This window comes from Pseudomonas sp. NBRC 111130, from assembly GCF_001320485.1.
GTDB classification, from domain to species: Bacteria; Pseudomonadota; Gammaproteobacteria; order Pseudomonadales; family Pseudomonadaceae; genus Aquipseudomonas; species Aquipseudomonas vlassakiae.
On the sequence record NZ_BCBG01000023.1, the window covers coordinates 1 to 55760 of the forward strand.

At 63.0% G+C, this 55760-nt stretch carries 55 protein-coding genes (1 of these 55 running past the window's edge); 44 read left to right on the top strand and 11 right to left on the bottom strand.

Features of this window, described 5'->3' with window-relative positions; translation table 11 throughout:
- The 5 genes from APH33_RS12600 to APH33_RS12620 all read left to right on the top strand — a co-directional run.
- The coding region (locus APH33_RS12600) for a polyamine ABC transporter substrate-binding protein (RefSeq protein WP_054885463.1) at window positions 1–997 on the top strand (997 nt) is incomplete at its 5' end.
- A gap of 174 nt (window positions 998–1171) precedes the next feature.
- On the top strand, window positions 1172–2266 hold the full coding sequence (locus APH33_RS12605; protein WP_054885464.1) for a polyamine ABC transporter substrate-binding protein: 1095 nt from the start codon (window positions 1172–1174) through the stop codon (window positions 2264–2266).
- A gap of 71 nt (window positions 2267–2337) precedes the next feature.
- Window positions 2338–3480: an ABC transporter ATP-binding protein gene (locus tag APH33_RS12610; RefSeq protein ID WP_054885465.1), complete on the top strand. Its 1143-nt coding sequence runs from the start codon at window positions 2338–2340 to the stop codon at window positions 3478–3480.
- A 35-nt stretch (window positions 3481–3515) separates the two neighbouring features.
- Entirely contained in the window at window positions 3516–4397 is an 882-nt protein-coding gene (locus APH33_RS12615) for an ABC transporter permease subunit (RefSeq protein ID WP_176507617.1), read from the top strand.
- Complete coding sequence (locus APH33_RS12620; protein WP_054885467.1) at window positions 4394–5287, top strand: ABC transporter permease subunit; 894 nt, start codon at window positions 4394–4396, stop codon at window positions 5285–5287. The genes APH33_RS12615 and APH33_RS12620 overlap by 4 nt, the downstream gene beginning before the upstream one ends.
- Before the next feature lie 106 nt (window positions 5288–5393).
- On the opposite strand, the gene APH33_RS12625 is transcribed toward APH33_RS12620, so the two are convergent.
- Window positions 5394–5849, bottom strand: a complete 456-nt coding sequence (locus APH33_RS12625) for a transposase (protein ID WP_054885468.1) — start codon at window positions 5847–5849, stop codon at window positions 5394–5396.
- Window positions 5850–6166: 317 nt separating this feature from the next.
- Here APH33_RS12625 and APH33_RS12630 point away from each other — a divergent pair, with 317 nt between their 5' ends.
- The 18 genes from APH33_RS12630 to APH33_RS12715 all read left to right on the top strand — a co-directional run bounded on the left by APH33_RS12630 (window position 6167) and on the right by APH33_RS12715 (window position 24015).
- Window positions 6167–7255, top strand: a complete 1089-nt coding sequence (locus tag APH33_RS12630; RefSeq protein WP_054885469.1) for an efflux RND transporter periplasmic adaptor subunit — start codon at window positions 6167–6169, stop codon at window positions 7253–7255.
- Window positions 7252–8319 carry an efflux RND transporter periplasmic adaptor subunit gene (locus tag APH33_RS12635; RefSeq protein ID WP_054885470.1) on the top strand — a complete coding sequence of 356 codons (1068 nt, stop codon included), beginning with the start codon at window positions 7252–7254 and terminating at the stop codon, window positions 8317–8319. Before APH33_RS12630 ends, APH33_RS12635 begins: the two co-directional genes overlap by 4 nt.
- Window positions 8316–11369, top strand: a complete 3054-nt coding sequence (locus APH33_RS12640) for an efflux RND transporter permease subunit (RefSeq protein WP_054885471.1) — start codon at window positions 8316–8318, stop codon at window positions 11367–11369. The genes APH33_RS12635 and APH33_RS12640 overlap by 4 nt, the downstream gene beginning before the upstream one ends.
- A 250-nt stretch (window positions 11370–11619) precedes the next feature.
- Window positions 11620–11802 carry a sulfur starvation response protein OscA gene (gene oscA, locus APH33_RS12645; protein ID WP_016712582.1) on the top strand — a complete coding sequence of 61 codons (183 nt, stop codon included), beginning with the start codon at window positions 11620–11622 and terminating at the stop codon, window positions 11800–11802.
- Window positions 11803–11852: 50 nt separating this feature from the next.
- The gene (locus APH33_RS12650) at window positions 11853–12860 is read left to right on the top strand and encodes a sulfate ABC transporter substrate-binding protein (RefSeq protein WP_054885472.1); all 1008 of its coding nucleotides are present in this window, start codon (window positions 11853–11855) and stop codon (window positions 12858–12860) included.
- 188 nt (window positions 12861–13048) lie between these two features.
- Complete coding sequence (gene cysT, locus APH33_RS12655; RefSeq protein WP_054885473.1) at window positions 13049–13867, top strand: sulfate ABC transporter permease subunit CysT; 819 nt, start codon at window positions 13049–13051, stop codon at window positions 13865–13867.
- Window positions 13868–13877: 10 nt separating this feature from the next.
- Complete coding sequence (gene cysW / locus APH33_RS12660; RefSeq protein ID WP_054885474.1) at window positions 13878–14750, top strand: sulfate ABC transporter permease subunit CysW; 873 nt, start codon at window positions 13878–13880, stop codon at window positions 14748–14750.
- Window positions 14751–14753: 3 nt separating this feature from the next.
- On the top strand, window positions 14754–15743 hold the full coding sequence (locus APH33_RS12665) for a sulfate/molybdate ABC transporter ATP-binding protein (protein WP_054885475.1): 990 nt from the start codon (window positions 14754–14756) through the stop codon (window positions 15741–15743).
- Between the two features lie 406 nt (window positions 15744–16149).
- Complete coding sequence (locus tag APH33_RS12670; RefSeq protein ID WP_054885476.1) at window positions 16150–16938, top strand: energy transducer TonB; 789 nt, start codon at window positions 16150–16152, stop codon at window positions 16936–16938.
- Window positions 16939–16968: 30 nt separating this feature from the next.
- On the top strand, window positions 16969–17688 hold the full coding sequence (locus APH33_RS12675; RefSeq protein ID WP_054885477.1) for a MotA/TolQ/ExbB proton channel family protein: 720 nt from the start codon (window positions 16969–16971) through the stop codon (window positions 17686–17688).
- Between the two features lies 1 nt (window position 17689).
- A complete protein-coding gene (locus APH33_RS12680) occupies window positions 17690–18091 on the top strand; it encodes a biopolymer transporter ExbD (RefSeq protein WP_054885478.1) in 402 nt (133 codons plus the stop codon).
- A gap of 179 nt (window positions 18092–18270) precedes the next feature.
- Window positions 18271–18852: an alpha/beta hydrolase gene (locus tag APH33_RS12685; protein WP_054885479.1), complete on the top strand. Its 582-nt coding sequence runs from the start codon at window positions 18271–18273 to the stop codon at window positions 18850–18852.
- 64 nt (window positions 18853–18916) lie between these two features.
- Window positions 18917–19747 (top strand): sigma 54-interacting transcriptional regulator, encoded by an 831-nt coding sequence (locus APH33_RS12690; RefSeq protein ID WP_054885480.1) that lies wholly within the window; start codon window positions 18917–18919, stop codon window positions 19745–19747.
- A 174-nt stretch (window positions 19748–19921) separates the two neighbouring features.
- Entirely contained in the window at window positions 19922–20707 is a 786-nt protein-coding gene (locus APH33_RS12695) for a MetQ/NlpA family ABC transporter substrate-binding protein (RefSeq protein WP_054885481.1), read from the top strand.
- Between the two features lie 363 nt (window positions 20708–21070).
- Complete coding sequence (locus APH33_RS12700) at window positions 21071–21736, top strand: amino acid ABC transporter permease (RefSeq protein ID WP_054885482.1); 666 nt, start codon at window positions 21071–21073, stop codon at window positions 21734–21736.
- Window positions 21717–22376 carry an amino acid ABC transporter permease gene (locus APH33_RS12705; protein WP_054885483.1) on the top strand — a complete coding sequence of 220 codons (660 nt, stop codon included), beginning with the start codon at window positions 21717–21719 and terminating at the stop codon, window positions 22374–22376. The genes APH33_RS12700 and APH33_RS12705 overlap by 20 nt, the downstream gene beginning before the upstream one ends.
- The gene (locus APH33_RS12710; protein WP_054885484.1) at window positions 22373–23146 is read left to right on the top strand and encodes an amino acid ABC transporter ATP-binding protein; all 774 of its coding nucleotides are present in this window, start codon (window positions 22373–22375) and stop codon (window positions 23144–23146) included. Before APH33_RS12705 ends, APH33_RS12710 begins: the two co-directional genes overlap by 4 nt.
- Complete coding sequence (locus APH33_RS12715; RefSeq protein ID WP_054885485.1) at window positions 23143–24015, top strand: transporter substrate-binding domain-containing protein; 873 nt, start codon at window positions 23143–23145, stop codon at window positions 24013–24015. The genes APH33_RS12710 and APH33_RS12715 overlap by 4 nt, the downstream gene beginning before the upstream one ends.
- Before the next feature lie 115 nt (window positions 24016–24130).
- Here APH33_RS12715 and APH33_RS12720 read toward each other — a convergent pair whose 3' ends face one another.
- Entirely contained in the window at window positions 24131–24949 is an 819-nt protein-coding gene (locus tag APH33_RS12720; protein WP_054885486.1) for an alpha/beta fold hydrolase, read from the bottom strand.
- Window positions 24950–24987: 38 nt separating this feature from the next.
- On the bottom strand, window positions 24988–27357 hold the full coding sequence (locus tag APH33_RS12725) for a penicillin acylase family protein (RefSeq protein WP_054885487.1): 2370 nt from the start codon (window positions 27355–27357) through the stop codon (window positions 24988–24990).
- An 87-nt stretch (window positions 27358–27444) separates the two neighbouring features.
- Here APH33_RS12725 and APH33_RS12730 point away from each other — a divergent pair, with 87 nt between their 5' ends.
- Complete coding sequence (locus tag APH33_RS12730) at window positions 27445–28011, top strand: sugar O-acetyltransferase (protein WP_054885488.1); 567 nt, start codon at window positions 27445–27447, stop codon at window positions 28009–28011.
- On the opposite strand, the gene APH33_RS12735 is transcribed toward APH33_RS12730, so the two are convergent.
- On the bottom strand, window positions 27990–28559 hold the full coding sequence (locus APH33_RS12735) for a DUF6436 domain-containing protein (protein ID WP_054885489.1): 570 nt from the start codon (window positions 28557–28559) through the stop codon (window positions 27990–27992). The two genes, APH33_RS12730 and APH33_RS12735, sit on opposite strands and share 22 nt — an antisense overlap.
- A gap of 115 nt (window positions 28560–28674) precedes the next feature.
- On the opposite strand from APH33_RS12735, the gene APH33_RS12740 reads away from it, so the two are divergent.
- Window positions 28675–29601 carry an alpha/beta hydrolase gene (locus APH33_RS12740; RefSeq protein ID WP_054885490.1) on the top strand — a complete coding sequence of 309 codons (927 nt, stop codon included), beginning with the start codon at window positions 28675–28677 and terminating at the stop codon, window positions 29599–29601.
- Here the strand turns inward: APH33_RS12740 and APH33_RS12745 are convergent, their stop codons facing one another.
- Window positions 29602–30354: a DUF2059 domain-containing protein gene (locus APH33_RS12745; RefSeq protein WP_054885491.1), complete on the bottom strand. Its 753-nt coding sequence runs from the start codon at window positions 30352–30354 to the stop codon at window positions 29602–29604.
- 113 nt (window positions 30355–30467) lie between these two features.
- Between APH33_RS12745 and APH33_RS12750 the strand changes: the two genes are divergently transcribed.
- Both APH33_RS12750 and APH33_RS12755 read left to right on the top strand, forming a co-directional pair.
- Complete coding sequence (locus APH33_RS12750; RefSeq protein WP_054885531.1) at window positions 30468–31100, top strand: 2OG-Fe(II) oxygenase; 633 nt, start codon at window positions 30468–30470, stop codon at window positions 31098–31100.
- Entirely contained in the window at window positions 31087–31596 is a 510-nt protein-coding gene (locus APH33_RS12755; RefSeq protein ID WP_054885492.1) for a DUF523 domain-containing protein, read from the top strand. The genes APH33_RS12750 and APH33_RS12755 overlap by 14 nt, the downstream gene beginning before the upstream one ends.
- On the opposite strand, the gene APH33_RS12760 is transcribed toward APH33_RS12755, so the two are convergent.
- The gene (locus APH33_RS12760; RefSeq protein WP_054885493.1) at window positions 31535–32056 is read right to left on the bottom strand and encodes an ABC transporter substrate-binding protein; all 522 of its coding nucleotides are present in this window, start codon (window positions 32054–32056) and stop codon (window positions 31535–31537) included. The genes APH33_RS12755 and APH33_RS12760 overlap by 62 nt on opposite strands.
- A gap of 198 nt (window positions 32057–32254) precedes the next feature.
- On the opposite strand from APH33_RS12760, the gene APH33_RS12765 reads away from it, so the two are divergent.
- Window positions 32255–32731: a DUF4399 domain-containing protein gene (locus tag APH33_RS12765; RefSeq protein WP_054885494.1), complete on the top strand. Its 477-nt coding sequence runs from the start codon at window positions 32255–32257 to the stop codon at window positions 32729–32731.
- A gap of 45 nt (window positions 32732–32776) precedes the next feature.
- Here APH33_RS12765 and serA read toward each other — a convergent pair whose 3' ends face one another.
- A complete protein-coding gene (gene serA / locus APH33_RS12770; protein WP_054885495.1) occupies window positions 32777–34006 on the bottom strand; it encodes a phosphoglycerate dehydrogenase in 1230 nt (409 codons plus the stop codon).
- Between the two features lie 171 nt (window positions 34007–34177).
- Here serA and APH33_RS12775 point away from each other — a divergent pair, with 171 nt between their 5' ends.
- The 3 genes from APH33_RS12775 to APH33_RS12785 all read left to right on the top strand — a co-directional run bounded on the left by APH33_RS12775 (window position 34178) and on the right by APH33_RS12785 (window position 37371).
- Window positions 34178–35584, top strand: a complete 1407-nt coding sequence (locus APH33_RS12775; protein WP_054885496.1) for an FAD-binding oxidoreductase — start codon at window positions 34178–34180, stop codon at window positions 35582–35584.
- Window positions 35585–35599: 15 nt separating this feature from the next.
- A complete protein-coding gene (locus tag APH33_RS12780; protein ID WP_054885497.1) occupies window positions 35600–36265 on the top strand; it encodes a fumarylacetoacetate hydrolase family protein in 666 nt (221 codons plus the stop codon).
- Window positions 36266–36447: 182 nt separating this feature from the next.
- Window positions 36448–37371 carry an SdiA-regulated domain-containing protein gene (locus APH33_RS12785; RefSeq protein WP_054885498.1) on the top strand — a complete coding sequence of 308 codons (924 nt, stop codon included), beginning with the start codon at window positions 36448–36450 and terminating at the stop codon, window positions 37369–37371.
- Between the two features lie 30 nt (window positions 37372–37401).
- Here APH33_RS12785 and rpiA read toward each other — a convergent pair whose 3' ends face one another.
- The gene (gene rpiA, locus APH33_RS12790) at window positions 37402–38076 is read right to left on the bottom strand and encodes a ribose-5-phosphate isomerase RpiA (RefSeq protein ID WP_054885499.1); all 675 of its coding nucleotides are present in this window, start codon (window positions 38074–38076) and stop codon (window positions 37402–37404) included.
- Between the two features lie 134 nt (window positions 38077–38210).
- On the opposite strand from rpiA, the gene ilvA reads away from it, so the two are divergent.
- The 4 genes from ilvA (at window position 38211) to ptsP (ending at window position 43106) form a co-directional block, all read left to right on the top strand.
- Window positions 38211–39725, top strand: a complete 1515-nt coding sequence (gene ilvA / locus APH33_RS12795; protein WP_054885500.1) for a threonine ammonia-lyase, biosynthetic — start codon at window positions 38211–38213, stop codon at window positions 39723–39725.
- 38 nt (window positions 39726–39763) lie between these two features.
- Window positions 39764–40189 (top strand): DUF2269 domain-containing protein, encoded by a 426-nt coding sequence (locus APH33_RS12800; RefSeq protein WP_054885501.1) that lies wholly within the window; start codon window positions 39764–39766, stop codon window positions 40187–40189.
- A gap of 135 nt (window positions 40190–40324) precedes the next feature.
- Window positions 40325–40804 carry an RNA pyrophosphohydrolase gene (locus APH33_RS12805; RefSeq protein ID WP_003249017.1) on the top strand — a complete coding sequence of 160 codons (480 nt, stop codon included), beginning with the start codon at window positions 40325–40327 and terminating at the stop codon, window positions 40802–40804.
- A gap of 22 nt (window positions 40805–40826) precedes the next feature.
- Window positions 40827–43106, top strand: coding sequence for a phosphoenolpyruvate--protein phosphotransferase (ptsP, locus tag APH33_RS12810; RefSeq protein WP_054885502.1), 2280 nt, complete (start codon window positions 40827–40829; stop codon window positions 43104–43106).
- A 108-nt stretch (window positions 43107–43214) separates the two neighbouring features.
- On the opposite strand, the gene APH33_RS12815 is transcribed toward ptsP, so the two are convergent.
- The gene (locus tag APH33_RS12815) at window positions 43215–43961 is read right to left on the bottom strand and encodes an NRDE family protein (RefSeq protein ID WP_054885503.1); all 747 of its coding nucleotides are present in this window, start codon (window positions 43959–43961) and stop codon (window positions 43215–43217) included.
- A 129-nt stretch (window positions 43962–44090) separates the two neighbouring features.
- On the opposite strand from APH33_RS12815, the gene APH33_RS12820 reads away from it, so the two are divergent.
- From APH33_RS12820 to APH33_RS12830, 3 genes are read left to right on the top strand one after another with little or no spacing between them, the layout of a single operon-like run.
- Window positions 44091–44873, top strand: a complete 783-nt coding sequence (locus APH33_RS12820; RefSeq protein WP_054885504.1) for a sulfite exporter TauE/SafE family protein — start codon at window positions 44091–44093, stop codon at window positions 44871–44873.
- 16 nt (window positions 44874–44889) lie between these two features.
- A complete protein-coding gene (lgt, locus tag APH33_RS12825) occupies window positions 44890–45696 on the top strand; it encodes a prolipoprotein diacylglyceryl transferase (RefSeq protein WP_054885505.1) in 807 nt (268 codons plus the stop codon).
- Window positions 45697–45747: 51 nt separating this feature from the next.
- Complete coding sequence (locus APH33_RS12830) at window positions 45748–46719, top strand: thymidylate synthase (RefSeq protein WP_054885506.1); 972 nt, start codon at window positions 45748–45750, stop codon at window positions 46717–46719.
- A gap of 132 nt (window positions 46720–46851) precedes the next feature.
- On the opposite strand, the gene cadR is transcribed toward APH33_RS12830, so the two are convergent.
- Window positions 46852–47295 (bottom strand): cadmium resistance transcriptional regulator CadR, encoded by a 444-nt coding sequence (cadR, locus tag APH33_RS12835; protein ID WP_027920939.1) that lies wholly within the window; start codon window positions 47293–47295, stop codon window positions 46852–46854.
- A gap of 83 nt (window positions 47296–47378) precedes the next feature.
- Here cadR and APH33_RS12840 point away from each other — a divergent pair, with 83 nt between their 5' ends.
- The 6 genes from APH33_RS12840 to APH33_RS12865 all read left to right on the top strand — a co-directional run bounded on the left by APH33_RS12840 (window position 47379) and on the right by APH33_RS12865 (window position 55139).
- Window positions 47379–49631 carry a heavy metal translocating P-type ATPase gene (locus APH33_RS12840; RefSeq protein ID WP_054885507.1) on the top strand — a complete coding sequence of 751 codons (2253 nt, stop codon included), beginning with the start codon at window positions 47379–47381 and terminating at the stop codon, window positions 49629–49631.
- A 9-nt stretch (window positions 49632–49640) separates the two neighbouring features.
- Window positions 49641–50510, top strand: a complete 870-nt coding sequence (locus APH33_RS12845; protein WP_054885508.1) for a LysR family transcriptional regulator — start codon at window positions 49641–49643, stop codon at window positions 50508–50510.
- 216 nt (window positions 50511–50726) lie between these two features.
- Complete coding sequence (locus APH33_RS12850) at window positions 50727–51785, top strand: putative 2-aminoethylphosphonate ABC transporter ATP-binding protein (RefSeq protein WP_054885509.1); 1059 nt, start codon at window positions 50727–50729, stop codon at window positions 51783–51785.
- A gap of 1 nt (window position 51786) precedes the next feature.
- Window positions 51787–53511: a putative 2-aminoethylphosphonate ABC transporter permease subunit gene (locus tag APH33_RS12855; protein WP_054885510.1), complete on the top strand. Its 1725-nt coding sequence runs from the start codon at window positions 51787–51789 to the stop codon at window positions 53509–53511.
- Window positions 53512–53541: 30 nt separating this feature from the next.
- The gene (locus tag APH33_RS12860) at window positions 53542–54567 is read left to right on the top strand and encodes a putative 2-aminoethylphosphonate ABC transporter substrate-binding protein (RefSeq protein WP_054885511.1); all 1026 of its coding nucleotides are present in this window, start codon (window positions 53542–53544) and stop codon (window positions 54565–54567) included.
- A 23-nt stretch (window positions 54568–54590) separates the two neighbouring features.
- Entirely contained in the window at window positions 54591–55139 is a 549-nt protein-coding gene (locus APH33_RS12865; protein ID WP_054885512.1) for a phosphonate degradation HD-domain oxygenase, read from the top strand.
- Window positions 55140–55241: 102 nt separating this feature from the next.
- On the opposite strand, the gene APH33_RS12870 is transcribed toward APH33_RS12865, so the two are convergent.
- A protein-coding gene (locus tag APH33_RS12870; RefSeq protein WP_054885513.1) for a GTPase/DUF3482 domain-containing protein crosses the window boundary here: on the bottom strand, window positions 55242–55760 show its 3' end. The gene runs 846 nt beyond the window's last position; the window shows 519 of its 1365 coding nt (coding positions 847–1365); its start codon lies off the right edge, out of view; the stop codon is at window positions 55242–55244.

Sequence of the window (55760 nt, forward strand, 5' to 3'; positions counted from 1 at the left end):
GGACTACATCGCTCCGGACACCATCGCCAAGTTCGAGAAGCAGACCGGAATCAAGGTCAAGTACGACGTCTTCGACAGCAACGAGACCCTTGAAGCCAAGCTGCTGGCCGGCAAGTCGGGCTACGACATCGTCGTGCCGTCCAACAACTTCCTGGCCAAGCAGATCAAGGCTGGCGTCTACGAGGAACTGGACCGCTCCAAGCTGACCAACTGGAAGAACCTCGACCAGGACCTGCTCAAAGCCGTTGGCGATGCCAGCGACCAGGGCAACAAGCACGCCTTCCCGTACATGTGGGGCTCGATCGGTATCGGCTACAACCCGGAGAAGGTCAAGGCCGCGCTGGGCGTGGACAAGATCGACTCGTGGGACGTGGTGTTCAAGCCTGAGAACATCGCCAAGCTCAAGAGCTGCGGCGTGAGCTTCCTGGATGCCCCGACCGAGATGATCCCGGCGGCGCTGCACTACCTGGGCAAGCCGACCAACAGCACCAGCAAGGATGACCTGAAGGCCGCCGAAGAGCTATTCCTGAAGATTCGTCCTTCGATCACCTACTTCCACTCGTCCAAGTACATCGGCGACATGGCCAACGGCAACATCTGCGTGGCCGTTGGCTATTCGGGTGACCTGGAGCAGTCCAAGGCCCGTGCCCACGAGGCCGGCGACAAGGTCAAGGTGGACTACGTGATTCCGAAAGAAGGTGCCGGCACCTTCTATGACATGGTCGCCATCCCGAAAGATGCCGAACATAAAGATGCCGCCTACCAGTTCATGAACTTCCTGCTGCAGCCGGAAGTCATGGCCGAAATCACCAACGCTGTGCGCTTCCCGAATGGCAACGCCGCTGCCACCCAGTTCGTGGACAAGGAAATCACCAGCGACCCGAGCATCTATCCGCCAGCTGACGTGAAGAAAAAGCTGTACGCCATCGCTGCACCGGATGCCAAGGTCCAGCGTGACATCACCCGTAGCTGGACCAAGATCAAATCGGGCAAATAACCCCCGATGCGTGACCTCTGGGCCGGGGTTTCCCGGCCCGGAGCCTGTGAATGGCAATTGATGATTGCGGCAACGAAGCTGCGCAGGTAAGTTGCGCGCCGGTTTTGTGTGCGCGGCAGCGCTTGTACCGATAAGCACGCCGTCACCGAGGCACTGATTGTGAGGACCACCCACTTGTCTATTTCTGTACTACGCAAGGCCTTGATGGCTGGAGCGGGCCTGACGCTGGCATGCAGCGTCCAAGCGGCGCCTACGGTGCACTTCTACAACTGGTCGGACTATATCGGCCCGAACACCCTCGCGGACTTCGAAAAGGCAACGGGTATCAAGCCCGTGCAGGACGTTTTCGATTCCAACGAAACCCTGGAAGGCAAACTGCTGGCCGGCAACACCGGCTATGACGTGGTTGTGCCGTCCAACCATTTCCTCGGCAAGCAGATCAAGGCGGGCGCTTTCCAGAAGCTCGACAAGCACCTGCTGCCCAACTATTCCAACCTCGACCCGGCGCTGATGAAGCGCCTGGAAAAGAACGACCCGGGCAACCAGTACGCCGTGCCTTACCTGTGGGGCACCAACGGCATCGGTTACAACGTCGACAAGGTCAAGGCCACGCTGGGCGTGGACACCATCGACTCCTGGGCCGTCCTGTTCGAACCCGAGAACATGAAGAAGCTATCCAAGTGCGGCGTGGCCTTCCTCGACTCGGCGGATGAAATGCTCCCGGCGGTGCTCAACTACATGGGGCTCAACCCCAACAGCACCGACCCCAAGGATTACGCCAAGGCCGAGCAGAAACTCCTGGCCGTACGCCCGTACGTGACCTACTTCCACTCGTCCAAGTACATCACCGACCTGGCCAACGGCGACATCTGCGTCGCGGCAGGCTTTTCGGGTGATGTGTTCCAGGCCAAGGCCCGCGCTGAAGAAGCGAAAAAGGGCGTGAACCTGGCCTACGCCATTCCCAAGGAAGGCGGCAACCTCTGGTTCGACGTGCTGGCGATCCCCAAGGACGCCAAGAACGTCAAGGAGGCCCACGCCTTCATCAACTATTTGCTGAAACCTGAGGTTATCGCCCAGGTCAGTGATTACGTCGGTTACGCCAACCCGAACCCCAAGGCTGGCGACCTGATGGACCAGGCCGTGAGGACTGACGCTGCGGTTTACCCACCGCAGGAAGTGCTGGACAAGATGTTCGTGAACTCAGAGTTGCCGCCCAAGGTGCAGCGCCTCATGACCCGTAGCTGGACCAAGGTCAAGTCGGGCAAGTAATCATCCAGACCCGCTGCGGTACCTGGAACACAGGCCGCGCGGGCACAAAAATCTTGTTGGGAGTTTCACTCATGGCAGTTGCCTCCGGTGCCTATAAAAAAGCCCTCGAGGGTGGCCAGCAACCCAAGCAGGTGCTGGTCAAGATCGACCGGGTTACAAAAAAATTCGACGAAACGGTCGCCGTGGACGATGTGTCCCTGGAAATCCGCAAAGGCGAGATCTTCGCCCTGCTGGGTGGCTCCGGTTCCGGCAAATCGACCTTGCTGCGCATGCTGGCCGGCTTCGAGCGCCCGACTGAAGGGCGGATCTTCCTCGACGGCGTCGACATCACCGATATGCCGCCGTACGAGCGGCCGATCAACATGATGTTCCAGTCCTACGCGCTGTTCCCGCACATGACCGTGGCGCAGAACATCGCCTTCGGCCTGCAGCAGGACAAGATGCCCAAGGCCGAGATCGACGCCCGCGTGGCCGAGATGCTCAAGCTGGTACACATGACCCAGTACGCCAAGCGTAAGCCACACCAGCTCTCCGGTGGCCAGCGCCAGCGGGTGGCCCTGGCCCGCTCCCTGGCCAAGCGCCCCAAGCTGCTGCTGCTCGACGAGCCGATGGGCGCACTGGACAAGAAACTGCGTTCGCAGATGCAGCTGGAACTGGTGGAAATCATCGAGCGCGTAGGGGTGACCTGCGTGATGGTGACCCACGACCAGGAAGAGGCCATGACCATGGCCCAGCGCATCGCCATCATGCATTTGGGCTGGATCGCCCAGATCGGCTCGCCGGTGGATATCTACGAGACCCCGACCAGCCGCCTGGTGTGCGAATTCATCGGTAACGTCAACCTGTTCGAAGGTGAAGTAGTCGACGACGCCGAAGGCCACGCGATCATCGCCAGCCCGGAGCTGGAGCGCAAGATCTACGTCGGCCACGGCATCACCACTTCGGTGGAAGACAAGCACATCACCTACGCCCTGCGCCCGGAAAAGCTGCTGGTGACCACGACTCAGCCAGACTTCGAACACAACTGGTCACGTGGCAAGGTCCACGACATCGCCTACCTGGGCGGCCACTCGGTGTTCTACGTCGAGCTGCCAAGCGGCAAGATCGTTCAGTCGTTCGTCGCCAACACCGAACGCCAGGGCGCTCGCCCGACCTGGGGCGATGAAGTGTACGTGTGGTGGGAAGACGACAGCGGCGTGGTACTGCGGTCATGAAACCTCGCAAGCTCAAGCGAGCCTTCCAGCGCCTTATCCCGGAGGGGCGGCACCTGGTGATCGGCGTGCCGTTCATCTGGCTGTTCCTGTTCTTCATGCTGCCGTTCTTCATCGTGTTGAAGATCAGCTTCGCCGAAGCCGACGTGGCGATCCCGCCGTATACCGAGATCTACACCTACGTCGAAGACAAGATCCAGTTGGTGCTCAACCTGGCCAACTACGGCCTGTTGACCGAGGATGAGCTGTACATCTCGGCCTATCTGGGCTCGTTGAAGATGGCCTTCTTCAGCACTCTGCTGTGCCTGCTGATCGGCTACCCGATGGCCTACGCCATCGCCAACGCCAAGAAGGAGACCCAGACAGTCCTGCTGCTGCTGATCATGATGCCGACCTGGACTGCGATCCTGATCCGCGTCTATGCCTGGATGGGCATCCTCAGCAACAACGGGCTGCTCAACGGCTTCCTGCTGTGGACCGGTTTGATCGATCAGCCGTTGCAGATCCTCAACACCAACCTGGCGGTTTACATCGGCGTGGTCTATTCGTACCTGCCGTTCATGATCCTGCCGCTGTTCGCCAACCTGGTGAAGCACGACCCGAGCCTGCTCGAAGCGGCTTCGGACCTGGGGTCTAGTACCTTCAACAGCTTCTGGAAAATCACCGTGCCGCTGTCGAAGAACGGCATCATCGCCGGCTGCATGCTGGTGTTCATCCCGGTGGTGGGCGAGTTCGTCATTCCTGAGCTGCTTGGCGGTCCGGAAACCTTGATGATCGGTAAAGTGCTGTGGCAGGAATTCTTCAACAACCGTGACTGGCCGGTGGCATCCGCCCTGGCGGTGGTGATGCTGGCGATCCTGATCGTGCCGATCCTGCTGTTCAACCGCAGCCAGGCCAAAGAAATGGAGGGCAGGGCATGAAGCGTTTCAGTTTTTCCAAGCTGATGCTGGTGCTCGGCTTGCTGTTCATCTACCTGCCAATGCTGATCCTGGTGATCTACTCGTTCAACGCCTCCAAACTGGTGACGGTGTGGGGTGGCTGGTCGGTGAAGTGGTACGTCGGCCTGCTCGACAACACCCAGCTGATGGGTTCGGTGATGCGCTCGCTGGAAATCGCCTGCTACACGGCAGTGGCTGCGGTGGCGCTGGGTACCCTGGCCGCTTTCGTGCTGACCCGGGTCACCCGCTTCAAGGGCCGCACGCTGTTCGGCGGCCTGGTCACCGCACCGCTGGTAATGCCCGAAGTGATCACCGGTCTGTCGCTGTTGCTGCTGTTCGTGGCCATGGCACAGATGATCGGCTGGCCACAGGAGCGTGGCATCGTCACCATCTGGATCGCTCATACTACGTTCTGTGCGGCGTATGTGGCGGTAGTGGTGTCGGCACGCCTGCGCGAGCTGGACCTGTCGATCGAGGAAGCGGCGATGGACCTGGGTGCCAAGCCGTGGAAGGTGTTCTTCCTGATCACCATCCCGATGATCGCGCCATCGCTGGCGGCGGGCGGCATGATGTCGTTCGCCCTGTCGCTGGACGACCTGGTACTGGCGAGCTTCGTGTCCGGCCCAGGTTCGACCACCTTGCCCATGGAAGTGTTCTCGGCAGTGCGGCTGGGCGTGAAGCCTGAGATCAACGCCGTGGCCAGCCTGATCTTGCTGTCGGTGTCGCTGGTGACCTTCTTTGTCTGGTTCTTCAGCCGCCAGGCCGAAGAGCGTCGGCGCAAGGCGATCCAGCAGGCGATCGAAGAGGGTGCGGCGGCCAACGCCTCGCAGCCACAGGTCAAGCGCCCGACGCAGGTGGCTGCGTCGGCCTGACCCGGCCCTTTCGCGGGCACGCCCGCTCCCACAGGTACAGCACAGGTTTCAAGGCCTGCGCCCTACCTGTGGGAGCGGGCAAGCCCGCGAAGGCCCCAGCACCGGTTTAAAGCCATACAGCATCCCAATGTGGATAGTCCCTGATACTCCTGACCAATCCAGCCCTTAAAGGATTGGCCACAATGTACCGGGCTACATGCACCACATTTTCCTCCCGCCGCAACGCATGATCATGGTAGCCCGGTTGCCATATCGGCTTGTGCCTGACACCTGCCTTGTGCAACGCAATGGCTGTGCGTGATTTGAACTTGCGCATCAGCGTGCCCAATGTCACTTCTTTCAGCTCGACAAGCCAGTGCAGGTGGTCTGGCATCACTACCCAGGCCAACGACCGGCAGTCCTGAATGTCATCTGACACCCGCAGATGTTTGACCACCAGGCGAGCATGGTCGAAGTCATGGAACAGTGGCAGCCGCAGGTGTGTTTTGGTGGTCAGCATGTAGAGCCTGCCAGGCTCGGAAAAGCGCCCACGGCGTAACAGGTGGGATTCGGCTAGCGGCATTGTGATCTTCCTTGAAATTGAACCTCCCGTTGAAAGGTAGCGGCTGAAGCGGGGTAGCCGAGTGGCTGATGGTTTCTGGATATGGCTGAAGCGCGTGATTCGGCTGTGGCGGCCCTTTCGCGGGCTTGCCCGCTCCCACAAGTACCGCGCGAGTTTTGGAGCCTGCGCTCTCCCTGTGGGAGCGGGCGTGCCCGCGAAGAGGCCCGCACAGGCGCTGAAAATGCCGAACTGATCCCGATCAGTGCCGTTTATCGAACCCTGAACTACGCTGACAGTCGCATCCCAAGAATCATTTGCGCGCAAAGCAAGGAGCCTGCATGACGTTGATGCGCCCACTGTCGGTCGTTTGCCTGGGGCTGCTGTATTTGCTCACCGGCTGCAGCAAGGAAGAGGTCCCCGAGACCCTGCCTCGGGTGGGTGTGCAACAGGTTCAGCCCACCGATTTCGCAGCCAGGGTCACCCTGACCGGCGACGTGCAGGCGCGGGTGCAGACCGACCTGTCGTTCCGCGTCGGCGGCAAGATCATTTCCCGTAGCGTCGATGTCGGTGACCACGTCAAGGCCAACCAAGTGCTGGCGCGGCTCGACCCGAAAGACCTGCAGAACAATGTCGACTCGGCCAAGGCCGAGGTGTTCGCGGCGCAAGCGCGGGTCACCCAGGCCAGCGCGGCCTTTGTCCGCCAGCAAAAATTGCTGCCCAAGGGCTACACCAGCCAGAGCGAATACGATTCCGCCGAAGCTGCGCTGCGCAGCAACCAGAGCGCGCTCAAGGCTGCCCAGGCAGAGCTGGCCGATGCCAATGAGCAGCTGAGCTACACCGCGTTGGTGTCCGATGCCGATGGCGTGATCACCGAGCGCCAGGCCGAGGTGGGCCAGGTGGTGCAGGCGACCATGCCGATCTTCAGCCTGGCCCGTGACGGCGACCGCGATGCGGTGTTCAACGTCTACGAATCGCTGCTGGTGGCGCCGCCCAGCGACGCTGGGGTCATCGTCAGCCTGCTGGATGACCCCAAGGTCCAGGCTCACGGCTTTGTCCGTGAAATCACCCCCACCGTGTCGGCGCAAAGCGGCACCGTGCAGGTCAAGGTGGCACTGAAGGATGTGCCGCCAGACATGCAGTTGGGCGCGCCGGTCACTGCCAGCACCAATGCGGTGGGGCGGCCCAGCGTCGAGCTGCCATGGTCGGCATTGACCAAGGCGCTGCATGAGCCAGCAGTCTGGGTGGTGGGCGAGGGCGACAAGGTCGAACTGCGCAAGGTCGAGGTCAGCCGTTATCTGACCGGCAAGATCGTGGTTGCCAGCGGCCTGAAGGCCGGTGAAACCGTGGTGGTGGTCGGTGGCCAGCTGCTGCACCCCGGCATGCAGGTGCAGAAGGTCGATGCCAAGGCCCAGGGAGGTGAGCTATGAAGCGCCTGCTGCTGATAATGTCGGCCGGCATGCTGCTGGCCGCCTGCGGTAGCGAGGAGGAAGCGCCCGAGCCGATCCGGCCGGTGCTGTCGGTCAAGGTGGAACCACAGATGCAATCGCAGCTGGGCCGCTTCGCTGGCCTTATCGAGGCGCGCTTCGAAAGCACCTTGGGCTTCCGGGTTGGCGGGCGCATCGCCCGGCGTTGGCTGGATGTGGGCGCCCAGGTCAAACCGGGCGATACCCTGGCCACGCTCGACCCCACCGACCAGCAGAACCAGCTGCGTGCCGCCGAAGGCGACCTGGCCAAAGTGCAGGCGCAGTGGATCAACGCCCAGGCCGATGCCCGCCGCCAGCAGCAGCTGTTTGACCGCGGCGTCGGGGCCCAGGCCCAGCTGGATATTGCACAGACCAACCTGAAAACCACCAGCGCCGCGCTTGAGCAGGCGCGCTCGGCGCTCAGCCAGGCCCGCGACCAGCTCGACTACAGCACCCTGCGCAGCGACCACGCGGCAGTCATCACCGCCTGGCAGGCCGAAGCCGGGCAGACCGTCACTGCCGGCCAGGCCGTGGTGACCCTGGCGCGGCCGGATGTGAAGGAAGCGGTGATCGACCTGCCAATCGGCCTGGCCGAGCAACTGAACAAGGGCCTGACCTTCGCCGTTGCGTCGCAGCTCGACCCAACCATCAACACCACCGCCACCCTGCGCGAGCTGGAGCCGCAGGCGGACGCGACGACACGGACCCGCCGCGCGCGCCTGACCTTGGCCAGCACCCCGCCGGCCTTCCACCTGGGTACCGCGATCAGCGTGACCCTGAGCTCTGAAGTGAGCCCGCGCAGCGAGCTGCCGCTCAGTGCCTTGCTCGAGCGTGATGGCAAGACTCAGGTCTGGGTGATCGACACCGAGCAGAAAACCGTGGGTACCCGGGACGTCACCCTGATCGACCGTACCGCCGACAGCATCGTCCTGGCTTCGGGCGTGCAGCCGGGCGAGCGTGTGGTAACGGCGGGTGTGAACAGCCTCAAGCCTGGCCAGAAGGTCACCTTCGACGAGGATGCGCAATGAAAGGAAGCTTCAACCTGTCCGAATGGGCGCTCAAGCATCAATCGTTCGTCTGGTACCTGATGTTCGTTGCCCTGCTGATGGGCATTTTCTCGTACTTCAATCTTGGCCGGGAGGAAGACCCTTCGTTCACCATCAAGACCATGGTGATTCAGACCCGCTGGCCGGGTGCGACGCAGCACGAAACCCTGTACCAGATCACCGACCGCATCGAAAAGAAGCTCGAGGAACTCGATTCCCTCGACTACACCAAGAGCTACACCCGCCCGGGCGAGTCGACGGTGTACGTGTACCTGCGCGACACCACCAAGGCCAAGGACATCCCGGAAATCTGGTATCAGGTGCGCAAGAAAATCTCCGACATCCGTGGCGAATTCCCAGCCGGGATTCAGGGGCCTGGCTTCAACGACGAGTTCGGCGACGTGTTTGGTTCGATTTACGCCTTCACCGCCGACGGCCTCACCCTGCGTCAGTTGCGTGACTACGTGGAGCAGGCACGCGCCGAAGTGCGCGATGTCCCCAACATTGGCAAGATCGAGCTGGTCGGCACGCAGGACGAAGTGCTGTACCTGAATTTCTCGACCCGCAAGCTGGCGGCCCTGGGCATCGACCAGCGCCAAGTCATGCAAGCCCTGCAGTCGCAGAACGCGGTGACCCCAGCCGGGGTCATCGAGGCTGGCCCCGAGCGCATTTCGGTACGCACCACCGGGCAGTTCGCTTCGGAAAAAGACCTGCAGACGGTCAACCTGAAAATCAACGACCGGTTCTTCCGCCTGGCCGACATCGCCGACATCCAGCGCGGCTACGTCGACCCACCCTCACCGATGTTCCGTTACAACGGCCAGACCGCCATCGGCCTGGCCATCGGCATGAAGGCCGGCGGCAACATGCAGGTATTTGGCGCGGCGCTGAAAAAGCGCATGGACCGGGTGATAGAGGACCTGCCGGTTGGCGTTGGCGTCCACACCGTGTCGGACCAGGCCGTGGTGGTCAAGCAGGCCGTAGGTGGCTTCACCAGCGCGCTGTTCGAAGCGGTGGTGATCGTGCTGGCGGTGAGTTTCGTCAGCCTTGGCATGCGCGCTGGCCTGGTGGTGGCCTGTTCGATTCCGCTGGTGCTGGCGATGGTGTTCGTGTTCATGGAATACAGCGGCATTACCATGCAGCGGATTTCGTTGGGTGCGCTGATCATCGCCCTCGGCTTGCTGGTGGATGACGCCATGATCACAGTCGAGGTGATGGTCACGCGGCTGGAAATGGGCGAGAGCAAGGAGCAGGCGGCGACGTTCGCCTATACCTCGACGGCGTTCCCCATGCTCACCGGTACCCTGGTGACGGTTGCCGGCTTCGTGCCCATCGGCCTCAACGCCAGTTCCGCGGGTGAATACACTTACACGCTGTTTGCGGTGATCGCCGTGGCGCTGATGGTCTCGTGGGTGGTGGCGGTGTTCTTCGCCCCGGTGCTGGGCGTGCACATTCTCAGCAGCGCCAAGCTCAAGGCCCATGAAGCCGAGCCTGGCCGCGTCGGCCGGGCCTTCGAGCATGGCCTGCTGTGGTGCATGCGCAACCGCTGGTTGACCATCATCGGCACTGTCGTGCTGTTTGCCCTGGCGATCTTCTGCGAGCGTTTCGTGCAGAACCAGTTCTTCCCGTCGTCGGACCGTCCGGAAATCCTCGTCGACCTCAACCTGCCGCAGAACGCTTCGATCGAGGAAACCCGCAAGGTGGTCGACCGCTTCGAGGCTCGCATCAAGGATGACCCGGACCTGGTGAGCTGGAGCACCTACATCGGCCAGGGCGCCATTCGTTTCTACCTGCCCCTCGACCAGCAGTTGCAGAACCCGTACTACGCGCAGTTGGTGATCGTCAGCAAGGGCTTCGAAGAGCGGCAGGGCATGATGCAGCGGCTGCAGAAGATCCTGCATGAGGACTTCGTCGGCATCGGCGTCAACGTGCAATCGCTGGAAATGGGCCCGCCGGTGGGCAGGCCGATCCAGTACCGGGTCAGTGGCGCCAATATCGATGAGGTGCGCAAGCATGCCATCGACCTGGCGACCTTGCTTGACCAGAACGAGCACATCGGCGAGATGATCTACGACTGGAACGAGCCCGGTAAGGTGCTGCGTGTGGAAATCGCCCAGGACAAGGCGCGTCAGCTGGGGTTGTCGTCGGAAGACGTGGCCAATGTGATGAACAGCATCGTCAGCGGCGTGAATATCACCCAGGTCAACGACAACATCTACCTGGTCGATGTGGTCGCCCGCGCCGAGGACAGCGAGCGCGGTTCACCTGATACCCTGCAAAACCTGCAGATTCTCACGCCCAGCGGTACCTCGATCCCGCTGCTGTCGTTCGCCACCGTGCGATACGAACTGGAGCAGCCGCTGGTGTGGCGCCGTGACCGCAAGCCGACCATTACCATCAAGGCCTCGGTCAACGGCGATATCCAGCCGACCGACCTGGTGGCCCAGCTCAAGCCAAAGATCGACGAGTTCGCCAGCAAGCTGCCGGTGGGCTTCGAAGTGGCCACCGGCGGTACCGTGGAGGAGAGCGCCAAGGCCCAGGGGCCGATCCGCAAGGTCATCCCGTTGATGCTGTTCCTCATGGCGACCTTCCTGATGATCCAGCTGCACAGCGTGCAGAAGCTGTTACTGGTGGTCAGCGTGGCGCCACTGGGGCTGATCGGCGTGGTGCTGGCACTGGTGCCGACGGGCACGCCGATGGGCTTTGTGGCGATCCTCGGCATCCTCGCCCTGGCGGGCATCATCATTCGTAACTCGGTGATCCTGGTGACGCAGATCGACGAGTTCGAGGCCCAGGGCCTCTCGCCGTGGGATGCGGTGGTGGAGGCTACCAACCACCGGCGTCGCCCCATCCTGCTGACGGCGGCGGCAGCGAGCCTGGGCATGATCCCGATTGCCCGCGAGGTGTTCTGGGGACCGATGGCCTACGCGATGATTGGCGGGATCATTGTCGCGACCCTGCTGACGCTGCTGTTCCTGCCGGCGTTGTACGTAGCCTGGTACAAGATCCGCGAGCCACAGAAACACACCTGAAACGCTGTAACAAACCCTGTGGGAGCGGGGTTACCCGCGAATGCAATGGTGGAGCTACCGCCGCATTCGCGGGTGAACCCGCTCCTACAGGGTGATTTTTTGTGTTCAGAATGGGTGATTGATTTTGGTTATATAAACATTCTTAAACAGTATTTTTAAGAATAATCCCGCCTCACTACTATTGCCCTCAAGCCAGGCAATGAACCCCTTCACATCCATGCCCGGCACCCTCATTCCAAGGAGAACGAGCATGAGTGCATCGCTGCGTAGCATCGACGGTCAGGACGAAGCCACCATTCTGCGTGAGATCCAGAGCGCCTTGCGCGACCTGCGTTTCGGTGCTGTGGAAATCACCGTGCACAACGCTCAGGTCGTGCAGATCGAACGCAAGGAGAAGTTCCGCCTGCAACAGCCAGGCAACAAGGCCGGCTGATCCGCACCACAACATCCAGAACTAGAAAAATGCCAATCGGGAGCTTCACCATGTCCATCCGCCGTTATGCGCTTGCCGCCCTGGCCAGTGCTGTTTTTGCCGGTTCCGCCATCGCCAAGGACTACGAACTGCTGAACGTGTCCTATGACCCGACCCGTGAGTTGTACCAGCAGTACAACGCCGAATTCATCAAGCACTGGCAACAGGCCCATCCGGGCGACAAGGTGAAGATCCAGCAATCCCATGGCGGCTCGGGCAAACAGGCTCGTGCGGTGATCGATGGCCTGCGCGCCGACGTGGTGACCTTGGCCCTGGCCGGTGACATCGACGAAGTCGCCAAACTCGGCAAGACCCTGCCCGAGGACTGGCAGAAGCGCCTGCCGGACGCCAGCACCCCGTACACTTCGACCATTGTGTTCCTCGTGCGCAAGGGCAACCCGAAAGGTATCAAGGACTGGGGCGACCTGATCAAGAAGGACGTGTCGGTCATCACGCCCAACCCGAAAACCTCCGGTGGCGCCCGCTGGAACTTCCTCGCCGCCTGGGCCTATGGCCTGAAGACCGGCGGCAGTGAAGACAAGGCCAAAGCCTACGTGCAGGAGCTGTTCAAGCACGTGCCAGTGCTGGACACCGGTGCCCGCGGCTCGACCATCACCTTCGTCAACAACGGTCAGGGTGACGTGCTGCTGGCCTGGGAAAACGAAGCCTTCCTGGCGCTCAAGGAAGACGGTGGCGCCGACAAGTTCGACATCGTCGTGCCGTCGCTGTCGATCCTTGCCGAACCGCCCGTGGCGGTGGTCGACAAGAATGCCGAGAAGAAAGGTAATACCGAGATCGCTACCGAATACCTCAAGCACCTGTACAGCCCGGCCGGGCAGAAGATCGCCGCCGAGAACTTCTATCGCCCGCGTGACGAGAAAGTGGCTGCCGAATTTGGCAAGCAGTTCCCGAAACTGGACCTGGTGACCATCGACAAGGACTTCGGTGGCTGGAAGACTGCACAACCGAAGTTCTTCAATGATGGCGGTGTATTCGACCAGATCTATCAGGCACAGTAAGGGCCAAGGAAAAGCGGGGGCCGCTTTGCGGCCCTTTCGCGACACAAGGCCGCTCCTACAGGGGATACGCGTTCGTCTGTAGGAGCGGCCTTGTGTCGCGAAAGGGCTGCAGAGCAGCCCCAGGATTTTAGAAGCCTGCACCGGCCCCGGATCGATACGGGGCCAAGTGCGTTCAACCAAGGATATTTATGTCACGTCGCATTTCCCCCGTCATACCCGGCTTCGGGCTGACGCTGGGCTACACCTTGGTGTACCTCAGTCTGATCGTGCTGATACCGTTGGCTGCCATGTTCGTCCATGCCGCGCAGCTGACTTTCGAGCAGTTCTGGAATGTCGTCAGTGCGCCGCGGGTGATCGCCGCGCTCAAGCTGAGTTTCGGCACCGCCCTGTTCGCCGCCATCATCAACGGAGTGATCGGTACCCTGCTGGCCTGGGTGCTGGTGCGCTATACGTTCCCGGGGCGCAAGATCATCGACGCGATGATCGACCTACCGTTCGCCCTGCCCACCGCCGTTGCCGGTATTGCCCTGACCGCCCTGTACGCGCCTGCGGGCTGGGTTGGCCAGTTCGCCACCGACCTCGGTTTCAAGATCGCCTACACGCCGTTGGGCATCACCCTGGCGCTGACCTTCGTCACCCTGCCGTTCGTGGTGCGCACGGTGCAGCCAGTGCTTGCAGACATTCCGCGTGAAGTCGAAGAGGCCGCGGCATGCCTGGGCGCGAAACCGTTGCAGGTGTTCCGCCATATTCTCGCGCCAGCTCTGCTGCCTGCCTGGCTCACCGGTTTCGCCCTGGCCTTCGCCCGTGGCGTTGGCGAGTACGGTTCGGTGATCTTCATCGCCGGCAACATGCCGATGAAGACCGAGATCCTGCCGCTGCTGATCATGGTCAAGCTCGACCAGTACGACTACACCGGTGCCACGTCCATCGGCGTGTTGATGCTGGTGGTTTCCTTCATCCTGCTGCTGCTGATCAACCTGCTGCAGCGCCGCATCGAAACCCCTTGAAGGAGGCCGCATGTCCAGTTCAACCCTGAGCGCAAGCGCCGCCGCCAACGCCGCCCGGCGTGGCAGCGCCACCTCGCGGCGCGTCCTGATCGGCCTTGGCTGGCTGGTGTTCGCGCTGTTTCTGCTGTTGCCGCTGGTGATAGTGGTGTCGCAGGCGCTGAAGAATGGCTTCGGCACCTTCGTCGAGGCGATATTCGAGCCTGATGCCTTGTCGGCGCTCAAGCTCACCTTGCTCGCCGTGGTCGTTTCGGTGCCGCTGAACCTGGTGTTCGGTGTCAGCGCCGCGTGGTGCGTGAGCAAGTACAGCTTCCGCGGCAAGAGCATCCTGGTGACGTTGATCGACCTGCCGTTCTCGGTGTCACCGGTGATCGCAGGCCTGGTCTACGTGCTGATGTTCGGCGCGCAAGGCCTGTTCGGCCCCTGGTTGCAGGACCACGACATCCAGATCGTGTTCGCCCTGCCGGGCATCGTGCTGGCGACCATTTTCGTCACCGTGCCGTTCGTGGCCCGCGAGCTCATCCCGCTGATGCAGGAACAGGGCACGCAGGAGGAGGAGGCCGCGCGCCTGCTCGGCGCCAACGGCTGGCAGATGTTCTGGCATGTGACCTTGCCGAACATCAAATGGGGCCTGATCTACGGCGTGGTGCTGTGCACCGCGCGGGCCATGGGTGAGTTTGGTGCAGTGTCGGTGGTTTCGGGCCATATCCGTGGCGTAACCAACACCTTGCCGCTGCACGTGGAGATCCTCTACAACGAGTACAACCACGTCGCGGCCTTCAGCGTGGCCAGCCTGTTGCTGATCCTGGCGCTCTTCATCCTGCTGCTCAAGCAGTGGAGCGAGAACCGTATTAACCGCCTGCGCCACAGCGCCGCGGAGGAATGATTCATGTCGATCGAAGTTCGTAACGTCAGCAAGCGCTTCAACAGCTTCCAGGCACTGAACGCTATCAACCTGGACATCAACAGCGGCGAGCTGGTGGCCCTGCTTGGCCCCTCCGGCTGCGGCAAGACCACCCTGCTGCGCATCATCGCCGGCCTGGAAACCCCGGACCAGGGCAACATCGTGTTCCATGGCGAGGACGTGTCTGGCCACGACGTGCGTGATCGCAACGTCGGCTTCGTGTTCCAGCACTACGCGCTGTTCCGCCACATGAGTGTGTTCGACAACGTCGCCTTCGGCCTGCGCATGAAGCCCAAGGGCGAGCGCCCGAGCGAAAGCAAGATTGCCGAGAAAGTCCACGAACTGCTGAACATGGTACAGCTCGACTGGCTGTCCGACCGCTACCCCGAGCAGCTGTCCGGTGGCCAGCGCCAGCGTATCGCCCTGGCCCGCGCCTTGGCGGTGGAGCCCAAGGTGCTGCTGCTGGACGAGCCGTTCGGTGCGCTCGACGCCAAGGTGCGCAAGGAGCTGCGCCGCTGGCTGGCGCGGCTGCACGAGGACATCAACCTGACCTCGGTGTTCGTCACCCACGACCAGGAAGAGGCCATGGAAGTGGCTGACCGCATCGTGGTGATGAACAAGGGCGTGATCGAGCAGATCGGCTCGCCTGGCGAGGTGTACGAGAAGCCGGCCAACGACTTCGTCTACCACTTCCTTGGTGATTCCAACCGCCTGGCCTTGAGCGAAGGGCACCATGTGCTGTTCCGCCCGCACGAGGTGTCGCTATCGCGGCATGAGACCGAGGGGCACCATGCGGCCGAGGTGCGTGATATCCGGCCGCTGGGCGCCACGACGCGGGTGACCTTGAAGGTGGAAGGGCAGAGCGAGCTGATCGAGGCCGAGGTGGTCAAGGACCACGACAGCCTGACCGGGCTGGCGCGCGGAGAGACACTGTTCTTCCGGCCGAAGGTCTGGCAGAAGGTGGCGGATATCTGATTCGCCTTTGATATTGAGAAGCCCAGGCTTGGTTCTGGGCTTTTTTATGCCTGACTGATTGCCGGGGCTGCTTTGCAGCCCTTTCGCGACACAAGGCCGCTCCCACATTGGACCGCATGAATTCGGGCCTTGCGCGGTCTCTTGTGGGAGCGGCCTTGTGTCGCGAAACGAGGGCGCAGCCCTCGCGGCAATCTGATGCCTTACGAGAATATTTCATATGCCCACAAAGCATCAGCAACACAACCTATCGCCACACCCCCCGAATCCCGCGGCCTAGAGCCATCCCCATAAAATTGATATTCCCAAAGAATCTAACTTTAATTTCAAACATTACTTTAAGAGATAAGCCCCTGCACGCGATGATTCAGCCACACACCTGAATCAAGAACCCCCAGGAGTTTGATCAATGGGTAATGTCCAGTCGGCCGTCAGGGCCTACGACCAGCCATGGCGCCCGAGCCCGGGTGACCTGGTCGACCTTGGACGGACGCTTCGCCTGCCACTGGGTCAGCTGCGCCTGCAACGCACCCCGGTCAGCGGCCTCAAACGCCGCGACAAGCTGGCGCTGGGCCTGCTGGTGCTGGCCTTGCACGGTGCCGCCGCCTACTGGGTCAGCCAGGCTCCCACGCCCACGCTGCCCGTGGTGCCGCCCCAGATTCCGCCCATGACCATCGAGTTCGCCGCGCCCGCACCGCCGGTGGTGGAGCCGCCGCCACCTGCGCCTGCACCGCCAGTGGTCGAGCCACCCCCACCGGTGATCGACGAGCTGGCCGCCAAGCCCAAGCCCAAGCCTAAACCGGTGCCCAAGCCAGTGGCCAAGCAACCGCCCAAGCCACAACCCAAGCCGGTCGAGGCGCCACCGCCTGCTCCGGTTGCTGCTCCGGCACCCCCTGCGCCCCCCGCGCCGGCCCCGGTCACGCCGCCGTCTGCCAACGCCGCGTACCTGAAGAACCCTGCGCCGGAGTACCCGCAAATGGCCCTGCGCCGTGGCTGGGAAGGCACCGTGCTGCTGCGCGTCGAGGTGCTGCCCAGCGGCAAGCCGGGGCAAATCCAGATCCAGCAGAGCAGCGGCCGCGATGCCCTCGACGCCGCCGCGCTGGCTGCGGTCAAGCGCTGGAGCTTCGTCCCCGCCAAGCAGGGCGATGTGGCCCAGGCCGGCTGGGTCAGCGTGCCGATCGATTTCAAGCTTCGCTAACTTTTTCGCAGAACACAGGAAGACATCATCATGAGCCTGCTGGCATCTCCCCTCGAATCCGTTGAAAGTGCAGTCATCTGGCTGCTGGTCGGTTTTTCCGTCGTCACCTGGGGCCTGGCCCTGGTCAAGATCGTTCAGTTCGTACGGCTGAAGAATCAGGACAAGCGCTTCCACCAGCAATTCTGGGCCGCATCGAGCCTCGACTCGGCGGCGGAAATAAGCCACGAACTGCCAGGCCCGGCCGCCCGTGTCGCCCAGTCCGGTTATGCGGCGATTGCGGTCGGTGAAGCGCACGCCAATGACCTGAGCCACGCCATCAACCACCAGGACCGCCTCGAACGCGCCTTGCGCCAGCAGATCGTGCGTGAGCGTCGCTCGCTGGAAACCGGCCTGGCGGTGGTTGCCAGTATCGGCAGCACCTCGCCCTTCATCGGCCTGTTTGGCACCGTGTGGGGCATCATGGAAGCGCTCAAAGGTATCAGCGCGGCCGGCTCCGCCAGCCTCGAAACCGTGGCCGGGCCGATCGGCGCGGCGCTGGTCGCCACCGGTGTGGGTATCGCCGTCGCGGTGCCGGCGGTGCTGGTCTACAACTACTTCCTGCGCCGCCTCAAGCTGACGGCGGCCGACCTCGATGACTTCGCTCACGACTTCTACAGCCTGGCGCAGAAGAGTGCCTTCCGCGTGCTGGTGCACCCGGCTGTGCACAAGGCCCAGGGTGGTTTCACCCAGCCGGTGAAGGAGGCGTCCTGACATGGCCTTTTCGACCCAGGATAGCGACGAAGTCCTCAGTGAAATCAACGTCACGCCGCTGGTGGACGTCATGCTGGTACTGCTGGTGGTGTTCATCGTCACCGCGCCGCTGCTGACCAACGCCATTCCGATCAACCTGCCCAAGACCGAGGCCGTGGCGCCAGTGGAGCAGAAGGACCCGTTGGTGGTGAGCATCGATGGGGGTGGCAAGCTGTTCATCAACAAGGACGAGATCCAGCCAGACCTGCTGGAAAGCAACCTCAAGGCGGCCAAAGACAAGGACGCCGACGTGCGTGTGCAGCTGCAGGCCGATGATGGCGTGAACTATGGCGAAGTGGCGCGGGCCATGGCTGCGATCGAGCGCGCCGGGATCAGCAAGCTGGCGGTAATAACTGCACGGTAATCTTCACCTTCTTCAGGCAAGTGCTTAGGGGCCACATCTCTTGGCAGGGGTTGGCCCTTTTTTTTGCCTGTTATCTAAGTGCAATTTTAGTTATTAATAAATAGCTTCTTATTCCTTTACGAATATAAATGCCTCCCTATACTGATTCCCAAGCACGCAAACTTACTGGAGGCGTCCCCATGCGCAATGAGTCAATCCGTTATCTGATTGTGCCGGGCTGGCAAGGATCGCCAGACAACCATTGGCAGAGTCACTGGCAGCGCACGTTGCCCAACAGCGCCCGGGTCGAGCAGCAGGACTGGCTCACCCCACAGCGCCGCGATTGGGTGCAGGCGCTGGAGCAGGCGATTGCCGCCGAACGCTCGCCGGTGATTCTCATCGCTCATAGCCTCGGCTGCATCACCGTCGCCCACTGGGCCGCACACGCAAGCCCAACCCTGCTGCGCCGGGTGCGCGGCGCGTTGCTGGTGGCGCCGGCGGATGTCGAGCGACCCGCCTGTGCGCCGGCCTTGCGCAACTTCGCGCCGATCCCCCTGCAGGCGCTACCGTTCCCAAGCCAGGTGGTCAGCTCGGACAATGATCCGGCGGTCAGCGTGCCACGTGCGTTGTACCTGGCCCAGGCGTGGGGCGCCGAGGCGGGCCTGCTGAGCAATGCCGGGCATATCAACGTGAAGTCCGGCCATGAGCGCTGGGAACAAGGCTTCGCCTACCTGTATCGCCTGCAGAGCCGGGTCGAGCAGCGCGCATTGCGTCGCGCCTGATCGGCCCCGACCGTTCAACGTTTGCCTGACGCCCGGCCACGAAGGTCTGGGGCGGGAGTTCGTCATGACTTTTCAAAACCCGTTCGGCCAGCCATTGCTGACCTTCCCTGAACTGGACAAGAGCCCACTGAGCATCCGTGCCAAGGCGCTGGTGTTCATCGACCCGCGCTCGCAGCAGTTACGCCAGGCCCTGGAACAGCTGGCGCCGCAGCCAGTACCGGTGCTGATACGCGGCGAGACGGGTACCGGCAAGGAATTGCTGGCAAGGCAGATCCACCGGGCCAGTGACCGCCCCGGACTTTTCGTCTCGGTCAACTGCGCGGCCATCAGCCCGACCTATGCCGACGCCGAACTGTTCGGCTACAGCGCCGGCAGCCAGGGCGGTACGGCCAGCAGCCGCGCCGGTTGGTTCGGTTCGGCCAATGGTGGCACCTTGTACCTGGACGAGATTGCCGACTTGCCGCTGGCGATCCAGGGCAAGCTGCTGGCGGCGTTGGAGAACCGCGAGGTCACCCGTGTCGGCGCGCAGCAACCACAGCCGGTGGACGTCCGCCTGGTAGCCGCGACCAGCATAGACTTGGCGCGGGTGGTGAAGGCCGGGCGCTTCAATGAGCGCCTGTACCAGTACCTGCGCGAGGGCGCGCTGGAGCTGCCGCCACTGCGTGAGCGCCCGGGCGATATCCTGCCATTGGCCGAGTATTTCGTGGGTATCTACAGCGTGCGCCTGCAGCGCCCACTGGCGCTGATCAGCGAGGCCGCGCAACAGCTGCTTGAAGCCCATGCCTGGCCAGGCAACACCCGCGAGCTGGAGAATGTGATCCACTTCGCGCTGTTGGTGAGCGAGGACGACGAGCTGCTGCCGCAGGATCTCGATTTGCCCAACCCCGCGAGCTAGACGAGCTATAAGCAAACTGGATGGTGGCATTTTGTTTTTGGAATAAGCAGCTAATTAAAAGATATTGTTAGGGAATAAAAAATCTCGGTATCGTCCGCCTCACGCCCTCCAGTGAAACGGTTGGGCATCCGACTTCGCCATCCGCGATGGCCCAGATCCAGAACAAGGAACACCATGAAAAAAACCCTGCTGACCACTGCCCTGGCCGCCGCTCTGTCGTTCGCTGGCCTGGCATCTGCCGCCGAGAAACTGGTCGTGGCCGCGACCCCGGTACCGCACGCCGAGATCCTCGAGCTGATCAAGCCGACCCTGGCCAAGGAAGGTGTGGACCTGCAGATCAAGGTCTTCACCGACTACGTGCAGCCGAACGTGCAGGTTGACCAGAAGCGCCTGGACGCCAACTACTTCCAGACCCTGCCGTACCTGCAGAACTTCAACGAAGGCAAGGGCACCCACCTGGAAACCGTGATCGGCGTGCACGTCGAGCCGTTCGGTGGCTACTCGAAAAAGGTCAAGAGCCTGAGCGAGCTGAAAGAAGGCGCCAGCGTTGCCATCCCGAACGAGGGCAGCAACAGCGGCCGCGCCCTGCTGCTGCTGCAGAAGGCCGGGCTGATCACCCTGAAAGACCCGAAGAATGCCCTGGCAACTCCGAAAGACATCGCCGAGAACCCGAAGAAGCTGAAGTTCCGCGAGCTTGAATCGGCCATGCTGCCGCGCGTGCTGGACCAGGTCGACCTGGACATGATCAACACCAACTACGCCCTGGAAGCCGGCCTGAACCCGGCCAAGGACGCGCTGGTGATCGAAGGCAGCGACTCGCCGTACGTGAACTTCCTGGTAGCCCGCCCGGACAACAAGAACAGTGAGGCTATCCAGAAGCTGGCCAAGGCGCTGACCAGCCCTGAGGTTAAGGAATTCATCGCCAAGAAATACCAGGGTGCGGTACTGCCTGCGTTCTGATTCGCGCTGGATGATGTGAAAACGCCGACGCATTTGCGTCGGCGTTTTCGTTTGTGGCTGGCGGCTGATCAGCGCGGGTTACCCAGCGCCCGTCGCAATGCCAGCAGCCACAGCAATTGTTCGTTCGTGTCGGGTGAGCAGGGGCTATTCATCGTTGTCGTCCTTGTGGGATGGCCTTGCTGTCTGAAGCTGTTTGAAAGGCGTGATACAGAAAAGTTTCGATAGCCCGCGGAGTGATATCGATATGCAATAAAGGTATTTATAAAAAGATTTTTATACCTTTAGAGTCTACTGATCGCGCCTGGCGCATCGGTCACACTTCCCTATGTCGTACTTCGCACACCGGATGTCGAGGCAGAATCCATGACCTTCGACACCGCGTTCATTCTTAGCACGTTGCCAGCCTTCTTCAAGGCGGTCGGCGTGACCTTGCAGGTCGGCCTGATCGCCATCGCCACCTCGCTGCTGGTGGCGCTGCTCAATGCCACGGTCCTGGTGCTACGCACGCCTTATCTGCGGCACCTGGTGAAAGGCTATGTGGAACTGGCGCGTAACACCCCCCTGCTGATCCAGCTGTTCTTCGTCTACTTCGCGTTACCAAGCCTTGGCCTGAAGATCTCCGGTTTTGCCGCAGCGATCATCACCATGACCTTCATGGGCGGCGCCTACCTCACCGAGGTGCTGCGTGCCGGTGTCGAGGCCGTGCCGCGTGCGCAGCTGGAATCGGGACGCTCCATCGGGCTGTCGGAAGGCCAGCTGCTGCGCCACGTGATCCTGCCCCAGGCCGGCATCCTCAGCCTGCCGGCACTGTTCGCCAACTTCGTCTTCCTGCTCAAGGAAACCACCGTGGTCTCGGCCGTGGCGGTGCCTGAAATTCTCTATACCACCAAGAGCTACATCGCCTTGTACTACAAGACCTACGAGATGCTCGCGGTGCTGACGTTGCTCTGCGTACTGCTGTTCCTGCCGCTGTCGCTACTGCTGCGCTACCTGGAAAGGAGGCTGCAACATGGCCAGTTCGGCAATTGAGCTGCTGCTGACGTCTCTGCCATTGCTGGCCAAGGGGGCGGTGCAAACGTTGGCCATTTCGGCACTGGGGATTGTCTTCGCAACGCTCGGTGGCGTGCTGTATGGCACGCTGGCCACCTTGGGCAATCGCCTGCTGAACATCGCCTTGCAGGTGTACCTGGAGCTGTTTCGGGCGATCCCGGTACTGGTCTGGCTGTACCTGGTGTTCTTCGGTTTGCCGATCTTCTTCGCCCTGAGCATTCCCAGCTTCTGGTGCGCGGTACTGGTGCTGGGCTTGTGGGGTGCCAGCGAGGTCGGTGAAGTGGTGCGGGGGGCGTTGCAATCGCTGCCGCGTGGACAACGTGAGGCCGGGCTGTCGATCGGCCTGTCCGCCGGCCAGCTGTACGGCTACGTGTTGCTGCCCCAGGCCCTCAAGCGCATGACGCCACCGACCCTCAACATCTACACGCGGATCATCAAGACCAGCTCGCTGGCCGTACTGATCGGCGTGGTCGAGGTGATCAAGGCCGGCCAGCAGATCATCGAGCGCACCTACGAATCGCTGTTGATCTACGCCGTGCTGTTCCTGTTCTTTTTCTTCGTCTGCTATCCGCTGTCCGCCGCCTCGCGCGTGCTGGAGCGTCGCTGGGCCCACACATGACCGCACTGATCGAATTCCAGGGTTTCAACAAGTATTTCGGCTCGCACCAGGTGCTGAATAACGTCGACCTCAAGGTGCGCACCGGCGAGGTGGTGGTGATTCTTGGCCCCAGCGGCTGCGGTAAGAGCACCTTGCTGCGTTGCCTCAATGGCCTGGAAGAGGCCCACAGTGGGCACCTGCGCCTGGAGGGCGAAGAGTTGCTGACCCGTTCAACCGACTGGCGCCAGGTACGCCAGCGGGTGGGTATGGTATTCCAGAGCTATCACCTGTTCGGCCACATGAGTGTGATGGACAACCTGCTGCTTGGCCCGCTCAAGGTTCAGAAGCGTGAACGCGCCGAAGCCCAGGCCCAGGCGGAAGCACTGCTGGCGCGGGTCGGCCTGCTGGACAAGCGTGACGCATACCCGCGGCAGTTGTCCGGTGGCCAGCAGCAGCGCATCGCCATCGTCCGTTCGCTGTGCATGAACCCGCAGGTGATGCTGTTCGATGAAGTCACCGCAGCGCTCGACCCGGAAATGGTCAAGGAAGTGCTGCAGGTGATCCAGGGCCTGGCCCGCGACGGCATGACCCTGCTCATCGTTACCCACGAAATGGCCTTCGCTCGCGCGGTGGCCGACCGCATCGTGTTCATGGAGGCCGGCAGGATCCTTGAACAGAGCGACCCCGAGAGCTTCTTCAGCCAACCGCGAACCGCACGCGCGCAGCAGTTCCTGGACAAATTCTCCTTTGTCGAAAGCCTGCCGAAGACAATGAAAAAGGAATTGTCATGAAAACTGCCCCGCTTACCAAACTGCTGGCGCCCTTGTTCGGCCTGGCCCTGCTGGCCGGTTGCAACAAGGCCGAGGAACCGCCCAAGCCAGCTGCCGCATCGCCGGCCACCAGCTACCTGGAAACCATCAAGGCCCGCGACAAGCTCATCGTTGGCGTATTCACCGACAAGCCGCCGTTCGGTTTCGTCGACGCAAGCGGCCGCTACGTCGGCTTCGACACCGACATCGGCCGGCGCCTGGCCAAGGACCTGTTGGGCGACGAGAACAAGGTGGAGTTCGTCGCCGTGGAGCCGGCCAGCCGCATTCCGTTCCTGCAGAGCGACAAGGTCGACCTGATTCTCGCCAACATGACCGTGACCCCGGAACGCAAGGAGGCGGTGGACTTCACCAACCCCAACCTGCGCGTGGCCGTGCAGGCCATCGTGGCCGACGGCAGCCCGGTGCAGAAGCTCGATGACCTGGCGGACAAGACCATCATCGTCACCACCGGTACCACGGCCGATATCTGGCTGACCCAGAATCACCCGGACTGGAAACTGCTCAAGTTCGAGAAGAACAGCGAGTCGCTGCAAGCGCTGGCCAACGGCCGGGGCGATGCCTATGCCCAGGACAACCTGATCCTGTTCAGCTGGGCCAAGCAGAACCCAGGGTACCGTGTGCTGCCGCAGCTGCTGGGTGAGGAAGCGCCCATTGCTCCAGCGGTGAAGAAGGGCAATACCGAGCTGCGCGACTGGGTGAATGCCGAGCTGGCCAAACTGGGGGAGGAGAAGTTTCTGCTGAAGCTGTATGACCAATATGTGCGCAAGGAACTGAGCGATGACACCAAGCCGGAAAGCGTGATCGTCGAAGGCGGGAAGTGGCAGGGTTGACCCGGCCATTGGGGCCGCTTTGCGGCCCTTTCGCGACACAAGGCCGCTCCTACACGCGAATCCCTGTAGGAGCGGCCTTGCGTCGCGAAAGGGCTGCAAAGCAGCCCCGACAATCTCAAGCCTTGCCAGGCAGCCAGTTCAACAAGAACTCGTTGACCACCTGCGGGTTCTCCAGGCTGGAGATATGCCCCGCAAACGGTATCTGCGCCGCCAGGCAGCCAATGATCCGCGCCATCTCGTTGGACTCTTCAGGCGGCCGCGGAATGTCCTGGTCTCCACAGATCACGATGGTCCTGTCACCCTTCAGCTCACCCAGCCGCCCCAGCAGGTCCGGCCGCCCGAAGATCACCCGCCCCATTGGGTCCAGGCTGTTGCGAATCACCTCGGCACTGCTCGCCTTCAACGCCGCCCGGAAGCCATCGCGCACCTCGGGCACCGTCTGCCCACCGGCATGGAAGAAGATCGGCACGACGATGTCCAGCAGTGGTTCAGGGAACAACCCCGCCGCACTCGCCGCATCCAGCAAACCGAAGTACTTCAGTCGGGTCGCCTCCGGCTCGGCGCCGAGGTAGGTGTCCATCAGCACCAGGCGGTCGACCCGCTCGGGGTGTTCGATGGCCAGTTGCGCACCCCACATGCCGCCAACCGACAAGCCGACCAGGTGGCACTGGGGTATGTCCAGCGCGTCCAGCAATGCCAGATGCTGACGGGCCAGTGCGCTCATGTCGGTGGTGGTGGCGGGCGGAGCATCGGAGTCACCGTGGCCCCAGAGTTCGGGGACGATGACCCGGAAGTGCTGTGACAGGGCCTCGACCTGTGGCTGCCACATTTCGGCCGACCACAGGTAACTGTGGCCGAGCAGCACCGGGAAGCCCTGGCCTTGGTCGACATAGCTCATGCGAGCGCCATCGATTTCGATGAAGTGTTTTTGCATGGAACAGTCTCTTCAGCAGTTTTCAAGGGTTTTCAAGATTACTCACGGGTGCCGGGGACAAGCCTGAGGGTGCTCTGCGCTGGAATCACGCCCATCTGCGCCCGCTGGTATTTCCCTTCGACATACCCTTCGGCCTGGTCCGCGAAATGCCGGTCGAATGGCACGCCACTCTGCCCGACCGGGTTGCTGGTCAGCGCCCGCCCGGCATCGGCGAAGTCGATCAGGCGCCGCGTCGACGGGCCATAGGTCACTGGCCACGGCGCCGGGCCGATCTTCGCCGACAGGTTGTTTGGTACCTCATGGGTGCCGGGGGCGGCAAATGGGCCGACATTGAACAGCAGGTTCAGCGGCTTTTTCGCGCCCAGTGGATGGTTGTGGGTCAGGGTATGGGCCTTGCCCCATTGCCAGCTGGCCGGGTCCTTGCCAAGCGTGTCGCGCAAGTGGCCAAGGCTGTTCTGCCAGGCCACGCGCACGATGGCAGTGCGGTCAGTGCGCTGGCTGGCGCCGCGGGTGTTCCACCAGGGCGAATCGGCGTCTGCAGCCAAGCGCGGCAGTGCGGCATCGATGGCGCGGGTGCTGATCAGCACCGGGAACCAGGTGTCACCCAGTTCGTCATGCAGCGCGGCCTGGGCCAGCTCGTAGAGGAACTGGTTGAACAACGTGGCGCTGGTGGAGTCCAGCGGATAGTCGCCGCGCCAGGCGGCCAGCTGTTCGACCAGTTCCTTTTCCTCGTCACCCTGGGCGATCTGGCGCAGGGTCGCCAACAAGGGCGCCAAGGTGCGTGGGCCGTAATCGCTGGCCGTATCGAGCTGCAGCGCCTGGCTGTTCTGCATGTCCCATTTCACCTGCGGGTTGGCCAGCTGGCGGTCGAGCTGGCGGCCGCGGTCGGGGAGGTTGTAGTAGCCGGGTATCGGTACCACGGCCGGTGGCTGGTAGTTGGCCGAGACGATATAACCGCTGGCCGGGTTTTCCTGTTGCGGGTTGACGCTGAACGGGTAGAAACCGGGTTTGTCTGCCTGCCTGCTGGCGCCGTCGAGGATGAACGCCGGGTTCACCCCGTCGGGGCGGATCGGCAACTTCGCCGCCGCCCACCAGCCGATATCGCCACGGGCATTGGCCCAGACGAAGTTCAGCCCCGGCGCCTGCACCTTGGCCGCCGCTTCGCGCATCTTGCCCAGGGTGTCAGCGCGATTGAGCTGGTAGAAGCCCTCGAGGATCGGGTTCTCGGTTTCGAGGAACGCCCACCACATGGCAATCGGCGTGGTCCCGGCCGTCGCGCCGAGAACCTCGTTGACGATCGGCCCGTGGGGTGAGCGGCGCAGGTTGATGGTGACGGGTTGCTCGCCTTTGACTGCAATCTGCTGCGCGGTCTTTTCCAGCGTTTGCCACTGGCCGTCGATCATGACCTGGTCAGCGTTGGCAGGGTTGGTCTTTTCCGCGATCAGGTCGACGTCATCGTTCTGGAACATGGTCAGGCTCCAGCCGAAATCACGGTTGTGCCCCAGCATCGCGAACGGGTTCAGCGCCTGGAAGTAGCCGTACAGGTTGAAGCCGGGCGCCGAAAGCTCTGCCTCCCACCAGACGGCGGGCACGGCAAAACTGATGTGCGGATCGCCCGCCAGCAAGGGTTTGCCGCTGCGGGTGCGGCTGCCGGAAACGGCCCAGGCATTGCTGCCCTCGAACTGCGGGATGCCGGCTTCTACCAGCGCCTCGCGGCTGGCGCGGGCCACGGCTTCGAGGCTTTGCCAGTCCGCCGCCGCCAGTGGCGTGCCCAGGGCGCCCTGCGGTTGCCAATCGAGGTCAAAAATCTTCAAGTATTGCGGGCCGAGCTGGTCGCGGATGTAGGTCAGTGCGGGTTCGGTGCGAAACGCTGCGGCGAAACTGTAGGCCAGGTAACCGGCGATGCTTAGCGTGTCTTCGGCAGTGAACGGCCGTGGCGTGATGCCGATCAGGTCGAACTCCATCGGTTTGGGGTGGCTGGCCTGCCAGGCGTTGACGCCCTCGAGGTAGGCCTGCAAGGCTTGCCAGGCGGGCGATTGGTGGTCCTGGCGCTGCGCCATCAGCGCAGCCTGCTCGCGGATGCGCAGGCTGCGAAACAGGGTGTCGGTGGGCAGCAGCTTGTCGCCCAACACTTCGGCCAGCTCGCCACGGGCCAGGCGGCGCATGATCTCCATCTGGAACAAACGGTCCTGGGCATGCACGTAGCCCAGGGCGCGGTACAGGTCCGCTTCGCTCTGTGCTTGCAGATGAGGCACGCCGCGGGCGTCGTAGCGCACGCTGACCGGGCCTTGCAGCCCGGCCATGGCCACTTCGCCCTCACGCTGCGGCAGCTTGCCGTGCACGTACCAGTAACCGGCACCAGCGGCTAAGGCAACGACCACGGCCAACAGGGTCAGGCTGCGCTTCATCGAAACTCCTTGTGCATTCGAAGGGAAACTGTGGTCCGATCATCAACGGATTCGCGAACAGAGCATAGCCCTCTCAAAGGAGTTTCCATGTCCCTCAGCGAAAAACAGAAAATGCTCAGTGGCCAGCTCTACCACGCCGGCTGCCCCGAGCTGCAGGCCGAGCAGATTGCCAACAAGCACTGGATGCACCGCTACAACAACAGCGTCGAGCTGCTCAATGACGCGCGCAACGGTCTGCTGGCCGAGCACTTCGGCCATGTCGGCGAAGGTACGGTGATCCGCCCGCCGTTCTACTGCGACTACGGCTACAACATCAGCGTCGGGCGCAACACGTTCATGAACTTCAACTGCGTGATCCTCGATGTGGTGCCGGTGCGCATCGGCGACGACTGCCAGATCGGCCCCAACGTGCAGATCTACACGGCTGACCACCCGCTCGACCCCGAGGTCCGCCGGAGCGGGCTGGAAAGCGGGAGACCGGTGACCATTGGCAACAACGTGTGGATCGGCGGGGCGGCGATCATCCTGCCGGGGGTGACCATTGGTGACAATGCCGTGATTGGAGCTGGCAGCGTGGTGACCCGTGATGTACCCGCCGGGGCGACGGCGGTGGGCAACCCGGCGCGAGTGCGTCAGCCGGCCCATGGGCAGTAGCAGCCCAGGCCCACGGTGTTGGAGGCGCTGACTTTGCGGCCGGCCAGCAGCGTCTTTATGATCGGTTCGATGAAGCTGTTGCTGGCGTTGCACACGGCGCCTTCGCTGTAGGGGCCGAAGTAGGCCAGGTTACCTTGGCGGTCCCAGATGGCCACGGCGGGAGAGGCGGGCAAATGTTCGCTGCCGGGCAAGTGGGCGATGGGTTGCAGGCTGCTCAGGTTGGCGGGTAGCTGGCCGTGGCTGCCAGCCTTCTGCAGGACGTGGAAGGTCACACCCTGGCCTGCGAACTGGGTGATCAGCTCGCCAAGGTGCTGCTGGTTGCCAACGTTGCACGGACAGGCCGGGTCCCAGAAGTGCACCACGCGGACCGGGCCGGGGCCGGCGAGGTCGGCGGGCAGTTGCAGCTGGCTGCCGTCGAAAAAGGTGGTCTGGTTGTCGAACGGGCGCAGGTAGCGGGACTGGAAAGTGGCGTAGGCCTGCCAGAGCACAAGGGCGCAGAGCACCAGTGCGAGGCCCGCCGATATCTGTCTGATGGTTCGAATCTTCATGAAATGTCCGCGGCCTTCTTGTGGGAGCGGCCTGTTCGAGGTGAGCAAGCTTGCCACGACGCCGGCCAGAGCTGAATATCCCAGATCAATACTCGTTCCGCCTTGGATGTACTTGATGCCCGCTGCCTTTCATCCCGATCTCCTGCGTGCCAGCCTCGCGCCGTTGGCCAGACGCCAGCCGTTGGCCGCGCAGGCGCAGGACTACCAGCGCTTCTATGGCCTGAACCTGCCGGCGCAGAGCTGGCTGGGCGGTTTCCAGGCCGCGGGGTTCGAACTGGTCGGGCAGGTCTGGTTGCCTGAACAGCCGGTCGCGACGTTATTCTTGCTGCACGGCTACTACGACCACATGGGCCTCTATCGCCATGTGATCAACTGGGCGCTGAAGCGCGGTTACGCGGTGATCAGCTGTGACCTGCCAGGTCACGGCCTGTCCAGTGGCGAGCGCGCCAGCATCAGCGATTTCGCGTTGTACCAGCAGGTGCTGGAGGCCTTGTTCGAACAGGCGCGTGGCCTGGAGCTGCCACGGCCCTGGCACCTGTGCGGGCAGAGCACCGGTGGCGCCATCGCTGTCGATCACTTGCTGAACGAAGGCGAGCGCAGCCCCATCGATGGCGAGGTGATCCTGCTGGCGCCGCTGGTGCGGCCCCGGTCCTGGCGCTGGTCGAAATTCAGTTATCGGGTATTGCGCCACTTCGTCAACGGCATCGAGCGGCGCTTCAGCGAGAACACCAACGACCCGACCTTCCTGCCCTTCCTCGAAGCCGACCCGCTGCAACCGCGGCGGCTGCCCACGGCCTGGGTCGGCGCTTTGATTGCCTGGGTCAAGCGTATCGAGGCGGCGCCGCACTGCGCGCGACGGCCATTGATCGTGCAGGGCGAAGCGGACGGTACGGTGGATTGGCCCTACAACCTCGAAGTGCTCAAGGCCAAGTTCAGCGAGCCACAGATCCTGATGTTGCCCGAAGCTCGCCATCACCTGGCCAATGAGCTGCCGGACATTCGCCGGCGTTACTTCGATTTCATCGAGCAGCGCCTGGGCTGATCATTTGAGGTCGGCGCTGTTCTGGCCCACCGCCAGGCCGGCACGCACCGCAGCCACGGCGGCCTGGTAATAAGCCTTGCCGTCTGGCGACTCGGCGAAGGTGGCGAATTCTTCCAGCTCGTCGTCGGACAGGTCGCGGTAGACGTACAGCAAGGTGTTGTTCAGGTCTTCGCCGATCTGCCCCATCAGACGCTGGCGCTGGCCGTCGAGCAGGCTTTGGGCCTGGTTGGCGCCGAACAGGCCGGGGATCATCGAGCTCAGGCTGTCGGCGGCTACGCCGGCGATCGCCAGGCTGACTTCGGCGCCGGCCTCGCGGGCTGGAAGGGCCCGGGCCAGGTGGCCTATGACCAGCAAGCGATTGTCGCTGGCCTGCATCTTCGGCAGGCCCTTGGCGTTCTTGGCCAGCTGGTCCTTGCGCGTGGCCAGCAGCTCGGCGGCGACAATCTTGCGCCCCAGCGGCGACTGGAAGAAGGCCAGCGCCGGCGCCGGGTTGGGCAACGTGCTGCGCAGCATGGCCAAGGCACGATTGTCCATTGCCTGGGCCTGGAAGCGCTGGTTGCTGTTGTTGACCAGCGCCTGGTAAACCGCAGGTGGCAGGCTGTTGCGGTAGCGCTGCTGGGCCGCGCTCACGGCATCGGAAAAGTGGGCGCGCTGGTCGGGCCAGCCGGCGGCCTTGTACAGTTGATCAAGGGTGTCTGCCCAGACAGGCATGGTGCAGATCATCAGCAGAAGCAGGGAAAACAGACGGCGCATTCAGGACTCCTGTCGGCAGGTGGCTATTGTCCTAGGCCCGGCGCCGTTTTGTCGAGCAATCCGAGCGCTTCTCAGCCAAGTGGCGCTGTGCGCCGACAGGGCGAATGGATATGATGCGCGCCATGCACATCTCCCCTGAAAACCCGATGCTTGCGGCCGTCGTCGACGATCTGGCCACCCGTGGCTGGTCGCAGCAGGCGCTCTTCCTGCCTGCCGACCTGGTGCGCGCGCTGGCGGCTGAATGCCGGCGCCGTGATGCCGAAGGCGAACTCAACCCGGCCGGCGTCGGGCGCGGTGATGCCCAGGAGGTGCGCGAGAGCATTCGCGGTGACCAGATCCAGTGGATCGACCCCGGCCAGGCCGAGGCCTGCGACCAGTACCTGGCGGCGATGGACCAGTTGCGTCAGGCCATCAACCAGGGCCTGTTCCTGGGCCTGGAAGATTTCGAATGCCACTTCGCCCTGTATCCACCGGGGGCGTTCTATCGCCGGCATCTGGACCGCTTCCGCGACGATGACCGGCGCATGGTGTCGGCGGTGCTCTATCTGAACGAAGACTGGCTGCCGGAGGACGGCGGGCAGCTGCGCATGTTCCTGGCGGACGATGTCGAGCACGATGTGCAGCCGGTGGCAGGTTGCCTGGCGATATTCCTTTCCGGTGAGGTGCCGCACGAAGTGCTGCCGGCCAGGCGCGAGCGCCTGTCGTTGACCGGCTGGTTCCGGCGCCGTGGCAATGACCCGTTCTGATCTGCCCAAGGTGCTGGTGAGCGCCTGCCTGCTGGGCCAGCCGGTGCGCTATGACGGTCGGGCCAGTGGGCATCCCGATGTGTTGCGGCAGTGGCAGGCTGAAGGGCGTGTGGTGCCCTTGTGCCCGGAGGTGGCGGGCGGTTTGCCGACACCGCGGCCACCGGCGGAGATCCCCGGAGGTCAGGGCTCGCAGGTGCTCGCGGGTGAAGTGCAGGTGCTGACGGTGACCGGCGAGGATGTCACTGGCGAATTTCTCGCCGGGGCACAGCAGGCGCTGGCGCTGGTGCGGCGGCATGGCATTGGGGTGGCGGTGCTGAAGGCGGGCAGCCCTTCGTGTGGCAACCGCTTGACCCACGATGGCACCTTCAGCGGGGTGAAGGTGCCGGGCGAGGGGGTGACCACGGCATTGCTGCGGCGTGAGGGCGTGCAGGTCTTCAGTGAGCTGGAGCTGGAACAAGCGCAGCAGGCGTTGGCTCGCCTGCCTGCATGGCCTTGAACCACTTATTCTCCAGCTCCTCCGTGCGGCCTTTTTCCTTAAGGCGGTCGAGCGCTTTGTTCAACGCGGTCTCGAACGCCGGGTTGTCCTTCTGGAAAGGGATCACCAGCTTCTTGTCGCCAAATGCCTGGCTCACATCGAACGAGCCATCCGACTTCAGCGATTCGCTCGCCGGGGTCAGGGCGATGTCGTACGTGCCCTTTTCCACACCTGGCAGGACTTCCGCTGCCGTCGCCTCGACAAAATCGGCACGCAGGCCCAGTTCACTGGCCAGATCCTGGCCAAACTCGATTTCAAAGCCGGTCAGGCGTTCGCTCTGCTGATCCTTGAATGAATAGGGTGCGTTGTCGGGCTGCACGGCAATGCGCAGTTCGCCCCGGTCGTTGATGTCGTCTATCAGCTCGGCCTGAGCCAATGGAGTGATCAGTACTGCCAGCAGTACGCCTATGGTCGAACGCATGTAATGCCCCTTTTTCTTCAGCAGATGAGTAACTTTCGCCGCGACTTTCTTCCCCGTCGCAGTCGAGCGCAGCCTATGACCTTGAAGCCTTGGCGAGGTTTAACCCTAACTGAAATATTTGTCTTTGTGGGCTATCGTGAACTACCGCCGCCATTCGTTTAACTGGCAGCGGTCAATAAGTGAATCAAGGAGAAGTGAATGAACAGCCTATTTTCGCGTGCTGCCGTAGCGGGTTTGCTGGTGGGCGTCTCGGTGTTCGCCAGCGCCGCTGATGCCCTGAAGAGCCAGGAGCCGCCCGCGGGTGCCAAGGTTTCCATCCTTTCCCCCAAAGATGGCGAGCAGGTCGCCGCGACATTCACCGTCAAGTTCGGCATCGAGGGCATGCAACTCAAGCCTGCGGGAGACCAGACCCCGCATACCGGCCACCATCACCTGCTGGTGGATGTGGACAAGGAACCTGTAGCCGACATGCCGCTGCCGACCAGCCTGATGCCGGCAGCTGGTACCGCGTTGCCGGCCGGCCCGCAAGTGCTGCACTTCGGCAAGGCGCAAACCGAAACGACCATCACCTTGACGCCGGGCAAGCACACCCTGCAACTGGTGCTGGGTGACCAATATCACGTGCCATTCAAGCCAAGTGTCGAATCGAAGAAGATCACTGTTGAAGTGAAATAAAAAAGGGAGGCCGCCAGGGCCTCCCTTTTTCTTGCCGCTGCGACCTTAGAACAGGACGCGCGAACGGATGGTGCCCTTGACCTGTTGCAGTTTTTCTTGCGCCAGGTCGGAGTACTCGGCGTCAACGTCGATCACCACGTAACCCACTTTCTCGTTGGTCTGCAGGAACTGACCGGAGATGTTGATGCCGTTCTCGGCGAAGACCTTGTTGATCTCGCTGAGCACGCCCGGGATGTTTTCGTGGATGTGCAGCAGGCGGTGCTTGCCTGGGTGTGCTGGCAAGGCAACTTCCGGGAAGTTGACCGAGGAAACGGAAGTACCGTTGTCGCTGTACTTGACCAGCTTCTCGGCGACTTCCAGGCCGATGTTGGCCTGGGCTTCGGCGGTGGAACCACCGATGTGCGGGGTCAGGATCACGTTGTCCAGGCCACGCAGCGGGCTTTCGAACTCTTCGTCGTTGGAGCGCGGCTCGACCGGGAACACGTCGATGGCAGCGCCGATCAGGTGCTTGTCCTTGATTGCGGCAGCCAGGTGGTCCAGTTCGACCACGGTGCCACGGGCGGCGTTGATCAGGATCGAGCCCTTCTTCATCGCACGGATTTCTTTCTCGCCGATCATCCACTGGGTGGACGGCAGTTCAGGCACGTGCAGCGAAACGATGTCGGCCAGGCCCAGCAGCTCGTTGAGGCTGGTGACCTGTACAGCGTTGCCCAGCGGCAGCTTGGTCAGCGGGTCGTAGAAGTACACTTGCATGCCCAGGTTTTCTGCCAGGACCGACAGTTGGGTACCGATCGAGCCGTAGCCGACGATGCCCAGCTTCTTGCCGCGGATCTCGAACGAGTTGGCTGCGCTCTTGATCCAGCCGCCACGGTGGCAGGAAGCGTTCTTCTCAGGGATGCCGCGCAGCAGCAGGATGGCCTCGGCCAGCACCAGTTCGGCCACCGAACGGGTGTTGGAGTAAGGTGCGTTGAAGACGGCGATGCCACGCTCGCGGGCTGCTGCCAGGTCGACCTGGTTGGTGCCGATGCAGAAGCAGCCGACGGCGACCAGTTTCTTGGCGCAGTCGAAGATTTCCTCGGTCAGTTGGGTGCGCGAGCGGATGCCGATGAAGTGGGCATCGGCGATCTTTTCCTTCAGCTCGGCATCCGGCAATGAACCGGTGAGGTATTCGATGTTGGTGTAGCCGGCAGCCTTGAGGGTATCGACTGCGTTCTGGTGCACACCTTCAAGAAGAAGGAACCGGATCTTGCTCTTGTCGAGAGAAGTCTTGCTCATCTGCGTAAACCTGTATCCCGGAGAAAAAATGGCGAGGACTGATGCCAGGCGCTACGGCAGCCTTAGCATGAACAGCGGGGGGGCTATGCTAGCATACGCGACACAATCTGAGCTTATCCCGACAGGTGAAGTGTGCTCAGGGTGACTATGAATAAGTCGAGAGTTCCAGCGATGACCCACCCCGCTGTAATTGATGAACTGATGACCCTTGTCGACCCTGGCAAGGTCCTGACCGACCCCGTTTCCCTGGACGCCTACGGCAAGGACTGGACCAAGCACTACCCACCCGCGCCCACGGCCATCGTGTTTCCCAAGACCGTAGAACAGGTGCAGGCCATCGTCCGCTGGGCCAACCAGCACCACGTCGCACTGGTACCGTCCGGCGGGCGTACCGGGCTTTCCGCCGGGGCTGTGGCGGCCAATGGCGAAGTCGTGGTCGCCTTCGACTACATGAACCAGATTGTCGGTTTCAATGCCTTCGACCGCACCGTAGTGTGCCAGCCCGGGGTGATCACCCGGCAGTTGCAGGCCTTTGCCGAAGAACACGGCCTTTATTACCCGGTGGACTTCGCCTCCAGCGGCTCCAGCCAGATTGGCGGCAATATCGGCACCAATGCCGGCGGCATCAAGGTCATCCGTTACGGCATGACCCGCAACTGGGTGGCTGGTCTGAAAGTGGTCACCGGCAAGGGCGAACTGCTGGAACTGAACAAAGACCTGATCAAGAACGCCACGGGCTACGATCTGCGTCAGCTGTTCATCGGCGCCGAAGGCACCCTGGGCTTCGTGGTGGAAGCGACCATGCGCCTGGATCGTGCCCCGCGCAACCTCACGGCGATGGTGCTGGGCACGCCGGATTTCGACTCGATCATGCCGGTGCTGCATGCCTTCCAGGGCAAGCTCGACCTGACCGCCTTCGAGTTTTTTTCCGACAAGGGCCTGGCCAGGATCATGGCCCGTGGCGATGTGCCTGCACCGTTCGCCACCGACTGCCCGTTCTATGCCTTGCTGGAATTCGAGGCCAGCACCGAGGAGGTTGCCAACGAAGCGCTGGCCACCTTCGAGCATTGTGTCGAGCAGGGCTGGGTGCTGGATGGGGTGATGAGCCAGAGCGAAACCCAGCTGAAGAACCTGTGGAAACTGCGCGAGTACCTTTCCGAGACCATTTCCCACTGGACGCCCTACAAGAACGACATTTCCGTCACCGTTTCCAAGGTGCCGGCGTTCCTGCGCGATATCGATGCCATCGTCAGCGAGCATTATCCGGACTATGAGGTGGTCTGGTACGGCCACATCGGTGACGGCAACCTGCACCTGAACATCCTCAAGCCCGAGCACATGAGCAAGGATGACTTCTTCGCCTCATGCACCAAGGTCAACAAGTGGGTGTTCGAGATCGTCCAGCGCTACAACGGCTCGATCTCTGCCGAGCACGGCGTGGGCATGACCAAGCGCGACTACCTGGGCTATAGCCGCTCGCCCGAAGAAATTGCCTGCATGAAGGCAATAAAGGCCGTCTTCGACCCTAACGGCATCATGAATCCGGGTAAGATCTTCGCTCCTGAACAAAAGCAGTAAGCAAAGGAGTCGGCAATGAGTTACCAGCACCAGTACGTAGACGGCACGCGCATTCATTTCCCGCTGGGCAAGGTAGTGTGCATCGGCCGCAACTACGCCGAACACGCCAAGGAACTGGACAACCCCATTCCTGCCGAACCGCTGCTGTTCATCAAGCCGGGCAGCTGCGTGGTGCCATTGGAAGGCGGGTTCAAGATCCCGACCGACCGTGGCTCGGTGCACTACGAGGCGGAAATTGCCGTGTTGCTGGGCAAGCCGCTGTCGTCCAGTGCGTCCGAGGAAGAAGTGCTGGATGCCATTTCCGGCTACGCCCCGGCGCTGGACCTGACCCTGCGCGACGTGCAGGCCAAGCTCAAGGAAAAGGGCCTGCCGTGGGAGCTGTGCAAGAGCTTTGATGGTGCTTGCGTGCTGCCACCGTTCGTTTCCGCAGCGTCCTTTGAAGATGTGACCGATATTCCGGTGCGCCTGACCATCAATGGTGAAGTGCGCCAGGACGGCAACAGCGCGATGATGCTCAACCCTATCGTGCCGATCATCCAGTACATGGCGGCGCATTTCTCGCTGCAGGCAGGGGATGTGATCCTGACCGGCACGCCGGCCGGTGTCGGGCCGTTCAATGTCGGTGACGAGCTGGTGCTGGAGCTGCCGGGCGTCTGCCGCTTCGAGAGCCGGGTGCTCTGAGCCCATACCGCGGCGGCCTTCTTCGCGGGCTCGCCCGCTCCCACAGGTGATGCACAAGCCTCAGGCTCTATGCGATCCCTGTGTGCGGGCGTGCCCGCGAAGAGGCTGGCGCGGTTTACCGATTTTTTCACACCCCATCCGGATAATGCGCGGATCTTCGCCCATGTCCCCAGGAATTTCGCATGCCAGCATCCTCCAGCGCATCCGCATCCCCCAAGCGCCGCTTCTACCTGCGCTGGACCTTCGGCCTGGCCGTTGCGGCGGTGATCGGTTACGGCGTGGCCGTGGCCATGCACTGGGATGACCGCGGCATGCTGTGGGTCAAGGAAGGCTTCGAAACCAGCGCCGAGCGTAGCGAAAGCGTGTGGCTGCCGGACTATCAGGTCGACATCGACGGCAAAGTGTTGCCGGGCATGGAGGATGACGAAGCTTCGGACATCGCCTACAGCCCGCACACTCGCACGTTGTTCGCGGTGATGGGCAAGAACCCGTACCTGGTCGAGCTCAGTCTCGACGGCGACGTGCTGCGCAAGATACCGCTGGTGGGCTGGAACAACCCGGAAGGCGTCGCCGTGATGGAAGATGGCCATTTGGCGATCACCGATGAACGCCTGCACGACCTGACCGTGGTCAAGGTGGATGCCCAGACCGTTTCGCTGAACCACGCGGATTTCCAGAGTTACGACCTGGGCGAGTCGATGAAGCGCAACAAGGGCTTCGAAGGCGTCGCCTGGGACCCGATGCGCCAGCGCCTGGTGATCGGTGAGGAGCGGCCGCCGAAGCTGTATACCTGGAGCAGCGACGGGCGCAGCCCGCTCAAGGGTGACAAACAGGTCTTGGCCAACGACGAACTCGACTTGCGTAACCTGTCGGCCCTGGGTGTCGACCCGCGCACGGGGCATCTGTTGGTATTGTCGGCCGACTCCAACATGCTGCTGGAGCTTGATGAGCAGGGTCAGCAGGTCAGCTTCATGACCTTGTTGGGAGGTTTCAACGGCCTGCAGCACACCATCCCGCGTGCCGAAGGCGTTGCCATGGACGATCAGGGCAACCTGTACATGGTCAGCGAGCCGAACCTGTTCTATCGCTTCAAGAAGAACGACTGACCGGGTACCTCGGCTCGCTCGGGCTCGCCGTTACTCGGCCTTGAGGGTCTTCACGCCTTCGGCGGTACCCAGCAACAGCAGGTCCGCCGGGCGCGCCGCGAACAGGCCGTTGGTCACCACGCCGACAATGGCGTTGATCTGTGCTTCCAGCTCAACCGGATTGGTGATTTGCAAGTTGTACACATCGAGGATCACGTTACCGTTGTCGGTTACCACGCCCTCGCGGTACACCGGGTCACCGCCCAGCTTGACCAGCTGACGCGCCACGTGGCTGCGGGCCATCGGGATGACCTCGACCGGCAGCGGGAAGGCGCCCAGCACCGGCACCAGCTTGCTGCCGTCGGCGATGCAGATGAAGGTCTTGGCCACGGCCGCGACGATCTTCTCGCGAGTCAGGGCCGCGCCGCCGCCCTTGATCAGGTTCAGGTGCGCGTCGCTTTCGTCGGCGCCATCGACATAGAACTCCAGCTCGCTGACGCTGTTCAGCTCATAGACCGGGATGCCATGGCCCTTCAGACGCTGGGCGGTGGCCTCGGAGCTGGCGACCGCGCCATCGAAGGCGGCCTTGTGCTGGGCCAGGGCGTCGATGAAGAAATTGGCGGTCGAACCGGTGCCGACGCCGACGACGCTCTTTTCATCCAGCTTTGGCAGAATGAAGTCGACAGCGGCCTGGGCGACGGCCTGTTTGAGTTGGTCCTGGGTCATGCGGGCTCCGGAAAGGGGCAGGGCGGTAGTCAAAGGAGCCTAGTATAACGGCTCGGGCGGCTTTGCTGTGGTCGCCCGACGTAGCGCTGGGGTAGACTCGCAGCCCTTGTCCCGCGGCCAGTGATGCTTTCCAGATGCTCGAACAGTACGTCAAGAAGATCCTCACCTCGCGCGTCTACGACGTCGCTGTCGAAACCCCGTTGCAGAGCGCCGGGCAGCTGAGCAAGCGCCTGGGCAACCAGATTCTGCTCAAGCGCGAAGACCTGCAGCCGGTGTTCTCGTTCAAGATCCGCGGGGCGTACAACAAGCTGGCGCAGCTGACCCAGGAAGAGCTGGCCCGCGGCGTGGTGACTGCTTCGGCTGGCAACCACGCCCAGGGCGTGGCCCTGGCGGCCCGGGAGCTGGGCATCAAGGCCACCATCGTGATGCCCAAGACCACGCCGGAGATCAAGGTTGAAGGTGTGCGCTCGCGCGGCGGCAAGGTAGTGCTGCATGGCGATTCGTTCCCGGAAGCGCTGGCCTACTCGCTGAAGCTGGTCGACGAGAAAGGCTTCGTCTATATCCACCCCTACGACGACCCGCACACCATTGCCGGCCAAGGCACCGTGGCGATGGAAATCCTTCGTCAACATCCGGGGCAACTGGACGCGATCTTCGTCCCGGTGGGCGGCGGGGGCCTGATTGCCGGCATTGCGGCCTATGTGAAGTACCTGCGCCCGGAAATCAAGGTGATCGGCGTCGAGCCGGACGACTCCAACTGCCTGCAGGCAGCGATGGCGGCTGGCGAGCGCGTGGTGCTGCCACAGGTCGGGCTGTTCGCCGACGGCGTGGCGGTGGCGCAGATTGGCCAGCACACCTTCGACATCTGCCGCCACCATGTGGATGAGGTGGTGACTGTCAGTACCGATGAAATCTGCGCGGCAATCAAGGATATCTACGACGATACCCGATCGATCACCGAACCTGCCGGCGCGTTGGGCGTGGCGGGTATCAAGAAGTATGTCGAGCTCAGTGGCGTGACCGGGCAGACCTTGGTTGCCATCGACTCGGGCGCCAACGTCAACTTCGACCGCCTGCGCCATGTGGCTGAACGTGCCGAGCTGGGCGAGAGGCGCGAAGCCATCATCGCCGTGACCATCCCCGAGCGCCCGGGCAGTTTCAAGGCATTCTGCGAGGCCGTCGGCAAGCGTCAGATCACCGAATTCAACTACCGCAAGCACACCTCCGATGAGGCGCACATCTTCGTCGGCGTGCAGACCCACCCGGAAAACGACCCCCGCGCCGCGCTGGTGCAGCACCTGATCGAGCAGGGCTTCCCGGTGACCGACCTGACCGACAACGAACTGGCCAAGCTGCACATCCGGCACATGGTCGGTGGGCATTCGGCCGGTGCCAGCGACGAGATCGTGCTGCGCTTCGAGTTCCCCGAGCGGCCGGGGGCGTTGTTCAACTTCCTCACCAAGCTGGGGGGGCGCTGGAACATCTCGATGTTCCACTACCGCAACCACGGTGCGGCTGACGGGCGCGTGGTGGCAGGCTTGCAGGTGCCGGAGGACGAACGCCACCTGGTACCGGCGGCGCTGGCCAAGATCGGTTACCCGTACTGGGACGAGACAGACAACCCGGCGTACAAGCTGTTCCTGGGTTGAGCGGCTAAGCTTGGCTTATTGCTCAAGGATGTGAAGACATGGAACACCTCACCACCCTCAAGGCCCTGCACATCACCGCCACCGTGCTGTTGCTGCTGGGCGCCCTCGGGCTGGCGGCCTGGACCGTGCGTGCCCGTCGCCACGGCGATGCCCAGGCCTACGCCAAGCTGCTGCGCCGCCCGCTGGTGTTCGTCTGGGGGGGAATGGGGCTGTGCCTGTTGAGCATGCCGTTCACTGGCTGGTGGCTGGTGCATCTGGTGGGGTGGCCGCTGGGGCAGACCTGGGTGCTGGCCTCCAGCGTCCTCTATACGTTGGGCGCGTTTGCCGGATGGTGGCTGCTGGTGCGGCTGAACCGGCTGCGCAAGGCTGAAGTGGTGGGGTTGCGCTTCACCCTGGCCCTGGCGGTGTTCAGCGGGGTGTGTTTGCTGTCCATCGCCGGCTTGATGGGCGCCAAGCCGGTCTGAAGCTTGGGCAGGGCTTCGCGCGCCATTGCGATACGAGGAGTTTTCACCGCACTGCACATAAGCGTGGCGGGCGCGTTGCTGCGCTCGCAGGCTTTGTGGAACAATGCGGTGACATGCGTTTGCGAGGTTGCTGCCGTGATCGACCCCGATGGTTTTCGCCCCAATGTTGGGATCATTCTTACGAATGATGCCGGGCAGGTGCTATGGGCTCGACGGATCAACCAGGATGCCTGGCAATTCCCCCAGGGTGGTATCAACCCTGACGAGACGCCAGAAGATGCCCTGTACCGCGAGCTGAACGAAGAAGTTGGCCTTGAACGCGACGATGTGGAAATTCTTGCCTGCACCCGCGGCTGGTTGCGTTATCGTTTACCCCAGCGGCTGGTCCGCACCCACAGCCAACCGCTGTGCATCGGCCAGAAGCAAAAGTGGTTTCTGCTGCGCCTGGTGAGCAATGAACAACGGGTGCGGATGGACCTGACCGGCAAGCCGGAGTTCGACGGCTGGCGCTGGGTCAGCTATTGGTATCCGCTGGGCCAGGTGGTGACATTCAAACGTGAAGTCTACCGCCGCGCCCTGAAAGAGCTTGCACCGCGTCTGCTGACGCGCGACTGACCACGGAGTTCGACCCCGAGCCATGCTCAATACGCTGCGCAAGATCGTCCAGGAAGTGAACTCCGCCAAAGATCTCAAGACGGCGTTGGGGATCATTGTCTTGCGCGTCAAGGAGGCCATGGGCAGCCAGGTCTGCTCGGTGTACCTGCTCGACCCGGAAACCAACCGCTTCGTACTGATGGCCACCGAAGGCCTGAACAAGCGTTCCATCGGCAAGGTCAGCATGGCCCCCAACGAGGGCCTGGTCGGCCTGGTCGGTACCCGGGAAGAGCCGCTGAACCTGGAAAACGCCGCCGATCACCCGCGTTATCGCTACTTCGCCGAAACCGGCGAAGAGAAATTTGCCTCCTTCCTCGGTGCGCCGATCATCCACCACCGCCGCGTGGTCGGAGTACTGGTCATCCAGCAGAAGGAGCGTCGCCAGTTCGATGAAGGTGAAGAAGCCTTCCTCGTAACCATGAGCGCCCAGCTCGCCGGGGTTATCGCCCATGCCGAAGCCACGGGCTCGATCCGCGGCCTGGGTCGCCAGGGCAAGGGCATTCAGGAAGCGCGCTTCGTCGGTGTACCTGGCTCGCCAGGCGCTGCTGTCGGGCGTGCCGTGGTCATGCTGCCACCGGCCGACCTGGAAGTGGTGCCGGACAAGACCGTCGATGACATCGACGCCGAGCTGAAACTGTTCCAGAACGCCCTTGAAGGCGTGCGTGAAGACATGCGCAAGCTGTCGGCCAAGCTGGCGACCCAGCTGCGCCCGGAAGAGCGCGCACTGTTCGATGTGTACCTGATGATGCTCGAAGACGCCGCCCTCGGCGGCGAAGTGATCGAAGTCATCAAGACCGGCCAGTGGGCTCAAGGTGCCTTGCGCCAGGTGGTTGGCGAGCACGTCAACCGTTTCGAGCTGATGGACGACGACTACCTGCGCGAGCGCGCCTCGGATGTTAAGGACCTTGGCCGGCGCTTGCTGGCCTACCTGCAGGAAGCCCGCTCGCAGTCGCTGGTGTATGCCGACAACACCATCCTGGTCAGCGAAGAGCTGACCCCGGCGATGCTCGGCGAAGTGCCGGAGGGCAAGCTGGCAGGCCTGGTTTCGGTACTGGGTTCGGGCAACTCACACGTCGCCATCCTCGCCCGTGCCATGGGCATCCCGACGGTGATGGGCCTGGTCGACCTACCGTATTCCAAGGTCGACGGCATCGAGATGATCGTCGACGGCTACAAGGGCGAGGTGTTCACCAACCCCAGTGAGGTGCTGCGCAAGCAGTACAGCGATGTGGTCGAGGAAGAGCGCCAGCTGGCCCAAGGCCTCGACGCCCTGCGTGAACTGCCGTGCGTCACCCCCGACGGCCACCGCATGCCGTTGTGGGTCAACACCGGCCTGCTCGCCGATGTGGCCCGCGCCCAGCAGCGCGGGGCCGAAGGGGTTGGCCTGTACCGCACCGAAGTGCCGTTCATGATCAACCAGCGCTTTCCCAGCGAGAAGGAGCAGCTGGCGATCTACCGCGAGCAGCTGGCGGCCTTCCACCCGCTGCCGGTGACCATGCGTACCCTCGACATCGGTGGCGACAAGGCGCTTTCGTACTTCCCGATCAAGGAAGAAAACCCGTTCCTCGGCTGGCGCGGCATCCGCGTCACCCTCGATCACCCGGAAATCTTCCTGGTGCAGACCCGCGCCATGCTCAAGGCCAGCGAGGGCCTGAACAACCTGCGCATCCTGTTGCCGATGATTTCCGGCATTCACGAGCTGGAAGAGGCGCTGCATCTGATCCACCGTGCCTGGGGGGAGGTACGCGACGAAGGCACCGACGTGCCGATGCCGCCAGTGGGCGTGATGGTGGAAATCCCTGCGGCGGTGTACCAGACCAGGGAGCTGGCGCGGCAGGTGGACTTCCTCTCGGTCGGTTCCAACGACCTCACCCAGTACCTGTTGGCGGTGGACCGCAACAACCCGCGGGTCGCCGACCTTTACGACTACCTGCACCCGGCGGTGCTGCAAGCGCTCAATACCGTGGTGCGTGATGCCCATGGCGAAGGCAAGCCGGTGAGCATCTGCGGCGAGATGGCCGGTGACCCGGCGGCAGCAATCCTGTTGATGGCCATGGGCTTCGACAGCCTGTCGATGAACGCCACCAACTTGCCGAAAGTGAAGTGGATGCTGCGCCAGGTGAACATGAGCAAGGCCAAGGAGTTGCTGGTTGAAGCCTTGAGCCATGACAACCCGCAAGTTATCCACAGCTCGCTGCAGCTGGCCCTGAAGAACCTTGGCCTGGCGCGGATGATCGGGCCCGGGGCCAACAAGTCCCTCTGAATTTGAGGTTGCCTGTACCGGCCTCTTCGCGGGCACGCCCGCTCCCGCAGGCACAGCGCGATCCCTGTGGGAGCGGGCGTGCCCGCGAAGAGGCCGGTGAATTCAACATCACACTTCCAGGCTGACTTCCCCAAGATGCCCGCCAAATGGCCCGAAGCTGCGCTCAACCAGCCGCCTTCTCCCCTGATCATCGACAATCAGCACGGTACTCGCCCGAGTGCCATAGTTCTGGCTGGCAATAAACACACTCGACAGCAACTTCTCGGTCGCCACCCCTACGCCTGTCTCCGGTAACTCACTGTCGGCTGCCGGCTCGTTGTCTGCCAGCAACGCCAGCAACCGCTGTGGATCTGCCGTGTCCAGCATCTCCTGCAACCCGGTGCGCGCTTTCACCAGCTTCGGCCACGGCGTATCCAGCCCGGCATTGGACAGCCCGTACACCCCGGCCTCCAGCAAGCGTGGCGCCACATCCCGGGCATGCAGGTAGCCCAGCTGATGACCATCACCCACCAGCAAGTTGAACCCTGAATACTGCCCGCTGCGGCTGGCGACCTGGTCGAGGTAGGCCTCTACTCCCAGTTCACCCTGAAGATATGCCGCCACCAGCTCGCCGCGCGAGCGCGGCCCCAGCACCTGGCCAGGGTCGCGGATATTGGTCAGCGCCGCAAAGCGCCCCTGCGGGCCAACGCCCAGCCAGGTACCGCCCGCTTCAAGGTCGCGCCCGGCATGTACCCCGGGCGCATCGTCCCAGGCAGCCAGGGCCTGGGTCGGGCGGGCGTAGAACTCGTCACGGTTGGCCGCGACGATCAGCGGCAGGGCATGCCTGGGCCGCCAGGCGAATACGATCAGGCACATAGGTCGGGCCTCTGTGTTTTTGACCACTGTACCCACTGCACGGGTGACGATCCATCCTGTCACAGAGTTCACTAGAGCCCCGAGGCCGGCTTCCGTTACCATGCCGGATTGTTTTCTCGGGGACGACGAATGGAATTCGTGCTCTATCTGCTATTGGGCGCCTGTGCCGGTGTGCTGGCCGGGCTGTTCGGCGTGGGCGGCGGCATCATCATCGTGCCGGTGCTGGTGTTCAGCTTCACCCTGCAAGGTTTCGACGCGTCAGTGCTGACTCACCTGGCGGTCGGCACCTCGCTGGCAACCATTGTCTTCACCTCGATCAATGCCGTGCTCGAGCACCACCGCAAAGGCGCCGTGCAATGGCCGATCTTCGCCTGGATGACCCTCGGTATCCTTATCGGCGCCGGTATTGGCGCCAAGACCGCTTCGCTTATCCAGGGCCCGCACTTGCAGAAGATCATTGGCGCATTTGCCCTGATCATCGCCGCGCAGATGGCCTTGGACCTCAAGCCCAAGGCCAGCCATGGCATCCCTGGCAAGCCGGCCTTGATTGGCGCCGGCGGCGTGATCGGTTGGGCTTCGGCGATCTTCGGCATCGGCGGCGGCTCGCTGACCGTGCCGTTCCTGACCTGGCGCGGCCTGCCGATGCAAAAGGCCGTGGCGACCTCGTCAGCCTGCGGCCTGCCGATTGCCTTGGCCAGCGCCCTGAGTTTCATGCTGCTGGGCTGGCACGAGGAACACCTGCCACCCCACAGCCTGGGTTTCGTCTACCTGCCGGCGCTGATCGGCATTGCCGTGACCAGCATGTTTTTCGCACGCTTCGGCGCACGCCTGGCGCACAAGCTGTCGCCACGCCTGTTGAAACGCCTGTTCGCAGCCTTGCTGTTCTGCGTCGGCCTCAGCTTTCTGATTTGAATCGAGAGGAAGTTCCATGCTGCCTTACCCGCAGATAGACCCCGTGGCCGTAGCCCTCGGGCCACTGAAAATCCACTGGTACGGCCTGATGTACCTGGTCGGCATCGGCGGCGCCTGGCTGCTCGCCTCGCGCCGGCTCAACCGCTTCGACCCGACCTGGACCCGCGAGAAACTTTCCGACCTGGTGTTCTGGTTGTCGATGGGGGTGATCGTGGGCGGGCGCCTGGGTTACGTGCTGTTCTACGACCTGCATGCCTACCTGGCCAACCCGACGCTGATCTTCGAGGTCTGGAAAGGCGGCATGTCGTTCCACGGTGGCTTCATCGGTGTGATGCTGGCCGCGCTGTGGTTCGGCAAGCGCAACAACAAGTCGTTCTTCGAACTGATGGACTTCGTCGCGCCGCTGGTGCCGATCGGCCTGGGCGCCGGGCGCATCGGCAACTTCATCAACGCCGAGCTGTGGGGCAAGCCTACCGACGTGCCATGGGCGATGATCTTCCCACCGTTCAGCGACCCGGCCCAGCTGCCGCGCCACCCGTCCCAGCTGTACCAGTTCGCCCTGGAAGGCGTGGCGCTGTTCCTCATCCTCTGGCTGTTCTCGCGCAAGCCGCGGCCAACCATGGCGGTATCCGGGATGTTCGCGCTGTTCTACGGCATCTTCCGCTTCATCGTCGAATTCGTCCGGGTGCCAGACGCCCAGCTCGGTTACATCGCCTGGGGCTGGCTGACCATGGGTCAGATTCTCTGCGTGCCGATGATCCTGGCTGGCCTCGGCCTGATCTGGTGGGCTTATAATCGCAAGCCCACGGCGAAACCCGCCTGATTATTCCCACGGCAGGGGTGATCCCCCTGCCGTTTTCGTTACAGGTAAGCCATGAAACAGTATCTGGACCTGGTCCGCGACGTTATCGAAAACGGCACCCTGCAGGGCAATCGCACCGGCATCCGCACCATCAGCCTGCCGGGCGCCATGCTGCGTTTCGACCTGCAAAAAGGCTTCCCGGCCATCACTACGCGCAAGCTGGCGTTCAAGTCGGCGATCGGCGAGATGGTCGGCTTCCTGCGTGGCGTGAAGAACGCCGGTGAGTTCCGCGAACTGGGCTGCAAGGTCTGGGACCAGAACGCCAACGAGAACGCGCAGTGGCTGGCCAACCCGTTCCGCCAGGGCCATGACGACCTCGGCGAGATCTACGGCGTGCAATGGCGCCAGTGGCCGGGCTACAAGCGCATCCCGTTGAGCAACCCGGCAGCCATCGAAATGGCCGAGCAGGCCGGTTTCCGCCGCATCGCCCAGGACGAAGAGGATGGCGTGGCCTTCGTCATCCTGTACAAGGCCATCGACCAGGTGCGCCAGTGCCTGGATACCATCGCCAACGACCCAGGCAGCCGGCGCATCCTGTTCCACGGCTGGAACTGTGCCCAGCTCGACGAAATGGCCCTGCCCCCGTGCCATCTGTTGTACCAGTTCCACCCGAACGTCGAGACCAGGGAAATATCCCTGACGCTTTACATCCGCTCCAATGACCTGGGCCTGGGCACGCCATTCAACCTCACCGAAGGCGCGGCGCTGCTCTCGCTGTTCGGCCGCCTCACCGGCTACACCCCGCGCTGGTTCACCTACTTCATAGGCGATGCCCACGTGTATGAAAACCACTTGGACATGCTTAACGAGCAGCTCAAGCGCGAGCCGCTGGAAGCGCCGAAGTTGGTGATCAGCGACCGTGTGCCGGAGTTCGCCAAGACCGGCAAGTACGAGCCGGAGTGGCTGGAGAAGATCGAACCGAGCGACTTCAGCCTGGAAGGTTATGAGCACCATGCGCCGATGACGGCGCCGATGGCGGTGTAATTCTCCAGAATGCTGGGGGCGCTTTGCGCCCCTTTCGCGACGCAAGGCCGCTCCCACATCGACCGGCGTACGCAGTGCTTTTGTGGGAGCGGCCTTGTGTCGCGAAAGGGCTGCAAAGCAGCCCCAGCCATCTCAATGCCCGTGGCTTCGCCCCACATGCGAATGCTCGGTGTCCGGTACCGATACCGCGCCGTTCGTCTCCAGTTGCTGCAAGATCGCGCACTCCGCCCCCTGCGCATTGCAGCGCCGTCGCAGCTCCACCAGCTGCTCCTGCAACGCCACCAGGCCATCGATCCGCGCCTGCACATGCTCGATATGCTCATCGATCAGCGCATTGACACTGCCGCACGAGTCGTCAGGGCTATCGCGCAGGCGTAAAAGGCTGCGGATTTCATCCAGGGTCATGTCCAGCGTTCGGCAGTTGCGGATAAAGGTCAGCCGCTCGACATGGGCCTGGGTGTACTGCCGGTAATTACCTTCGGTGCGTGCCGGCTCCGGTAGCAATTGTTCGCGCTCGTAATAGCGGATGGTTTCCACGGCGCAGTCGGTGGCTTTGGCCAGTTCTCCGATTTTCATGACGAAATCTCCAGCAAGTGGCTTGACCCTATAGTGGCTACAGGGTGTTCACTTGGCAACAGGCTCAATTTAAGGATGACCCCATGAACCAGCCTGTCAGCCATGAACACAACCATCCACACGATCATGCCCATGGTGAACGAGACCATGGCCACGTCGCTCACGGTCACAGTTGCTGTGGCTCAAGCGCTGCGCCCGCGTTGGTGCAACTGAGCGAGAAGGCCAGCAGCCACGCCCAGCTCAGCCGCTTTCGCATCGACGCCATGGACTGCCCCACCGAGCAGACCCTGATCCAGGACAAGCTGGGCAAGCTGGCGGGCATCGAGCAGCTCGAATTCAACCTGATCAACCGCGTGCTCGGTGTGCGCCATACCTTGAACGGCACCGGCGAGATTGAGCGCGCCATCGACAGCCTGGGCATGAAGGCCGAGCCGTTGACTGCTGAAGACGACGGCAGCGGCGCCGCAGCGCAGCCGCACAAGGCCCGTTGGTGGCCGCTGGCCCTGTCGGGTATTGCCGCGATCGCCGCGGAAATCGTGCACTTCGCCAGCCTCGCGCCGCAATGGCTGGTGGCCGCGCTCGCGCTGGCGGCAATCCTCGGCTGCGGCCTGGGCACCTACAAGAAGGGCTGGATCGCCCTGAAGAACCGCAATCTCAACATCAATGCGCTGATGAGCATTGCCGTGACCGGCGCCGTGCTGATTGGCCAGTGGCCGGAAGCAGCCATGGTCATGGTGCTGTTTAGCGTTGCCGAGCTGATCGAGGCGCGCTCGCTGGACCGTGCGCGCAATGCCATCGGCGGGCTGATGCAGCTGACTCCGGACATGGCCACGGTACAGCAGGCCGATGGCCAGTGGCATGAGGTGGAGGTGCGCGAGGTGGCGATAGGTGCCTTGGTGCGGGTGCGCCCAGGCGAACGCATCGGCCTGGATGGTGAAGTGGTCAGCGGGCAATCGAGCGTCGATCAGGCGCCGATCACCGGCGAAAGCCTGCCTGTGGAAAAGGCGGCGGGCGACAAACTGTTCGCCGGCACCATCAACCAGGCGGGTGCGCTGGAATACCGCGTAACGGCCGCTGCAGGGCAATCGACCCTGGCACGCATCATCAAGGCCGTCGAAGAAGCCCAAGGTGCGCGTGCGCCCACCCAGCGTTTCGTCGACCAGTTCTCGCGCCTCTACACCCCGGTGGTGTTCATCGTCGCCTTGGCGTTGGCAGTGATTCCGCCGCTGTTCATGGCCGGTGCCTGGTTCGATTGGGTGTACCGCGCGTTGGTACTGCTGGTGGTGGCTTGCCCGTGTGCGCTGGTCATCTCCACGCCTGTGACCATCGTCAGTGGCCTGGCCGCTGCGGCGCGCAAAGGCATCCTGATCAAGGGCGGGGTTTATCTGGAAGGTGGCCGCAAGCTGGATTTCCTCGCCCTGGACAAGACCGGCACCATCACCCACGGCAAACCGGTGCAAACCGATGCCAAGGTGCTTGACCCGCTGTTCGAGGGCCGTGCCCAGGCGTTGGCGGCGAGCCTGGCCGACCGTTCCGATCACCCGGTGTCGGGCGCCATCGCCCAGTTCGCCAAGGCGCAGAACCTGCCGCTGAGCGAGGTCAGCGAATTCGCCGCCCTGGCCGGCCGTGGCGTACGCGGTGATATCGACGGCGAAACCTACCACCTGGGCAACCACCGGTTGGTCGAGGAGTTGGGCCTGTGCTCGCCGGAGCTGGAAGCCCAACTGGATACACTGGAGCGTCAGGGCAAGACCGTAGTCCTGCTGCTCGACCGTTCCGGGCCGTTGGCCCTGTTCGCCGTGGCCGACACGGTCAAGGACAGCAGCCGGCAGGCCATCGCCGAACTGCATGCACTGGGCATCAAGACCGTCATGCTGACCGGTGATAATCCGCACACCGCCCAGGCCATCGCCGCCCAGGTGGGTATCGACCGTGCCGAGGGCAACCTGTTGCCGGCCGACAAGCTGCAAAGCATCGAGCAGCTGTACGCCGAAGGGCACCGGGTGGGCATGGTTGGCGATGGCATCAACGACGCGCCAGCCTTGGCCCGCGCCGAAATCGGCTTCGCCATGGCGGCGGCGGGTACCGACACGGCGATCGAGACTGCCGACGTGGCGCTGATGGATGACGACTTGCGTAAAATCCCGGCGTTCGTCAGGCTGTCGCGCCAAAGTGCGGCGATCCTGACGCAGAACATCGTTCTGGCGCTGGGCATCAAGGCGATATTCCTGGCGATCACCTTTGCCGGCATGGCGACCATGTGGATGGCGGTGTTTGCCGACATGGGCGTGAGCCTGCTGGTGGTGTTCAACGGTTTGCGCCTGCTGCGCAAATGAGGTCCTGCAATGCTGAGTGCCGAGCTCAAAGCCTTCTACATGGTGGCCCGCCTGGGCAGCATCACCCTGGCGGCGAAGAAACTCGGGCTCAGCCAGCCGACGGTGACAACACAGATCCGCAGCCTGGAAAGCCACTATGCGGTGGAGCTGTTCTACCGCGGCGGTCGGCGCCTGGTGTTGAGCGAGGAGGGCGTGCGGCTGTTGCCAATGGTCAAGGCGCTGCTGCAGCAAGAGGCCGACATCGAGTTCGAGCTGCGTAACAGCGGCCAGGCCCAGGGCAGTTTGCGCATCGCTGCCACCGCGCCCTACTACATCCTCGACCTGGTGAAGATCTTTCGCGAGCGCCTGCCCCACGTCGAATTGACGGTGGAGATCGGCAACTCGCAGCAAGTGCTGGAGATGCTCGAAGACTACCGGGTGGATATCGCCGCCTCGTCGCAGCTGGTGGAAGATGCCCGGCTGGTGCGACGGGTGTTGGGCACCGACCCGCTGGTGGTGGCGGTGCATCGCAATCATCCGTTGGCGCATCGGCAGGCGGTATCCATCGAGGTGCTGGCAGGGCATTGCCTGCTGATGCGCGAGAAGGGCTCGACCACGCGCAAGCTGACCGAGCAGATGATGCTGGAGGCCGGGATCAAGGCCGGGGCATTGCTGGAGATTGGCAGCCGCGAGTCCATCCGCGAGGCAGTGCTGCGCAATATCGGCATCAGCGTGATTGCCCGGCATGAGGTGCCGCACAACCCCGAGCTGCGGGTGCTGGCACTGAAGAATGCGCCGGTGATGCATGAGTACCTGTATTGCCTGAAGGAGCGGCGTCAGGCCCGGCTGCCTGCGGCGTTCCTTGGCGTGGCGCAGGAAGTGGTGGGTTCACAGTTCTAGATCGGTGTTGCTTGCTTCGCGGGCACGCCCGCTCCCACAAGGACCGCACAGCTTTTGAATTCTGCGCAGTCCCTGTGGGAGTGGGCGTGCCCGCGAAGAGGTCCGAAAGCCATACAAAATCTGCCTATACCACTATCACCGGCTTTTGCCCTAAAGCCACAGAACCTTCGCACAGCCTTCCTAGCATGGCCCTCACTTGTTCGATGAGGCCTTGCCATGAACCACGCCACTCCGGGCGCACAGATGAAAGTGCGCGGTATCCACAAGCGTTTCGGTGCCTTTACGGCGTTGAACAATGTGTCCCTGGACATCGCCGCCGGTGAACTGGTCTGCCTGCTCGGCCCGTCCGGTTGCGGCAAGACCACCCTGCTGCGCTGCATTGCCGGCCTTGAACGCCAGGACCGCGGTGCACTGTACATCGGTGAGCGCGACATCTCCGAACTGCCCCCCCAGGCCCGCGACTACGGCATCCTGTTCCAGTCCTACGCGCTGTTCCCCAACCTGACCGTCGAAGCCAATATCGCCTACGGCCTGACCGGCACCAGCCGCGACGAAAGCCGTCAGCGTGTCGCAGAAATGCTCGAACTGATTGGCCTGTCCGGTAGCGAAAAGAAATACCCCGGTCAACTGTCCGGCGGCCAGCAGCAACGTGTGGCCCTGGCCCGTGCGCTGGCGCCATCACCCTCGCTGCTGCTGCTCGACGAACCGATGTCGGCGCTGGATGCCCGGGTACGTGAGCACCTGTGCACCGAGCTGCGCCAGTTGCAGCGCCAACTGGGTATCACCACATTGATGGTTACCCACAACCAGGACGAAGCCATGCTCATGGCCGACCGCATTGCGGTGATGAACAACGGCCAGGTCGAGCAATACGCGACCCCGCAGGAAATCTACGACCAGCCGGCCACGCCGTTCGTCGCCGAGTTCGTCGGCCAGGGCAACTGGCTGCCGTTCCAGCGCAGTAGCGACAGCCACGCCCAGGTCGGCGCCATGGGCATGCGCCTGGCGACCAACGCGGGTACCGCCCGCAGTGGCCGGCTGTTCTGCCGCCCGGAGGCAATCACAGTGAACCCGGTGATGCACGAGGAAAACCTGTTCCCGGCCAAGGTTCGCGAAATCACGTTCCTGGGCAACCGCTGCCGCATGAGCTTCGAGCTCAAGGCCCTGCCGGGTCATGCGTTGCTCGCCGAACTGGCGCCGGAAGCCATGCCACGCCTGGGTTCGCAGGATATCTGGGTGGCCTTGCCGCCGCAGAGCCTCCAGGTGTTTGCCTGAAATGGCCACGCCAATGTCCCTGCCGTTGACCCAGCCCAAGGATGCGCGACGCCGCGACGTCGCCCTGGGTGACCGCCTGTTCGTCATCGGTGGCAAGAGCCTGCTGTTGATCCTGTTGCTGCTGGCCGTGGTGCTGCCGCTGCTGGCCATATTCTGGAAAGGCTTCAGCGGCGAAGCCGGCCAAGGTGGAGGCTGGTGGGCCGCCCGCGAACTGTTCGCCAGCGAAAACTTCCACTGGCTGATCGGCAACAGTCTGTCGGTGGCGTGCACGGTGGCGGCCATCGTGGTGCCGCTGGCGTACCTGTTCGCTTACGCCTTGCAGCGTACGCTGATCCCGGCCAAGGGCCTGTGGCGCGGCATCTCGCTGCTGCCGCTGCTGGCGCCGTCGATGCTCCCGGCGATTGCGCTGGTCTACCTGTTCGGCAACCAGGGCGTGCTGCGTAGCCTGCTCAGCGACAACATCTACGGTTTCTGGGGCATAGTGCTCGGCGAGGCCATCTACACCTTCCCCCATGCGCTGATGATCCTGCTCTCGGCCCTGGCGCTGGCCGACGCACGACTGTTCGACGCGGCATCGAGCATGGGCGCTGGGCCTTGGCGGGCGTTCTGCAGCATCACCTGGCCCGCCACGCGTCAGGCGCTGTTCGCCGCGTTCTGCCTGGTGTTCACCCTGACCATCACCGACTTCGGCGTGCCGGTCGTGGTCGGTGGCGACTACCAGGTGCTGGCGCTGGAAGCCTACAAGGCGGTGGTCGGCCAGCAGCAGTTCGGCCGCGGTGCGTTGATCGGCATGGTGTTGCTGCTGCCAGCGCTGCTCAGCTTCGGCGTCGATGCCTGGCTCCGTCGGCGCCAGGCAGAAGCAATGAGCGGCCGCGCCCAGGTTTTCGAGCCCAAGCCATCGCGCTGCCGGGATACCTGCTTCCTGGCCATCGTGCTGCTGGTTTGCGCGGCCCTGCTGGTGGTGATCGGCATGGCGGTGTACGCGTCGCTGGTGACCTTCTGGCCATATAACCTGACCCTGTCGTTCAAGCACTACATGTTCGACGACACCGCCGGTGGCGGCTGGCTGGCCTACCGCAACAGCGTGACCATGGCCCTGTGCACCGCCCTGATCGGTAGCATCGTGATCTTCACCGGCGCCTACCTGATGGAGAAAACCCAAGGGCAGCGCCTGCTCAACCAGGCCCTGCGCCTGCTCAGTTTCATCCCCATGGCGGTGCCTGGGTTGGTGCTGGGCCTGGGCTACGTGTTCTTCTTCAACCTCAGCAGCAACCCGTTGCATGTGTTCTATGGCGGCATGGCGCTGCTGGTGCTGTGCACCATCGCCCACTACCTGACCACCGCGCAGATGACTGCCGCCACCGCGCTGCGCCAGCTCGACGGCGAGTTCGAGGCCGCCGCGCTGTCGCTCAAGGCGCCGCTGTACAAGCACTTCGTGCGGGTTACCGTGCCGATCTGCCTGCCGGCGCTGCTGGACATCATCCGCTACCTGTTCGTCTCGGCGATGACCACCGTGTCGGCAGCGATCTTCCTCTACAGCCCCGACACCATCCTCGCCGCCGTCGCCGTGCTGAACATGGACGATGCCGGCAACGTTGGCGGCGCGGCCGCCATGTCGACCCTGATCCTGCTGACCAGCGCCGCTGCTTCTCTGCTGTTGGCCGGTGCTTCACGCGGCCTGCTGCGCCGCTCCCAGGCCTGGCGCCAGCGCGCCCCAGGCCATTGACCGACTGCCCACTCCCACAGGAAACGCATCATGTTCAAGCCCCTCGCCCTTGCCGCTGCCGTATCCGCCGTTTTCAGCCTGCAGGCTTCGGCCGCAGCCACCCAGCTGACCGTCTATACCGCCCTGGAAGCCGAGCAGCTCAAGAGCTACAAGCAGGGCTTCGAAAAGGCCAACCCGGACATCGAGATCAGGTGGGTGCGTGATTCCACCGGCATCATCACTGCCAAGCTGCTGGCCGAGAAAGACCGCCCGCAAGCCGACGCGGTCTGGGGCCTGGCCGCCTCCAGCCTGGCCATCCTCGACCAGAACGGCATGCTCGAAGCCTACGCGCCGAAAGATTTGGGCAAGATCTCCGCGAACTACCGCGATGCGGCCAACCCGCCAGCCTGGGTCGGCATGGACGTGTGGGCCGCGACCATCTGCTTCAACACCGTCGAAGCCGAGAAGCAAGGCCTGACCAAGCCAGTGAGCTGGCAGGACCTGACCAAGCCTGAGTACAAAGGCAAGATCGTCATGCCTAACCCGGCTTCCTCCGGTACCGGCTTCCTCGACGTCAGCGCCTGGCTGCAGACCTTCGGCGAGCCGCAAGGCTGGGCGTATATGGACGCCTTGCACCAGAACATCGGCCAGTACGTGCACTCCGGTTCCAAGCCGTGCAAGCTGGCGGCGGCGGGCGAGTTCCCGATCGGTATCTCGTTCGAGTACCCGGCCGTGCAGCTCAAGCGCCAGGGCGCGCCGCTGGACATCGTGCTGCCGAAGGAAGGCCTGGGCTGGGAGATCGAGGCGACCGCCGTGATCAAGGGCTCACCGAAGGCTGACGCAGCCAAGCGCCTGGCCGATTTCTCGGCAAGCCCGGCGGCCATGGAGCTGTACAAGGACAACTTTGCCGTACTGGCCGCGCCAGGCATCGCCAAGCCGCAGACCGAGCTGCCGGCCGACTATGAACAGCGCCTGATCAAGAACGACTTTGCCTGGGCCTCGAAGAACCGCGACGAGATCCTCACTGAATGGCGCAAGCGCTATGACGGCAAGTCGGAGAAAGTGGCGCAGCAATAAGAAAAAGCCCAGGAGTGAAGCCAATGCTTACGCCAGCCCAGACCATCGACAAGCTGTTCAACTTGTATGAGCAGCATGGCAGCGACGACTACATCGGTGAAGCCATCAACCAGCTCGAACACATGTCCCAGGCTGCGCAGCTGGCCATGGCCGAGGGTTACGACGATGAAGTGGTGCTGGCGGCGTTCTTCCACGACATTGGCCACCTGTGCGGCGGCGACGCCAGCATGGGGGGCTATGGCGTGGTCAGCCACGAGCGCATCGGTGCCGAGTACCTGCGCCGTTGTGGCTTTGGCGAGCGCATGGCGCGGCTGGTGCAGTATCACGTGGAGGCCAAGCGTTATCTGACTTTGCGCCAGCCGGGGTATTACCAACGGTTGAGCGAGGCGAGCCGGCGGACGCTGGAATATCAAGGTGGGGTCATGAGCGCTGACGAGGCAGATGCCTTCGAGCGCGATCCGCTGTTCGAGGTCAGTTTGCGGATGCGCGAGTGGGACGAGATGGCCAAGGAGGTCGGGGTGCCGGTGATGGACCTGGGGCTGCTGAAAGAGAAGGCACTGGCCTCGCTCTGAAGGTTGCCTGTACCGGCCCCTTCGCGGGCACGCTCGCTCCCACAGGGACCACACAATACCTGTGGGAGCGGGCGTGCCCGCGAAGGGGCCGGACCTGCTGAATCAGATCTGTGAAACCAATGCCTCCAGCTGTTCCTGCCGCTCAGCCTGATTGAGCTTCGCCCCAGGGTTGAGCGTCGACCATTGCGGATGCGCACGCGCCTTGCTCAAGGCCTCCGGCAGCTTCCCCTCACGCCAGGCCTTCTCATCCAGTTCGCCCAGCCGGATGCTGTCCTGGGCCGCATGTCCGCGGCCATCCAGTGCCACCATCAACTGCTGCTGACGCAACGCCAGCAGCCGCAGCACCGTGTCATCCACCGTCAGCTCGCGCTGGCCCTTCAGCTTGCCCATGAGCCGCGACCCATAGTTGCGCGCCGTCTGCAGCGCGCCACCGGCAATTGCCCCCGCCAGCGCGGCAGCGCCGAGGGTCAGGCCGCCAACCAGCAGGTCAACGCCGGCCCCGGCTGCAGCCCCGGCCGCCACGCCGCTACCCAAACGTACACCCAGCAGTTTCAGGGTCTCGGGATTGAACAGGTCATCGCCCCAGCGCCCGTCCAGCAACGGCAAATCACCGGCATTGGC

What these genes read in the sequence shown, in the direction of transcription:
- APH33_RS12755 (WP_054885492.1), top strand. Translation starts at nt 31,087, where the DNA reads ATGACCCGTTCTGATCTGCCCAAGGTGCTGGTGAGCGCCTGCCTGCTG.
- APH33_RS12760 (WP_054885493.1), bottom strand. Translation starts at nt 32,056, where the DNA reads ATGCGTTCGACCATAGGCGTACTGCTGGCAGTACTGATCACTCCATTG.
- APH33_RS12735 (WP_054885489.1), bottom strand. Translation starts at nt 28,559, where the DNA reads ATGAAGATTCGAACCATCAGACAGATATCGGCGGGCCTCGCACTGGTG.
- APH33_RS12865 (WP_054885512.1), top strand. Translation starts at nt 54,591, where the DNA reads ATGCTTACGCCAGCCCAGACCATCGACAAGCTGTTCAACTTGTATGAG.
- APH33_RS12785 (WP_054885498.1), top strand. Translation starts at nt 36,448, where the DNA reads ATGCCAGCATCCTCCAGCGCATCCGCATCCCCCAAGCGCCGCTTCTAC.
- APH33_RS12685 (WP_054885479.1), top strand. Translation starts at nt 18,271, where the DNA reads ATGCGCAATGAGTCAATCCGTTATCTGATTGTGCCGGGCTGGCAAGGA.
- lgt (WP_054885505.1), top strand. Translation starts at nt 44,890, where the DNA reads ATGCTGCCTTACCCGCAGATAGACCCCGTGGCCGTAGCCCTCGGGCCA.
- APH33_RS12680 (WP_054885478.1), top strand. Translation starts at nt 17,690, where the DNA reads ATGGCCTTTTCGACCCAGGATAGCGACGAAGTCCTCAGTGAAATCAAC.
- APH33_RS12850 (WP_054885509.1), top strand. Translation starts at nt 50,727, where the DNA reads ATGAACCACGCCACTCCGGGCGCACAGATGAAAGTGCGCGGTATCCAC.
- APH33_RS12730 (WP_054885488.1), top strand. Translation starts at nt 27,445, where the DNA reads ATGTCCCTCAGCGAAAAACAGAAAATGCTCAGTGGCCAGCTCTACCAC.
- APH33_RS12630 (WP_054885469.1), top strand. Translation starts at nt 6,167, where the DNA reads ATGACGTTGATGCGCCCACTGTCGGTCGTTTGCCTGGGGCTGCTGTAT.
- cadR (WP_027920939.1), bottom strand. Translation starts at nt 47,295, where the DNA reads ATGAAAATCGGAGAACTGGCCAAAGCCACCGACTGCGCCGTGGAAACC.
- APH33_RS12860 (WP_054885511.1), top strand. Translation starts at nt 53,542, where the DNA reads ATGTTCAAGCCCCTCGCCCTTGCCGCTGCCGTATCCGCCGTTTTCAGC.
- APH33_RS12845 (WP_054885508.1), top strand. Translation starts at nt 49,641, where the DNA reads ATGCTGAGTGCCGAGCTCAAAGCCTTCTACATGGTGGCCCGCCTGGGC.
- APH33_RS12665 (WP_054885475.1), top strand. Translation starts at nt 14,754, where the DNA reads ATGTCGATCGAAGTTCGTAACGTCAGCAAGCGCTTCAACAGCTTCCAG.
- serA (WP_054885495.1), bottom strand. Translation starts at nt 34,006, where the DNA reads ATGAGCAAGACTTCTCTCGACAAGAGCAAGATCCGGTTCCTTCTTCTT.
- APH33_RS12725 (WP_054885487.1), bottom strand. Translation starts at nt 27,357, where the DNA reads ATGAAGCGCAGCCTGACCCTGTTGGCCGTGGTCGTTGCCTTAGCCGCT.
- APH33_RS12670 (WP_054885476.1), top strand. Translation starts at nt 16,150, where the DNA reads ATGGGTAATGTCCAGTCGGCCGTCAGGGCCTACGACCAGCCATGGCGC.
- APH33_RS12705 (WP_054885483.1), top strand. Translation starts at nt 21,717, where the DNA reads ATGGCCAGTTCGGCAATTGAGCTGCTGCTGACGTCTCTGCCATTGCTG.
- oscA (WP_016712582.1), top strand. Translation starts at nt 11,620, where the DNA reads ATGAGTGCATCGCTGCGTAGCATCGACGGTCAGGACGAAGCCACCATT.
- APH33_RS12640 (WP_054885471.1), top strand. Translation starts at nt 8,316, where the DNA reads ATGAAAGGAAGCTTCAACCTGTCCGAATGGGCGCTCAAGCATCAATCG.
- cysT (WP_054885473.1), top strand. Translation starts at nt 13,049, where the DNA reads ATGTCACGTCGCATTTCCCCCGTCATACCCGGCTTCGGGCTGACGCTG.
- APH33_RS12635 (WP_054885470.1), top strand. Translation starts at nt 7,252, where the DNA reads ATGAAGCGCCTGCTGCTGATAATGTCGGCCGGCATGCTGCTGGCCGCC.
- APH33_RS12740 (WP_054885490.1), top strand. Translation starts at nt 28,675, where the DNA reads ATGCCCGCTGCCTTTCATCCCGATCTCCTGCGTGCCAGCCTCGCGCCG.
- ptsP (WP_054885502.1), top strand. Translation starts at nt 40,827, where the DNA reads ATGCTCAATACGCTGCGCAAGATCGTCCAGGAAGTGAACTCCGCCAAA.
- APH33_RS12800 (WP_054885501.1), top strand. Translation starts at nt 39,764, where the DNA reads ATGGAACACCTCACCACCCTCAAGGCCCTGCACATCACCGCCACCGTG.
- APH33_RS12650 (WP_054885472.1), top strand. Translation starts at nt 11,853, where the DNA reads ATGTCCATCCGCCGTTATGCGCTTGCCGCCCTGGCCAGTGCTGTTTTT.
- APH33_RS12625 (WP_054885468.1), bottom strand. Translation starts at nt 5,849, where the DNA reads ATGCCGCTAGCCGAATCCCACCTGTTACGCCGTGGGCGCTTTTCCGAG.
- APH33_RS12610 (WP_054885465.1), top strand. Translation starts at nt 2,338, where the DNA reads ATGGCAGTTGCCTCCGGTGCCTATAAAAAAGCCCTCGAGGGTGGCCAG.
- APH33_RS12745 (WP_054885491.1), bottom strand. Translation starts at nt 30,354, where the DNA reads ATGCGCCGTCTGTTTTCCCTGCTTCTGCTGATGATCTGCACCATGCCT.
- APH33_RS12750 (WP_054885531.1), top strand. Translation starts at nt 30,468, where the DNA reads ATGCGCGCCATGCACATCTCCCCTGAAAACCCGATGCTTGCGGCCGTC.
- APH33_RS12765 (WP_054885494.1), top strand. Translation starts at nt 32,255, where the DNA reads ATGAACAGCCTATTTTCGCGTGCTGCCGTAGCGGGTTTGCTGGTGGGC.
- APH33_RS12695 (WP_054885481.1), top strand. Translation starts at nt 19,922, where the DNA reads ATGAAAAAAACCCTGCTGACCACTGCCCTGGCCGCCGCTCTGTCGTTC.
- APH33_RS12675 (WP_054885477.1), top strand. Translation starts at nt 16,969, where the DNA reads ATGAGCCTGCTGGCATCTCCCCTCGAATCCGTTGAAAGTGCAGTCATC.
- ilvA (WP_054885500.1), top strand. Translation starts at nt 38,211, where the DNA reads ATGCTCGAACAGTACGTCAAGAAGATCCTCACCTCGCGCGTCTACGAC.
- APH33_RS12830 (WP_054885506.1), top strand. Translation starts at nt 45,748, where the DNA reads ATGAAACAGTATCTGGACCTGGTCCGCGACGTTATCGAAAACGGCACC.
- APH33_RS12840 (WP_054885507.1), top strand. Translation starts at nt 47,379, where the DNA reads ATGAACCAGCCTGTCAGCCATGAACACAACCATCCACACGATCATGCC.
- APH33_RS12820 (WP_054885504.1), top strand. Translation starts at nt 44,091, where the DNA reads ATGGAATTCGTGCTCTATCTGCTATTGGGCGCCTGTGCCGGTGTGCTG.
- APH33_RS12690 (WP_054885480.1), top strand. Translation starts at nt 18,917, where the DNA reads ATGACTTTTCAAAACCCGTTCGGCCAGCCATTGCTGACCTTCCCTGAA.
- APH33_RS12700 (WP_054885482.1), top strand. Translation starts at nt 21,071, where the DNA reads ATGACCTTCGACACCGCGTTCATTCTTAGCACGTTGCCAGCCTTCTTC.
- APH33_RS12710 (WP_054885484.1), top strand. Translation starts at nt 22,373, where the DNA reads ATGACCGCACTGATCGAATTCCAGGGTTTCAACAAGTATTTCGGCTCG.
- APH33_RS12715 (WP_054885485.1), top strand. Translation starts at nt 23,143, where the DNA reads ATGAAAACTGCCCCGCTTACCAAACTGCTGGCGCCCTTGTTCGGCCTG.
- APH33_RS12620 (WP_054885467.1), top strand. Translation starts at nt 4,394, where the DNA reads ATGAAGCGTTTCAGTTTTTCCAAGCTGATGCTGGTGCTCGGCTTGCTG.
- APH33_RS12780 (WP_054885497.1), top strand. Translation starts at nt 35,600, where the DNA reads ATGAGTTACCAGCACCAGTACGTAGACGGCACGCGCATTCATTTCCCG.
- rpiA (WP_054885499.1), bottom strand. Translation starts at nt 38,076, where the DNA reads ATGACCCAGGACCAACTCAAACAGGCCGTCGCCCAGGCCGCTGTCGAC.
- APH33_RS12855 (WP_054885510.1), top strand. Translation starts at nt 51,787, where the DNA reads ATGGCCACGCCAATGTCCCTGCCGTTGACCCAGCCCAAGGATGCGCGA.
- APH33_RS12720 (WP_054885486.1), bottom strand. Translation starts at nt 24,949, where the DNA reads ATGCAAAAACACTTCATCGAAATCGATGGCGCTCGCATGAGCTATGTC.
- APH33_RS12815 (WP_054885503.1), bottom strand. Translation starts at nt 43,961, where the DNA reads ATGTGCCTGATCGTATTCGCCTGGCGGCCCAGGCATGCCCTGCCGCTG.
- APH33_RS12775 (WP_054885496.1), top strand. Translation starts at nt 34,178, where the DNA reads ATGACCCACCCCGCTGTAATTGATGAACTGATGACCCTTGTCGACCCT.
- cysW (WP_054885474.1), top strand. Translation starts at nt 13,878, where the DNA reads ATGTCCAGTTCAACCCTGAGCGCAAGCGCCGCCGCCAACGCCGCCCGG.